We start from the raw sequence: 57,340 nt of genomic DNA on the forward strand, positions 1-57,340 counted from the left end.
CACCGTCAGTGGGCAACGACATCCCAGAAGCGATCAACTCTCCCGGCCAACCGGCAGGGGCACTGTCTTTCAGCAGGACTCGAAGTCCAGGACGCACAAGTGCTCACCTGCCGGACGGCTACCAACCACCGAGTCTGCCGCAAGGCGACTCGCTAACACTGATTAGGCGGCACGGAAGGCGACACCTTCTACCGGGACCGGTGGAGCCACGACAAGGTGGTCCGCTCGACGCACGGCGTGAACTGCACGGGATCGTGCTCGTGGAAGGTGTACGTCAAGGACGGCATCATCACCTGGGAGACACAGCAGACCGACTACCCGAGCGTGGGTCCCGACCGCCCCGAGTACGAGCCGCGCGGCTGCCCGCGCGGCGCCGCCTTCTCCTGGTACACCTACTCGCCGACCCGGATCCGCTACCCGTACGCCAGGCGCGTCCTCGTCGAGATGTACGCAGAAGCGAAAGAACGCCTGAACGGCGACCCGGTCGCCGCATGGGCAGAAATCACGACAAATCCGGAAAAAAGGCGTAATTACCAGAGCGCCCGAGGCTGCGGCGGCCTCATCCGCATCACCTGGGACCAGGCCGTCGAGATGATCGCCGCCGCCCACGTGCACACCATCAAGACGTACGGCCCCGACCGGATCGCCGGATTCTCCCCCGTCCCCGCCATGTCGATGGTCTCCCAGGCCATCGGCTCCAGGTTCGTGTCGCTGATCGGCGGCACCATGCTCTCCTACTACGACTGGTACGCCGACCTGCCCGTGGCCTCGCCCCAGGTCTTCGGCGACCAGACGGACGTGCCGGAGTCGGCCGACTGGTGGGACGCGGCGTACCTGATGATGTGGGGCGCGAACGTCCCCGTCACCCGCACACCCGACGCCCACTGGATGGCCGAGGCCCGTTACCGGGGCCAGAAGGTGGTGGTGGTCTCCCCCGATTTCAGCGACGCCGCCAAGTTCGCCGACGAGTTCCTCAGCGTGCCGCCCGGCACGGACGGCGCGCTGGCCATGGCCATGGGACACGTGCTGCTGAAGGAGTTCTTCGTCGAGCGCGAGACGCCCTATTTCACCGACTACGTCAAGCGCTTCACCGACCTGCCGTTCCTCGTCCGGCTCAAGGAGCACGCGGGCGCGTACGTGCCAGGCAGGTTCCTCACGGCCAAGGACCTGGGCTCCGAGCAGGAGGCGGCCGAGTGGAAGACCGTGCTCATGTCGCAGACCGACGAGCCGGTCGTGCCGAACGGCTCGATCGGCTTCCGCTGGACCGAGTCCGGCGCGGGCCGCTGGAACCTCGACCTGGGCACCGACCCCAAGCTCACCCTGTACGGCGGCGAATCGGCCGAGGTCCTGCTGCCCCGCTTCGACGGCGGCCATTCGGTACGCAGGGGCGTCCCGGTGGCCCGGGCAGGGGACCACCTGGTGACCACGGTGTTCGACCTGCTCCTGGCCCAGTACGGGGTGGGGCGGGACGGGCTCCCCGGCGACTGGCCGGACGGCTACGACGCCGACGAGCCGTACACGCCGGCCTGGCAGGAGAAGATCACTGGCGTGCCCGCGCGAAGGGCGGCGAGGATCGCCAGGGAGTTCGCGAGGACGGCGGAGGCCACCGAGGGCCGATGCATGATCATCCTTGGGGCGGGCACCACGCAGTGGTTCCACGGCGACACGATCTACCGGGCGTTCCTGTCGCTCCTCCTGCTGACCGGCTGCCAGGGCCGCAACGGCGGCGGCTGGGCGCACTACGTGGGCCAGGAGAAATGCCGCACGCAGAGCGGATGGGCGCTGCTGGCGGGCGCCCTGGACTGGTCACGGCCCCCGCGGCAGGTGCCCGGCACGCCGTACTGGTACCTGCACACCGACCAGTGGCGTTACGACCACTTCGACGCGGGCGAGCTGGCCTCGCCGCTCGCCACCGGCGAGTTCCGCGGCAAGCGCACCGCCGACCTGGTCACCGAGGCCGTCAAGAACGGCTGGATGCCGATGTCCCCGGCCTTCGACAGGAACCCACTGGACCTGGGCGACGCCGACGACCCCATCGCCCACACCCTGGAGGAGCTCCGTTCGGGCCGGCTCAAACACGCCGCGGAGAACCCGGACGACCCGCGCAACTGGCCGCGCGTGCTCACCCTGTGGCGCTCGAACCTCTTCGGCTCCTCCGCCAAGGGCGACGAGTATTTCCTGCACCACCTGCTCGGCACCACCTCCAACCTGGAGCACCCCGAGGAGGCGGCCCCACGCGGGAAGCTGGACCTCCTGCTCACGCTCGACTTCAGGATGACGTCCTCGACGGTCTTCTCCGACATCGTGCTTCCTGCCGCCACCTGGTACGAGAAGCACGATCTGTCGACCACGGATCTGCACCCGTTCGTGCACGCGTTCAACCCGGCGATCAGCCCGCCCTGGGAGACAAAGACCGATTTTTCGGCCTTTCACGCCATCGCTGGGGCCTTCAGCCGGCTCGCCAAGGAGCAGCTCGGCGTACGCAGGGACGTGGTGGCGACGGCGTACCAGCACGACACGCCGGGCGAGCTCGCGGTGACCGGCGGGCCGGAGCTGACGGTGGTGGAGCGCGACTACGGCGCCGTCGCCGAGAAGCTGGCGGCACTCGGCCCGCTCACGGAGCAGCTGGGGCTGCCGGTCAAGGGCGTGACGTTCATGCCCGACGAGGAGGTGGCCTGGCTGGGCCGGCGCTGCGGCCTGGTGCCGTGGGGCGTGGCCAAGGGCAGGCCCGAGCTCGACACCGACGCCAAGACGTGCGAGGCGATACTCGCGCTCTCGGGCGCGAGCAACGGCAGGCTGGCCGCGCAGGGCTTCAGTCAGCTCGCCCAGCGCACGGGCACCGGCTTCGACGACCTGATCGACGTACGGCACCGCATCGACTTCGCCGACACCCAGGCCAGGCCCGTGCACGTGGCGCCCAGCCCCGAGTGGTCGGGCAAGGAGTCGCGCGGCCGCCGCTACTCCCCCTTCACGATCAACGTGGAGAACGGCAAGCCCTGGCACACGCTCACCGGGCGCATGCACTTCTTCCTCGACCACGACTGGATGCACGAGTACGGCGAGTCGCTGCCGGTCTACCGCCCCCCGCTCGACCTGGCCGCGCTGTACGGCGAGACCGGCACCCTGCGTTACGTGACCCCGCACAACAAGTGGTCACTGCACTCCGAGTACCAGGACAACCTCCTCATGCTGACCCTGTCGAGGGGCGGCCCCACGATCTGGATGTCGGTGGCGGACGCGGCCGAGCTGGGCGTGGCGGACAACGACTGGATCGAGGCGGTCAACCGCAACGGCGTGGTCGTGGCCAGGGCCGTCGTCTCGCACCGCATGCCGCGCGGCACGGTGTACATGCACCATGCGCAGGACCGCCTGATCGACGTGCCGAAGTCGGCGGCGACCGGCCGGAGAGGCGGCATCCACAACGCCCTGACCAGGGTGCTCATCAAGCCCACCCACATGATCGGCGGATACGCCCAGCTCTCGTACGGCTTCAACTATCTCGGCCCCGCCGGGAGCCAGCGCGACGAGATCACCACGATCCGCCGCCGATCGCAGGACGTGAGGTACTGATGCGGATCATGGCCCAGGTCGCCATGGTGATGAACCTGGACAAGTGCATCGGCTGCCACACCTGCTCCGTCACCTGCAAACAGACCTGGACCAACCGGCCGGGCGTCGAGTACGTCTGGTTCAACAACGTCGAGACCCGCCCGGGACAGGGCTACCCCAGGCGCTACGAGGACCAGGACCGCTGGCGCGGCGGCTGGGTGCGCGACAGGAAGCGCAGGCTCAGGCTCAGGGCGGGCGGCCGACTCCGCAAGCTGCTCACCATCTTCGCCAATCCCCGCATGCCCTCACTCCAGGACTACTACGAGCCCTGGACCTACGACTACGAGCACCTCATCAGCGCCCCGCTGTCCGGCGACGTCCCCGTGGCGGCGCCCAGGTCCCTGATCAGCAACGAGCCGATGAAGATCCGCTGGAGCGCCAACTGGGACGACAACCTCGGCGGCGACCCGACGCCAGACCCCGTGCTGGCCAAGGTCTCCGAGCAGGTCAAACTGGCCTTCGAGCAGGCGTTCATGTTCTACCTGCCGCGCATCTGCGAGCACTGCCTCAATCCGTCATGCGTGGCCTCCTGCCCGTCGGGCGCCCTGTACAAGCGGGTCGAGGACGGCATCGTGCTGGTGGACCAGGACAGGTGCCGGGGCTGGCGCATGTGCGTGACGGGCTGTCCGTACAAGAAGGTGTACTTCAACCACAAGACCGGCAAAGCGGAGAAGTGCCATTTCTGCTATCCGCGGGTGGAGGTCGGGCTCCCGACGGTCTGCTCGGAGACCTGCGTCGGGCGGCTGCGCTATATCGGGGTCCTGCTGTACGACGCCGACCGCGTGAGCGAGGCGGCCTCGGTCGCCGACGAGCGCGACCTGTACGAAGCCCAGCTGGGCCTGTTCGTCGACCCGCACGACCCGGCGGTGTCCAGTGCCGGGCTGCCCGCGGACTGGGTGGAGGCCGCGCGCAGATCACCCGTGTACGACCTGATCAAGAGGTACCGGATCGCGCTGCCCCTGCACCCGGAGTACCGCACGCTGCCGATGGTCTGGTACGTCCCCCCGCTCTCCCCCGTCGTGGACGCGCTCGCCGAAGGGGGCCACGACGGCGAGGACGCGGGCAACCTGTTCGCCGCCATCGAGTCGCTCCGCATCCCGATCGGTTACCTGGCCGAGCTGTTCACGGCCGGCGACCCGGCGCCCGTGACCGCCGCGCTGCGCCGCCTGGCCGCGATGCGGTCGTACATGCGCGCGGTCAACCTGGGCTACCCACCAGTACTCGCGGACGCGGGCCTGCCGGAGGACGACGTGCGCGACATGTACCGGCTGCTGGCGCTGGCGAGGTACGAGGAGCGGTACGTGATCCCGACCGCCTACGGCAACATCCCGCCGGGCGTCGTGGAGGAGGGCGGGTGCCCTCTCGACTACGACGCGGGACGCGGCACGCAGAGCCCGTTCGGCGAGGCGTCGGGCCGGCCCGTCCCGGTCTCGATCGAGAGCTTCCACGGCCTGAAAGAGCGCCAGACCAGCGACGAGGTCACCCACGACCGGGTGAACCTCCTCAACTGGGACGGCCGCGGCACCCCCGCCGGCCTGTTCCCGCCCAAGAGAGGCCCCAGGAGAGGCCCCGAGAGAGGCCCCGAGAGAGGAAGGCCATGAACAGCGTCATCAGCGGGGCCGTCATCTGGCAAGCCGCCGCGCACCTCCTCGCCTACCCCGACGAGCGCTTCTGGCGCCGCCTCCCGCTGATCAAGGAGGCCGCGGAGCCGCATTTCCGGACGTTCCTGTCACTGGCCTCCGAGCTCGGCCCCGGCGAGCTGGCCGCGCACTACGTGGAGACGTTCGACCTGCACCGGCGCTGCTGCCTCTACCTGACCTACTACACCGACGGCGACACCCGCCGCCGCGGCCGGTCGCTGGCCGAGCTGAAACAGCGCTACCGCACGGCGGGCTGGGAGCTGATGGACGACGAGCTGCCCGACTTCCTGCCGGTGATGCTGGAGTTCGCCGCGCACGACTCCTCGGGGGCCGCGCTGCTCAAGGAGCACAGGCCGGGGCTGGAGCTGCTGCTCACCGCCCTGACCGACCGCGACTCGCCGTACGCGTACGTGATCGGCACGGTGTGCGCGAGCCTGCCGCCGATCACCGCCGCGGAACGGCTCCAGGCCACGCGCCTGGCCCAGGGCGGGCCGCCGGCCGAGACCGTGGGGCGCTACCTGTGACGTGGCCGGAGAGCATGCTCTGGGTGGTCGCACCGTACGTCACCCTGGTGGTCTTCGCAGGCGGGCTGATCTGGCGTTACCGCTACGACAAATTCGGCTGGACCACCCGTTCGTCGCAGCTCCATGAGAGCCCGCTGCTGCGCGTGGCGAGCCCGCTGTTCCACTACGCCCTGCTCTTCGTGATCGTCGGCCACGTCACCGGGCTGCTCATCCCGGTGAGCTGGACGGACGCGATCGGCGTGAGCAACGACGCCTATCACGCGAACGCACTCGTCTGGGGTGGTCTCGCGGGGCTGGGCACGCTGGCGGGGCTGGTCCTGCTGATCTACCGCCGACGCACCAGCGGCCCGGTGTTCATGGCGACCACGGCCAACGACAAGACGATGTACGCGGTGCTGGCGGCGTCGATCGTGGCGGGCGTGGCGACCACGGTCGCGGGGTTCGTGCCGACCGAGGTGAGCTACCGGACCACGGTCGCGCCCTGGTTCCGCGGCGTCCTCATCCTCCAGCCGGACGCCATGGCGATGGGTCAGGCCAACATTCTTTACAAGGTGCACACCGTCATCGGGATGGCGTTGGTCGTTCTTTTCCCGTTCAGCCGCCTGGTGCATGCGCTTTCGGCCCCGTTGGGCTATTTGTTCCGTCCTTACATCGTGTATCGGAGTCGTGTTCGATAGCGTGCCGGGGCGTCTGGGAGGGGCGCGAGTGCGCCAGAATCGACCCTTGTGAAGCACGGGTACACCAACAGCACATTCGGCGACGGCGCCCTGGTCGTGAAGTGCTACCAGGGCCCGGAGGCGGCGTTCAGGCTCGGCACGGAGAGCAGATACCTGCGCCGCCTGCGCGGCCGTCTCCCGGTGCCCCGCGTGCACAAGGTCACCGAGACGAGCCTGACCACCCGTTTCGTCTCCGGCAGCCACGGCCAGGACCTGCTCGACGAGGGCCACGCCGTGGAGGTGCTCACCGAGTGCGGCCGGATCCTGTCCGACCTCCACCGGCTGGGCATCGTGCACGGCGACTTCGGCCCGCAGAACATGCTGTTCGACCCGGCCACGTTCCGGACGACCGCGATACTCGACTGGGAGTGGGCCCACCCGGGGCGCCCGATCGAAGACCTGGCGTGGTGCGAGTGGATCATCCGCAGCCACCATCCGGAGCACGTCCCACTGCTCCGCCACTTCTTCGCGGCCTACGACGGCCCGGTCCCCGAGTGGGCCGAGCGCCAGGAGGCCATGCTGGCGCGCTGCCGTGACCTGCTCGACTTCTGCGCCCGCTGGGAGCCCGGCGGTGGCGCCGAGAAGCTCTGGCGCGAACGCATCGACGCCACCGCGTCCTGGACCGAGTAGCCGCCTCAGCCTGCGGACCGCGCGGGTGCCCGCGGGGCGCGGATCAGCCTCACGGCGTCGTCGAGCAGCGAGATTTCGCGTTCGGTGAGTGTCGGATTCGCGCCCCTGGTCGCCTTGGCCCGCTCGAGCCCCTCGCCGAAGTCCATGGCGCCACCGAGCCCGGCGAGCAGCGCGGCGAGGATTGCCCGCGCCGTCGCGGCGAACTCGCTGTCCTCATCCACCGCCACCTGCGCGATGATCACCGCCGACATGGCGCAGTCCAACCCCGGCGGCCCTTCCCGGCTGTTGCCCCAGTCGATCACCACGGGCCCTAGGGGCGTCAGCATGACGTTGTCCGGATGCAGATCGAGATGGAGCACCCGATCATCGGGCCCCTCGGACACCCGAGCCGGGATCTCGTGCAACCGCAGCAGCAGCCGCGCGAGAACCTCGCCCACCTCCTCGGGCGTGATCCCCCCGTCGAGCACCGCCCGCAACATCGTCGGCCCGGTCAACCGCCCCATCACCAGGTCGGTGGCCTGCTCCGTGCCCGGATACAGCTCGGGCACCGGGTAGCCGTGCGCGGCCACGTACGCGATGACCTCCGCCTCCCGCCGCGCGTCGAGGCCCACCCGGTAGCGCCGTAACACCCGCTCGCCGTCGATCGCGTATACGTCCGCTGTACGCCCGGACCCCAGCAGCTCACCGACCTCCATATCCACCCGCATTCTCGCTGTATAGCTGCTCTATGGCCCTTATATGGTCCCAACATTGATCGTGGATCAAGAAACGCCCCCCGGGAGAAAGGTAGATCACGCATGCGCGTTCGTGCAGGCATCGTCGCAGCGGGTATCGCAGCGCTGGCCGCCATCGGCATCGCCGCCCCGGCTCAGGCCGCCGGCTGGACGTACATCGGCGAGTACACCAGTCGCAGCAAGTGCATCGACATGGGCCAGTCGTACCAGCGTGAGGGCTGGGACGAATACAAGTGCGAAAAGAACGCCACCGGCTGGTACTACCTCTGGGTCAGGTAGCCCCGAGTACGAACGGCGCCTCCTGGACAAGGGGGCGCCGTTCGGCGTGTGACCAGCGCTTTTCGCCAGCCCCTGCGGAAATTTCGACCGAGAGGTGTAACAACGGGAGGGTTCTGACCACTTCGTGGTGTCAGAAGAACGCATCCCGAACGAAGGGGCTGGGCGGTGACGGATGATGCGCACCGGTTCACCGGCATGTACGACGAATGCCGGCAACGCGTGTGGGCCTACGTGGTCAGTCGCGCCGGGCGGCAGGTGGCGGACGAGGTGGTGAGCGAGACGTTCGCGATCGCCTGGCGGCGGCTGGACGACGTGCCCGAGCCGGCACTGCCGTGGTTGCTGGGCGTCGCCAGGAACGTGCTGCGCGACAACGTACGCGCCGAGGTACGCCGGGAGGCGGTCGCGGCCGAGCTGCGGGCCTGGACCGAGGGCGACGTGGCCGATCAGGTGACCGAGCGGCTGGGCGTGCTGCGTGCCCTGGCCACCCTGGCGGAGGACGATCGGGAGATTCTCGTCCTGGTCGCCTGGCACGGGCTGTCGCCGAAGGAGGGTGCGCGGGTCGCCGGCTGCTCGTCGGCGGCGTTCCGCGTACGGCTGCACCGGGCGCGCAAACGGCTCAAGCAGGCCATGGAGGCCAGGGCCACGCCCAGGCCGGAAGCGTCGTCCCTGCCCCACGTGCGGAACCTCAGCGAGGAGTGGTCATGAACCCCATCGACGAGCTCAGGGCCGCCAGGCCCGCCCACCTCGACGACGACCGGCCCGTCGACCCGCGGACCAGGGCCGCCGAGCTGTCCCGCGCCATGTCGATCCCCAGGCCGGCGCGGCGCAGGCGCGGGGTCGCGCGGCCCGCGTGGGGGCTGGGGCTGGCCGGCGCCGCGGCAGCTGTGACGGCGGCGGCCGTGGTCCTCTCCATGAACGGCGCGGCGCCGACGCCGCGCCCGCCCGCCGGCAGCCCCGCGAGCGTGCCGAGCACCCAGAAGGTGACGTTGTCGGCCCGGGACGTGCTGCTGGCCGCCGCCGCGAAGGCGGACCGGCAACCGGAGGGCAAGGGCGAATACTGGCACACCGTGTCGGTGCACCGGACCCTGTTCACCGCCGCCAAGGGCGGTTACCGGGTCCTGGACCAGCGACGGGACGAGGGCTGGACGCCCAGCGCCACCGGCGAGGACCAGGAGCAGTGGGGTCGCATGCAGTCACTCGGGGCGCGCCCGGCCAGCGAGGAGGACCGGCAGGCGTGGGAGCGGGCCGGGTCCCCCACCGCGATCGAGGTCACGGTCCCCGGGAAGAGCCGGCCCATGGTCCTGCAAACGTCGCCGCGACGGGCCATGACCGGTCACACCCCCCTGGTGGACGGCGACAAGGTGTTCTGGCTGGGCCGCAACGTCACCATGAAAGACCTGCGCGAGCTGCCCGCCGACCCGGACGGGCTCAAGAAGCGGCTGCTGTCCTGGAAGGGCCAGGACACCGACGTGCCGAAGTCGGGCGACGGGTGGCTGTTCGTGGTCAGCACGGGGTTGATCATGGACATGCCGGTGACGCCCGAGGTGCGCGGAGCAGCGTTCCGGATGCTGGCCGAGCTCGATGACGTGCAGGTCGTCGAGAACGTCACGGACGCGCAGGGACGCCGGGGCACGGCGGTGGCGATCAAGGACCGCACGCAGGGCGGCGGCGTGTCGGAGAATCGGCTGATCTTCGATGAGGCGACTGGGCGCGCGCTGGCGAATGAGCACGTCGTGGTGGAGCCGGGCGGCTTCCAGGCCGGCCTCGAGCCGGGCACGGTCTGGAACTCCGACGCGCTGATCGAGGCGGGCTGGACCGACGCCAAGCCCTAGGAGACCTGGCGGGACACGTCGCGAGCGTGATCAGTCCGTGCCCCAGGCTCTCATGAAGGTCTGCACGGCGGCGCGCGCCACGTCCCGCAGCTCGCCGGCGGGGATCGTACGGGTGCCCATCTGGGAACGGGCCTCGAGCGGGCCGATGAGCAGCGCCATGAACTGCTCGGCCGCCACGTCGGGATCGCCGGCCCGCAGGCGCCCGGCGAGCGCGAGCCGGGCCAGGCGGTCGGCCAGGGCCTGGTTGAGGCGGTGGGGACCGCGCTCCTTGACGATGCCGAGCACGTCGGGGAAGCGGATGACCTCCGAGTAGAGCAGGCGGCGCAGCGCGCACGAGCGCTCGTCGGTGTGCAGCCGGAGCAGCTCGTCGGCGACGCCGTCCAGCGTGGCGCGCAGGTCGTCGCCGGGATCGGCCAGCGGCTCCAGGGCCGCCAGGCGCTCGTTGAGCGCGGTCTGCGCGGCGGCCTCCATGGCGTTCCTGAACAGGGTGGCCTTGTCCGTCATGTGGTTGTACACCGTCGGCTTGGCCACGCCCGCCTCGTCCGCGATGTCCTGCACGCACGCCTGCGCGTAGCCCAGGCGGGCGAAAACGGTGAACGCTCCCTCCAGGATCGCCTGCCGCTTGTCGATGCGTCCCCGCGAGATGGTGGCCATGCCTCCAGATTGTACTTTCCGGTTCAACTTCATGGACGCATCGGTTGCATGCGAACGCATGAGATAACTACGTTGAACCCATGAGTTCAAATGATGATGATCGTCTGGACCCACGCCTGCTGGGGATCATCGGCGTGATCCTGCTCGGCGGGCTGCTGGGCATCCTCAACAGCACGATGGCCGCCGTCGCCGTCGACACCCTGGCCGGGGCCTTCGACACCTCGCTCAGCACGGTCGGCTGGACGTCCACCGGGTTCCTGCTGGCCGTGACCGCCACCATCCCGTTCACCACCTGGGCCGTCGACCGGTTCGGCGGCAAGCGGCTGTGGCTGGCGGGACTGGCGCTGTTCCTCGCCGGGGCGCTCGGGGCCGGGCTGGCCTGGAACGTCGGCGCACTGATCGTGTTCCGGGTGCTGCAAGGGTTCGGGGCCGGGCTGCTGGACCCTCTCGTACTGATCCTGCTGGCCCGCGCCGCCGGGCCGCGCCGGGCCGGGCGCGTGATGGGACTGATGGGCGTGGTCCTGTCGCTCGGCCCGGTGCTCGGGCCGATCGCGGGCGGCGCGGTGCTGTCCGGCCTCTCGTGGCGGTGGATGTTCCTGCTCAGCGTGCCCGTCGGCCTCGTGGCGCTGCTGCTGGCCCTGCGTGCGATCCCCGCCGACGCCGAGAGCGAGGGCCCGGCCCTCGCCCCCCTGGACGTGCTGGGGCTGGCGCTGCTCGGGCCGGGGTTCGCGGCCGTCGTCCTCGCGCTGTCGCAGACGGCCGAGCAGGACGCGCTCACCGCCTGGCAGGCGCTGCTCCCGCTGGGCGCCGGCGTGGTGCTGCTGCTCGCCTACGCCGTCCACGCACTGCGCGGCCGTTCTGACGGCCGCACTCCGCCCCTGATCGACCTGCGGCTGTTCACCAGCCGGGGCTTCAGCGCGAGCGTCACGATCATGGGACTCGGCGGGCTGGCGCTCTTCGCCGCCCTGTTCGCCCTGCCCCTGTACTACCAGCAGGCACACGGGCACGGCGTGCTCGCCGCAGGGCTGCTGATGGCGCCGATCGGGCTCGGCGGGGCGGTCGCCATGCCGCTGGCCGGCCGGCTGTCGGACCGCGTCGGCGCCCGCGGCCTCGCCACCGGCGGCGCGATCGTGGCCGTGCTCAGCGCGCTCGCCTTCACCGGGATCGACGCGAACACCCCGGAGGTCTGGCCGGTGCTCGCGGCCTTCACGATCGGGCTGGGCAGCGGGTGCTTCAGCGCGCCCACGATGGGCTCCCTGTACCGGGCGCTGCCGCCCTCCATGGTGGCGCAGGGCAGCTCGGTGCTCTACATGCTCAACCAGCTCGGCGCGGCGCTCGGCGTCGCCGCCGTCACGCTCATCCTCCAGACCGCCGGAGACGTGATGACCGGCTTCCACGGCATCTTCTGGCTCGTCGTGGCCGTGATCGTGATCATCCTGGCCGCCGTCCCGCTCCTGCCGGGCAACCCGCGTACGCACGCCGTACCGGAAGAAGAGCTGGCGAGGACCGCATGAAGACACTGGTGATCAGCGGCGGCACGGACGGCATGGGGCGGGCGCTCGCCCGCACCTACCTCGAACGCGGCGACGCCGTGGCCGTCATCGGGCGCGACAAGTCCAGAGCCGTCCCCGGAGCGACGTTCATCCCCGCGGACCTGAGCCTGATCAGCGCGAACCGGCGGGTGATCGAGGAGGTCAACGCCAGGTTCCCGGTGGTGGACGCGCTCGTGCTGTGCGCGCGCTTCTTCCGTACGCACCGGTTCGTGACGGCCGAGGGGGTGGAGGGCACGTTCGCGCTGGACTACCTGAGCCGCTTCCTGCTCAGCTACGGCCTCACCGCGCCCCGCCTCATCGTGAACGTGTCAGGCCCGGGACAGCCGACCGAGCTCATCCGCTGGGACGACCTCATGCTCGAACGCGGGTACGACGGCGTGGCCGCCCAGTTCCAGGCCGGAAAGGCGAACGACCTGCTGGGCGTGGCCTTCGCCGCGCGGCACGGCGACCGTACCCGATACGTCCTCATGCACCCCGGCGGCGTGTCGACGAGCCTGGCCGGCGAGTACGACCGGGCGACCGCCGCGCACGTGGCGAGACTCAAGAGGCACGGGCTGCCGGTCGAGGAGGGCATCAAACCGATCGTCGCCCTGATCGACGCCCCGCCCGCCGAGCCGCTCAGCGCCTTCCTGCGCGAACGCCGGATCAGCGTGGACCACCCGGCGTTCGCCCCCGCCGCCGCGGAACGGCTCCACTCCCGCACGCTGGAGCTGATCGAATCGAGCGTGTGAGCTATCCCTTGTAGTTGAAGATCTGGCGCAGCGTGTGCTGCACCTCCACCAGATCCTCCTGGTCCGCCATCACCTGGTCGATGGGCTTGTACGCCTCCGGGTGCTCATCGACCAGCGCGGCGGCCCGGTTCGCGTTCCAGGTGCGGCCGCTCATCGCCTGAGTCAGCGAGGCCACCGACAGCTCCTTCTTCGCCTTTGTACGCGACATGCGCCGCCCCGCGCCGTGCGCGCAGGAGTTGTACGACTCGGGGTTGCCGCGACCGCGCACGATGTACGACCGGGTGCCCATCGAGCCCGGGATCACGCCCTCGTCACCGGTGTCGGCCTTGATGGCGCCCTTACGGGTGATCCACAGGCTCTTCCCGTAGTGGGTCTCCTGCTGGGTGAAATTATGGTGACAATTCCGGGTAAGGATGTTGTCCTCCAGCGCGAAGGCGTGGGTGCCGTCAACCACGGCGCAGAACACCTCCTCGACTCGGTCGGTCTCCTCAACCGCAGATACGGTCCAGCCTCGCCGTTCTACCGCACCACGACCCGCCTCGAATCGCTCCCGATGTTCCGGGATGAGGAAGAACGACGGGTCGAGGTCCCCGCGCATCAGCCCAAGCAGATAGAGCGAGGTCGGCTCAGTTCCATAGCCGATACGCTTGCGCTCGCGAATCCCGTAAGTACCGACGCCGATCAGGTTGCAGATCACCCGAACCTGCTCCAGGTGCTCGCGGGATGCAGACACAAGAGTGGGTCGGCCAGTCTTACCGACGTCGCCGTCGGCGGCGAAGTATCCAGCCACCCAGCCGTACAGGTAGGAACGTGGGCTGTCGAGGGATGGCGTGCTCGTCTTCCAATCAACAGGCAAACCGCCGATCATCTTCATGTTGTCGTACGTCCGCAGCGGCTTGCCGATGCCCTCGAAGAGATCCAGCAGGTGGAGATCTTTCTCACCGCAGAAGATCGCACGGGACCTGTTGGGCGATGTGACCGATCCGTCGCCGAAGACGAAACCCCGGGCGGCACCTCTCCGGTCCACGCTCATACCATCTGGCCTCTTGGCGAAGGTCCAAGCGAGACGGTCGCCTCGCTTCAGCTGGGCCGTTGTCAACTCGGCGGGCCGCTTCCCCCAGTACCGCGTGCCGCCGCTGCTATGTGTCCGAAGGAGCCACCGATGTTCGGGGGTGGCGTAGATGACCTTCTCGACACCGTTCCGCGACAACCGGACGCGCATGAGCTTCTGATGACCGAAGGATTGGACCGGAGCCTTGACCCATTCGCCATCGGTACTGAGCAGCTCATGGACGCCACCGGCCAGTTCAGCTATGGGCCGCACGCCCTCGCTCGTCATCACCCCAGTTTCGCCAGCAAAGCAATTGATCGTACGCACCCGCTGCCCCTTGCCGACGACCCGGAACAGGGCGTTGATGAGGACCTTATCCATCCGGGCACGCGAGGCCATGGCGTAGTGCTGCGCCCACAGCATGTCCTCGATGTACGCGGTGAACTCCGGCGTGCTCTGCACGAGGTAGGCCAGGTCCGGGTCCTCCAGGCCGACGGCCTGCTGCTTCATCAGCTTCTTCGCGCCCGTGATGTGCATCTGGGCGAGCTGGTTGCCGATGCCGCGCGACCCCGAGTGCAGCACGGTCCAGACGTGGTCCCGCTCGTCGAGGCAGACCTCGACGAAGTGGTTGCCGGACCCGAGGGTGCCGAACTGTTCGGCGACCTTCCTGGTCTGCTTCGGGTCGAGGTGTGTGTGCGGCAGCCCGAGGTCGCTGAGTGCGAGGTCGATGGACGGGTCATCGTGCCCCTTGCCGACGCCGGCGGGAATGCGGTGCTCCACCATCGGCATCAGAGCGGCGAGCGTCTCGGGCAGGTCCGCGGCCGTGAGCGAGGTCTCGGTGGCCACCATGCCGCAACCGATGTCCACGCCGACGGCGGCGGGGATGATCGCGTTCTCGGTGGGGATCACCGAGCCGACCGTCGCACCGATGCCGACGTGCGCGTCGGGCATGAGAGCGACGTGGCCGGAGACGAACGGCAGGCGTGCGGTGCGAGCGGCCTGCATGATCGCGCCTTCGTCGATCTCGCTGGCCCACGACAGCAGGTTCGGTGCGGGCTGGTTAGGCATGGGATGAATCTCCTCACTGGTTCTTGATCAGTGTGGCGTGACCAGGTAAGGAAATCCCATCCATTTTATCGAACGGGGAGTTTCCGATGAGAGCCCCGGCCGGGAGGTCGCTGTCGTGTCAGCCGTTCAGTGAGGTCCAGAAGTCGTAGTGGTGGTCGCGGGCGAAGTCGGCGGGCTTGATGCCGCGATCGCCGGGGGCCAGGGACTGGACATGGGGGTGTGCCGCGGTGAAGGGATGCCAGGCAGGCGCGCCCGAGCCGTTGGGGTCGCCGGTGCGGGCGAAGCGGGTCCAGTAGCCGATCATGTGGTCGGCCAGGTGGCGCTGCCGGTCGGTGAGGGGCTGGTTGTAGCCGACGTCGAACAGGTAGGGCAGTTCGGCTGCGTGGTAGGCGCCCATGTCGTACGGCTTGGGGAAGGCGGCGAACCACGGGGCGTCGGCGTCGGCGAACTCGAAGGCGTAGGTCGGGACCCGGGGTGTGAGCGCCTTGCCGGTGTCGAGGGCGGGGCGGGCGTATTGGGCGTCGGTCAGGGCGGTGGCCAGAGCCTGGCTGGGCGAGGCGTAGGCGGAGAGGGGGTAGCGGGCAAGGACCTTGCCGGCGTTGGCGCCGAAGGCGGCGCGGACCTCCTCGTCGTAGCGGTCGGCCGGGATCGGGCCCTGGTATTTGGCCATCTCCAGGCCCCAGACGTGCATGCGCTGCTCGTGGCGGTTGATGCCGTACAGCACCGGCACCTTGTGGAAGCGGCCGGTGGTGATGGCGCGGGCCGGGTCCAGCGGGAGGAACGTGCCGCCAACGACCGGGCCGAAGCCGGGCTGGGCCGGATCGGAGGCGGCCTGCAGCAGCTTCTCTGCCGGGATCGCGCGCAGTTGCCGGGCGGTCGGTGACTCGCCGAGGCCCAGCCGCTTGGCCAGGGCTCGGCCGTCGCGTTCGGCCTGCGTGCGCGGGCGGGGGTTGTTGCCCATGGCCAGGGAGGGCGACCACGGGGCGGTGCAGGGGGCGCTCTGCAGGATCGCGCGGTGGAAGAGCCCGGCCGATCGGGGGGCTGCCAGGTGGGCGCAGGCGGCGATGGCTCCGGAGGACTCGCCGAACAGCGTGACGTTGTGCGGGTCGCCACCGAAGGCGGCCGCGTTGCGCCGGACCCAGCCCAGGGCGGCCTGCTGGTCGGCCAGCCCGTAGTTGCCGGACAGGCCGTCGGCGTCGTGCAGGGCCGGGTGAGCCAGGAAGCCGAAGGCGCCGAGCCGGTAGTTGACGGTCACCACGATCACTTTCCCTCGATCGGCCAGGCGCCGGGCGTCGTACAGGTGGCCGGCGCCGTCCTTGAAGCTGCCGCCGTGCAGCCACACCATCACCGGCAGCTTGCGGCCCTGCTTGAGACGGGGGGTGGTCACGTTCAGGTACAGGCAGTCCTCGCTGGTGCTGTCGCCGCCCAGGTGGTCGCCGGTCTGCGCGCACATCGGGCCGGGGGTGGTGGCCTGGCGCGGCTGGGTCCAGGCCGCGGCCGGGCGGGGCGCCCGCCAGCGCAGCTCGCCCACCGGCGGGGCGGCGTACGGGATGCCGAGGAACGAGCGGTAGTCCTCGGCGAGGATGCCACGCACCGGTCCCCGGTCGGTTTGGACCAGTGCCTCGCTGTCCGCGGCCGCCGCCGAGGGGGCCATGATCGCCCCTGCCACGGCCATGGCGGTCAGTCCTGCTGCGTGCTTGCCCATGCCGGTCATCTGTCCAGCTCCCTCACATCAGTGATCTTTCCGCGTCGAGAACTGTACAACCGACTTAGGCATATGCGCAAGACGCTTGATTAAGGCGTACGCCTAATACGTTCGTCTGATTATCCCGGTAGGCTGCGACCTCGCCGGAGGGGCCAGCATGGCGGCCGTCGGCTACCACTTCGGCTCCAAGGAGGCGCTGCTCAATGAGGTCCTGGCACAGGCTTCGCAGGAATGGGCCGAGCAGCTGGCCCAGGTGCTCGGCGGCCGCGGACCAGGCGCTCCTGGCCGGCGTCATGGCCCAGCTCCTGATCGACCCCGAACGAGCTCGTCAGGTCAAGGTGGGTACGGCGCCGCGCTCGGCCCGCTGCACCCTGACCCCGGGCAGGCCCCTGGCCCACCGGCTGGTGATCTCGGCGAGCTGCGCGGCCTGCGGGGGCGTGTGGCCCAGGCCTATGGCGTATCGCGCTGATCGAGGTCCGGTCTCGAACGCGCGCGGCCAGGCGTGGGCGTCCGGCACTCCGCTCTCTTCCAGGGCGGCGAGCAGCTCCAGCATCCGCCCCCGCACCCGGCCGAGCGTCGCGTCAAGCTCCTCGGCGCGGTCGGCGCTTACGGTCAGCACCGCCCAGGCCGCGTGACGGCGGTGGAGGGGCGGAGGGGCGAGGAGTTCCGCTGAGCGGCCCTTCTCCGTGAGCTCCCATGCCTCATAGAGCTCTTGAGCGATCAGCTCGAGGCCGCCGGGGGTGACCTGGCGGGCGCAGTTGCGTATGGGATCGCTGGGGGTCATCACCGTGATCGGGGCCGGTTCCTGCGGGGCGGTGACGGGGGTGAGGGCGATCGGGTCTCGCCAGTTCCAGGCGGCCCACGTGCTGAAGAAGAGGCCGGGCAGGTCGTCGGCGGGGCGGTCGCCGCCCTCGCGTACGGTGTGCGCGGCCATGACCGTCCAGGCCAGGCCGGGAAGTCCGCCGAACGGGGCCGAGTCCAGGCCGCGTGCCCGCGCCCACGCCTTCACCTGCCGGGCAAGGTGGGCGAAGCGGGCGTGGTCATGGCCGACGAAGGCGCGGATCGTGTCCGCGTCGCTGACCGCGCTCATGGCGAGCGCGGCCGCCGGACCCATCTCGGCTCGGCGGGCCAGCGCCTGCTCGGAGGGGAGCGCTCCGGTGGAGACCACGGTCAGATCCACGTCCAGGCCGGCCACGCGGAACCGCAGGCCCGGCACCCGGGCGCCGATCACCTGGCGCAGCCGGGCGGCGGCGGGCAGCGCCGCCCGTATCCGGGCTTCGACCTCGGCCATGTCCGTTTCGCCGGGCAGCGCCGCCACCAGGTCCAGGTCCGCTTCCTGGAGCTCGCATCCCATGCGCCGGGATCCGGCGACGTACACGATCCCCGGCTGCAGCACCTCCCGCAGCTGCCGCTCCACCTGCCCAGCCTCCCGATCCGGCCGGCTTGTCTCGCCGGCCGCAGCCTCGGGCAGCCAGCGGAGCTCCCCCGTTCCCAGGGTGATCAGCGCTCGCGGGCGCATGGGCTCGTCGGCGCGACGGGACAGCAGCACCAGCTCCCCGACCTGCGCCGTCATCCCGTCCAGGCGAATCGTGGTGAGACGCTCCGGATCTTCGGTGCGGCCGAGCGTCAGGTGCGGGGTGAAGCCTTCCAGCCGTCCCTTGCAGCGGGGGAAGCGCCGTTCCAGCGCATTTCGTAACCGAGCCCAGGGCTCCGAACCGTCGGCGGCGGGGTCGAGCCAGACGGTCGCGTCGTCGCGATGCCGGAAGGCACGCACCCCTTCCAGCCGGGCTGTGAAGGGCTCGACCTCGGCGCTCGCCGCTGCCAGCAACGGCGCCGCCGCCTCGAACTCCGACTCGGGCACGAAGCCGAAGAGCAGGTTGACGTGCGGCGGCCAGCGGTCGTGCTGCGGATCGTGCTTGCGGCGGACGTCCTGGATCGGCGGCCACAGGTCCCGCGGCGGTATCCATGCCACCGCCGTACGGGCCGTCGGCGACACGTCGAGCACGTCGTCGCGGTCGCCACCGGTGACGTCAAGGACCGCCTCGACCCTGTAGTGGTCGGAGACGTACAGCCCCTCGGGAGTGGGTGTGTCGCCGTGCAGGGTCGCCGAGATGACCCGGGGCCGTCCACGGAGCAGGACCCGATCCAGGCGCGCGGCGCGACCGGACCGCGAGGAGATCGCCGCCAGCGGGTTGGCGTCCGGGTCGAATGTGGGGGTCTGGTCGGGTCCGTGCGCCTCCGTCCAGGCGTCGCGGAGGGCGAGCGCGGACGCGGGGGTGTCCGTGCCGTCGTTGAAGTCGCCCAGCAGGATCAGGTCGCCGTCCACGCCGGCCAGCCCTTCGGCGATCCGGGCCAGCTCGGCCCGCCGCCTGGCCTCCCCGTCGCTGGAATGGTCGCTGGTCAAGTGAGTGACGGCGACGACGAGAGCGCCGATGGCGGTGTCCACGGTGATGGCGGCCACCGCCTTGTGCGGGCCGAGCTCGTGCCGTGCCGCCTCCCGTACGGGCAGTCGGCTGAGCAACAGCAGGCCGCTGTCGTCGACGTCCGAGCCGTTCGGGTCGGTGCCGATGGTGTAGTGGGCGCGTACCCAGGGGGCGGCCATCAGCATCGACAGCAGCGCGGGCTCCGCCTCCTGCAGTGCGATGACGTCCGCGTCAGCCTCCTCCAGGGCCGTCAAGAGCAGCGGGCGGCGCTGGGCGGTGTCGATGCGGTCGCTGTCGTAGCGGTCCCACAGCGTGTTCCACGTCAGCACGCGCGGGGTGGCCGTGGGGGGCCTGTGTCCGGAGTGCTCGCGCCCCGAGACGGGCAGCCATCCGCCGGCGGGGTCCCAGGCGTGCGGGGTCCTGGCCGTGAAGAACGGCGGTCGCAGGCGGCGTGGGTCCCGTGCCCGGCCGGCCTCGCAGCTGTCGATGAGGTCCACGCCTGTGGCGCGGTCCCAGACCAGCTCGCCGTCCGCTTCGACGAACAGCACCCGGTGCCAGGGGATGTCGCCGCCCGGCGTGAAAGCGGGCAGCGGGACACGCTTGGGGGCCGCGTCCCGCTGGCCGACTCCCAGGACGAACCGGGACTGGTCGAACCGCGGGTCCCAGCGGACCCGGTGGTAGATCTCCTCGCTGGTACGCATCACGTCTGCTCCCCGTCCAGGGCGCCGTCCGCATCCTCGACCGTTCCCGATGCCCCGACGTACCAGGTGCGATGGGCCTGGCCGGGATAGGGCGGTACGAACCGGCGCACCTGCGCGGCGAGCACGTGCGACGGCACCGGATGGGCGCGGCGGGCGTTGCGGCGGTGGAGTTCGTCCTCCTCCGCCAGCACGACCGCGTGCGTCGTCAGCGCGTCGCGGCGGCGCGCCACAGCGTGGACCAGGGAGCGCTGGTGTTTGTTGAGCGAGGTGGCGTCCCACACCACGCTGCCGCCGGCGGCCAGCGCGGCGTCGAGCCGGTCCAGGCCCTCGCCGAGCACCTCCTGGTTGTCCCGCTGGTCCGCCCGCGAGCCCCTGGCCTGGCGCAGGTCGTCCAGCGAGAGGTACGCGTCGATCCCCGGCAGCCCCGCCGCGAAGGTGCTCTTCCCGCTGCCCGACGGCCCGACGAGATGCACCAGCCGGGGGAACCGCCCGGACCGCCACCGCCAGGTCGCCGACACGGCCTCCTCGGCCGTGGCCACCCGCCCCCTGGCCCAGGCGTCGCGCGCCTCCGCCCAGCACCGGTCGGCCGCCTCGGCGCCGAGCCCGGACAGGGCTTCGCGCAGGCCGGCCCGCAAGGACTCCAGCGGCGCCGGCCCGAGCAGCCCGGCGTCCTCGGCGTGCAGGGCCGACCATTCGACCTGCTCGCGTGCCTGGCCGGCGGCGCCGTCAGCGCGCCCGGTCAGCACGGCCGCCGCGACGGCGTGCAGCACGCCCAGGTCGGCGGCGAACGCCATGTGCGCCAGTCCGGCACGCCGCTCCTCGTCCGGGTACGGCCGGTGGAGGGCGACGTGCAGCCCGGCCAGGTCCGCGACCTGCCGCGCCAGCCGCATGCCCAGCGGCCCCACCAGCCGGGCCGCCAGCCAGGCCCGCGGCGTGGAATGCAGCGCGGCGGCCAGCACGCCCGCCAGCCGGGCATCCCCATGCCGCCCGATCACATCGAGCCGGCCCGCCACCGCCGCCGCGACCCTGGCAAGATCCTCAGGGACAACATCCCCGGCTTCGGCGCTGGCGGGATCCGCCACCCTGCCCAGAGCAGGGTCCTCGACGGGGATGCCTACGGCGGCCAGCAGGGCGGTCACGTCGGGATCAGCGCCCGAGCGCACCGACCACAGCGCCGCGGCCGGGCCCAGACCGTTCGGCACGACGGTGGCGTGCATCCAGTGCGTGCCGGTCCGTACGTGCCGCGGCCGCACCCACTTGGCCACCCTCCCCGCGAACTCCTCCCGCGCGAACCCGTCGACGGCCCGCACCACGTAGCCTTCCTGCCGCTCCGTGTCCAGCCGCAACCCTCGCAGCGCCCGCTCGTCGAAGACGCCGCGCCACAGCACCTGCGGCGCCGGAATCCCCAGCCCTCGCAGAAAGGCGACCGTGCGGTCCCAGTCCAGGCACCGATCGCCGTCCCAGACCGAGAACCCGTAGAACCAGCTGTCCAGCTCCTGGTAGGCGATGGAGTGCCGGGCGTACACGTTCTCCCCGCACAGCCGCCACCCCGCCGGGAGCCTCGGCCCGATCCGCCCCTGCAAGCCCTTGACCCACGCCCGGGAGGGATGGTGGGCCGAGTCCAGTGACCGGGCGTGCATCCCGTCGGAGTAAAGAGTGGTGTTCTCCCCGTCGAGCTTCTCGGTGACCACGACCTCCTGCCCCCGCAGCCCGGACAGGTCGCCCGCGCGCACGTCGTCCGGGGTCGCGCCGGGTGACCAGGGCAGGTGAGGGGTGCGCGGGTAGTGCACGCGCATGATTCCCTCCCCTGACGAGCCTTCGGCCCGGGTCACTGTACAAGTGGGAAGAAAAGCGGATCCATTCAATAAACCCCGCTCAGTTGCAGCAGCGGTCGTCGCGGACGATGGTCTCTCCGACGTCGAAGGCCAAGGTCAGCGCGGAACGACCACAGGGTCGCCGAGGTCGAGCAGGGCAGGCAGATCGACCAGCAGAACATCTCCCCTGCGACGTGCCGTACCGACGAGATCCGGCTGGAAACCCTCCATCGCGAAAAGAGCCAAGAGCGTCGACGCGGTGTCATGCCCATGTTCTGTCAGCACCTCTTTGAGCCGGTCCAGCCGGTCGAGATCCCCCATGCTCCGTTGGGTGACCGTCGCCTTCGCCTCGCCGATGAGGCTGATAGTCGCCCTCCCTGACCGCTTGTCCAGCGCAATGACGTCGATCTCATGCTTGGCCTGCCCCTTCCTGTCGTTGACGACGGTTCCCGTCACCAGACCGGCATTTCCCCGCAGAGCCGGATCGGCCTGCCCCCGGAGCCATGCTCGGCCGCAACTCTCGAAATGCGGCCCCAGAATGCGAGCGACAAACGTAGGCCGCGAGCGCTGCCATGCCTCCGCCGACTGTCCGGTCTCGACGAGATCGCGCTGCGGCACAGTGATCAGGTTGTGGAATCGGACGATGGGATCGGCAACCGTGATGACCGGACGCCTTTCCCATAGCGGGTCAGTCTCGTACCGCAGATATCCCGCGGCCACCAGCGCGTCGATCGGCCGTGCCAGGGACGAGCGTGGCTGCTCCAGCAATCCGCCGATCTTCGCCGGACTGGTGGCCCCATTAGCGACCGCATTGATGATCGCGTAGTGCAACGCGCTGCCGGTGAATTTGGGATCCTCCCGCAGCAGATACTCCGCTTCACTTCCAGAGAAGAGCGCCTGTCGCGGGTCCAGCACGGTCGCGGTAACCCAGGCATCCACTTCCTCGGAGGTCTGCGGAGGGCTCACATTGGACAGATTGCGATAGCCGGGAGCGCCGCCGAGAATCGCGTGCACTCGCAATGCCGCTGCCGGATCCTCGATTCCCCAATGCCGTGCCGTGGTGGCCAGATCGAACGGATGGAGCCGGAGATCGATCGCCGCCCGCCCACGCAGTGGCTTCGTACCGGAGAGCAGTTCGTTCATCACGGACATGGCCGACCCGCAGACAATCACTCGTCCGCCCGTCACACCCTGACCAGCCTGGGAGTGGTCGTAGAGCAGTTGTAGAAGACCAGGCAGTTTCGGGGAGTGTGCCATGTCCGCTGAGAGCCCCTGAGCCTGATAGCGCTGCCAGGACGCGGTTTGAAACGAACGGTCGAACTGGCCCTGAACAGGGAGATGTCCAAAGTGGTCACGTCGGTGCGGAGCACTCCCGCGCGGTGGGCGCGGTCACGCGTGTCCGAAGCGGAGCGGGGCCTTGCCAATCGACCGCTTGGGGTGGTGGCCGATCTCGGATTGTCGGTACGGCCCGCCACCATGGCCGCATGACGACAACCGATCCCTTAGCCCCGTTCCAGTGGCTCAACGTGTCCGAGGACGAGGGCGGCGGTCCACTGGACGTGATCTTCAGCGTGGCCTTCTTCCGCGGACTCGACCCGGCGGAGGTGGTGCGCCGCTTCAGCCGCGGCGAGGACTCCGGCCAGGCATCGGACTTCGACGGACTCAACGACAAGGCCGAGGAGTTCGTCAACGAGACGGACGGCGGGGACGGCGGCGGCTACGTGGGCGTCTTCCAGGCCGGCGAGTGGTGCGTGGCCATCGAGCCCCACGGCTGGATGGTCACACTCCACGAGGTGGTGACCGAGCTGTCGCGCGGCTGCGAGGCGCTGGCGGTCACCCGGCACGACTACGCCGCCGAGCACAGCTTCGAGTACGCGATCGACGGCACGATCGTCACCGGCTACGCGCTACGGCACCCATACGAGCGTTACGGCTCCCAACCTGACCGGCTCAACGGCTTCATGCGGGAGCTGGGCATGGGGCTGGACGAGCCGGAGGACGACGCCGCATGGGAAGCCGCATGGGAGGACAACTGCAACACCGCTGTACCAAGGGGTTTCGCCCTGGCGGCGAAGGTCACCGGGGTGCCGTTCACGCCGGACATGCTCGGCCGCCCGATGCTCGTGGGGCCCATCGCGGAAAGATGATCGCCTTTGTCGGACGAAATGGCTTATACGACATGGCGCCGGTCTGCCCTGGTTTCACCAGCGTGAGCTACATGGTTGTCCCGCCCGAGACGTCGAGGCGGTGCCCGGTGATGTAGCGGCTGTCGTCGGAGGCCAGGAAGGCGACGGTGTCGGCCACGTCCTCCGGCGTGCCCAGCCGCCCGAGGGGGGTCTGCGACGACAGCCAGGCCAAGGCCTCGCCGACCAGGCGCCCTTCGTGCATGTCGGTGTCGATGACGCCGGGGGCCACGATGTTGACCGTGATGCCGCGTGACCCGAGCTGCTTGGCCAGGGCGGTGGTGAGGACGTCGAGTGCCGCCTTGGACATGGCGTAGTCGATCGCCCTGGGCATGGCCGCTCCTCGGGTCAGCATGGTGCCCACGGTGATGATCCGGCCTCCGTCGCGCAGCCGTGGCAGGGCTTGCTGGGTGATGAAGAACGGGGCGGTGGTGTTGATCGCGAACAGGTGCTCGAAGCCTTGCCGGGTGACGCCGTCGATCTCGGCCTGGCCTCCGAGGATGCCCGCGTTGTTGACCAGGATGTCCAGCCCGTCGGCGTGGGCGTCGAAGCCGGCCCACAGGGTTTCGGCGTCGCCCGGCGCGCCCAGCTCGGCCTGGATGGCGAAGGCCTGTCCGCCTGCCGCTTCGATGATGGCGACGGTGTCCTTGGCGGCGGCGTGGTTGCTGCCGTAGTGCACGGCGACGCGGGCGCCTTCGCGGGCCAGCCGGGTGGCGATCGCGCGGCCGATGCCCCGGCTGGCGCCGGTCACCAACGCCGTCTTTCCGGTCAATGTCATCATGATCCCGCCTTTCGTCATGCGGTGTAGGGGGTGGTGGCTTTGGCGTCGCGCAGGATCCGCGCCCACCACGTCACTTGGTCGAGAAGGGTCTTGGCGGCCGCGGCCGGTCCGACGGGGTCCTTCGGCTGCCCGTCGCTGTCGAAGCACTCCCAGGCGCCGTGGAAGCTGACGGTGTCCCGGGTGGTGACGGCGTGCAGCTCGGCGAAGACGGCACGCAGGTGCTCCACCGCGCGCAGGCCCCCGGAGATGCCGCCGTAGGAGACGAACGCCACCGGCTTGGCATGGAACTGCTGGTTGTGCCAGTCGATGGCGTTCTTCAGCGCGGCCGGGTAGCTGTGGTTGTACTCGGGGGTCACCACCACGAACGCGTCGGCGGCCGCCAGCCGCGGAGTCAGCGCCCCCAGGGCCTTAAGCACCGGCTCCGGCACGGACATCGACGGGGCCGCGGCCCCGATCGGCACGTCGGCCAGATCGATCACGTCCACGTCGAGGTCAGGGCGCGCTGTGGCCTGGCCGGCGAACCAGGTGGCCACGGTCGGGCCGAGGCGGCCGTCACGGACGCTGCCGACGATGACGGCCAGCCGCAGCGGGTCATCGGTCACGGGTGTTCTCCCTTCATGGCGGCGGCCTGTCGCAGGGCCGCCAGCAGTGTGGTCTCGCTCTGGGATCCGGTGAACGGGGGCAGGCCCTCGATGAGGAAGACCGGCACGCCGGTGATACCGAGGCGGCGTACTCGGTCGAGCCGGGCGCGCACGACAGCAGAGGGCACACTGCCGGTGGCGACGCCGACCTCGGCGGCCGGCCGGGCGAGCGTGGCGGAGTCGCTGCCGGTGGCGACGCCGACCTCGGCGGCCAGGTGGGCGAGCGTGGTGGGGTCGCCGATGTGCAGCCCGTCGGTGAAGTGGGCGCGGAAGAGGCGTTCCGCCATGGGCTCGCCCTTGTTCTGGAGCGCGGCGTCGGCGATGAGACGGTGCGCCTCGAAGGTGCCGGTGGCGATGGCCTTGCCGTACTCGAGCCGGAGGCCTTCGCGAGCCGCGCGTTCGGCGAAGGCGAGCGCGCCGTCGACCGCTTGCGGGCCGAAGGTCTGTTCCAGGACGGCGAGCAGCGGCTGCCCCTCGGTGGAGGCGCCCGGAGCGAGTTCGAAGGGCAGGAACTCCACCGCCACCTCGATGCCCTCGGCCCTGACCTGGTCGGCGGCGCGGGCGAAGCGGGTGTAGCCGAGGTAGGAGTGCACGCAGATGACATCCACCACGAGCTGGGCTTTCACGCTGTGCGGCATGGGTCCCTGCCTCACGCGGCCGCGGTGGCGGGTTCGGCCGACGGGGTCCGGTCACGCAAGGGGACCTCGCGGACGAACCAGGCCAGCGCGAAGGCGAGGACGCCCAGCGCGGCCGCGCCGAGGGCCATGGCGTGGATGCCGCTGGAGACGGCGAGGTGGACCGCCTCCCGGGTGGAGGCCGGAAGGTGGGCGAGCGCGCCGGGGGTCAGCTGGCCGGAGGCGATCCGGGTGCCGTCGGCTGCGCCGAGGCGGTCGATGAGGGTGTCCTGCAGCCGGGCGGTGTACAGGGCGCCGAGGGCGGCCACGCCCAGCGAGGCGCCCATGGTGTGCCAGAGGGTGACCGAACCGCTGGCCGCCCCCATGTCGCGCGGCTCGGCGCTGTTGATGGTGATGATCGTGGTGGACTGCATCAGCAGGCCCACGCCCAGGCCGCCGATCAGCGTGAGACCGGAGGCGAGTGCCAGGTTGGTACCGGGCCGCAGCACGAGCAGCAGGAGCATGCCGACGGTCACGGTGGCGCCGCCGAGTATCGGGTAGATCCGGTAGCGGCCGGTGCTGCTGATGAGCCGACCGGTGCCGATCAGCACGGCGACCATGCCCAGCATCGAGGGCAGGATCAGCATGCCGCTGGCGACCGGTGAGACGCCCTGCACCAGCTGCATGTACTGCGGCAGGAAGGTGGCCGCGACCACCATGCCGACACCACCCAGGAAGCGGATGACCTGGGCAAGGGTGAAGTTGCGGTCGGCGAACAACCGCAGCGGGACGATCGGTTCGGCCGCACGCCGCTCTGCGAACACCAAGGCGACCAGCGCCGCCGACCCGATCAGCAACAGCCCGAGAATCGGGGTCGAACCCCAGGCATACCGGGTGCCGCCCCAGCTGGCGACCAGACTCAGCGCCACCAGCGCCACCGTCAGCAGCAGCGCCCCCAGGTAGTCGATCCGCGCTCTGAACCGGCGCGGCTCCAGCCGTACGGCGGCGCCGATGAGCAGCAGAGCGACCGCCCCGATGGGGAGATTGACGAAGAACGCCCACCGCCAGCCCAGTTGCTCGGCGAACAGGCCGCCGAGCAACGGCCCTGCGATGAAGGCGATCGGCATCATCGTCCCGAACAGCCCCATGAGCCTGCCGCTGTGCCGGGGCGGCACCAGTTCGCCGATCAGCGCCAGAGCCCCGGTCATCAGGCCCCCCGCGCCCAGCCCCTGCACCATCCGGAAGCCGACGAGCTGGATCATGTCCTGCGCCACCCCCGACAGGACCGATCCCAGCAGGAAGAGCACGATCGAGGCCATGTAGACCGGCTTGCGGCCGTACAGGTCGCCGAGTTTCCCCCAGATCGGGGTCGAGGCGGCCATGCAGATCAGGTAGGCCGTGGCCACCCAGGAGAAGTACTCCAGGCCGCCGAGATCCCGCACGATCGCCGGCAGCGCGGGCCCGAGCATCATGCCGTCCAGCGGGGCTGTGATCATGCCGAGCAGCACGCCGATCACGCCCGTGCGAAGCGATGGATCCACGCGTTCCCTCCATTCGCGTACTACGTACTCGAAATGGGACCATAGCCATTCAGGTACCATGTACGCAAATAGGGAGAGGGGCACAGGTGGCCGACGAGGAACCGACCAGCATCTGGATGCAGCCAGAGCGGCAAGAACGCTCAGGACCGGGACGGCGCCCCGGCTACAGCCGCGCGCAGGTCACCCGGACGGCCGTCCAGATCGCCGACGCCGAGGGGGTGGAGGCCGCGACCATGCGGCGGATCGCCTGCGAGCTGGGCACCGGCGCCATGTCGCTCTACCGCTACGTGCCCCGGCGCGACGACCTGTTCGACCTCATGATCGACCTGGCGATGGGCGAGATCGAGCTTCCCGACGGCCCCTCTGGTGACTGGCGAGGCGACCTGACGCTCCTGGCCCGGCAGATCCGCGCCGCGGGCCTACGTCATCCCTGGCTGATCGCGCTGCTCACCAGCCGGCCCACCCTGGGCCCCAGCCTGCTGCGCGCGCACGAGTTCGCCCTCGGCGCGTTCGACGGGATCGGACTCGACATCGACGACGTCACCGGCTTCGTCGGCATGCTCAACGACTACATCAACAGCGCGGTCCGCCGCGAGATCGGCTGGCTGGAAGAGGCCCGCCGCACCGGGCTGGACCCCGAGCGCTGGAAGCGCGACTACATCGGGCCGTACGTGCGCCAGGTCGTCGAATCCGGCGCCTTCCCGCTGTTCAGCCGGTCAGTGCTCGACTCACGCACCGCCCACCTCACCCCCGACGAGCGCTTCCAGCACGGGCTCGACCGCATCCTCGATGCCATCGCCGCGCTCATCGCGTCACTCCGCTCCCGTTGACCAGGAAGGCGGTTCCGCTTCCGTGAAGGAGCAGGGGAATGTGCATGAGCTCCTGACTCCTCTCCGTCGTGGGCGAACACGGCGGTGAAGTCGCGCTCCTCGATCGTCCCCACGCGCTTCTCGATCCACTCACCGTCACGGCGTTCAAGCCGGTATCGCTCGATCACGTCGGGCGCGTCGCCGCACACCGCGGCGGGGTGTGGAGTCGAACGCGCCTCGTACGGCTCCGCCCGCCCGGTGGTTCAGGCGTCCCGGTGGGCCACCCCATTGATCATGCAGTTCCCGGCGCGTTAGCCATCTCGTTGCCTGCTGGACATCTGCAATTGGTGGCCGAAACCTACGGTTCTGACCTGACCGTATTGATCACTCCTTGAGGAGATCCCTGTGAAGTTCGCCAAGATCGGTGTCGCCACCCTCGCCCTGCTGGGCGCCGGCATCGCCCCCGTCACGCTCACCGCCACCCCCGCCGACGCCGCATCCTGCAGCGGCAGGCTGCTGTACCCCACCATCGCCATCAAGAAGGGCAACACCACGTACGGCGTCCTGAAGCTGTACTACAACTCCTCGACGGGCAAGAACTGCGCCCGGGTCGACCGCACGGTGGACTACGGCACCCGGAAGGGCATGATCCTCTCGCTGTACGCCTGCGGTAAGGGCTGGAGCGTGAACAAGTGCCACCGGGACTTCTACGACGTCGGCCAGGACAGCGGACAGTTCGCCAAGTACGCCGGCCCCGTCACGGTGAACGGCAGGGACCGCTGCCTCCAGGTGCAGGCGAACGTCCAGGCCAGGAACAACTCCTGGGCCTTCTACAACAGCCCCCTCTTCCACTGCGACTGACCGGCCGTCCGGTTCACGACCGAAGGCGGATAAGACCGCGCCCGCGGCCGGCGCGTGGGACGCCCCGTCGGCGATGACCTCCGAGCAGATCCGGCACACCCGCGCCCTGCTCAATCGACCGGAGAATTCCACCTCCTCCATCGCCCGCCTGACCATCTACAAATACGTTCCCGAGCTCGCGACGGGCCGCCTCACCGTCGACCGGCCAACGGCGCAGGCCGCGCCGGAACCGAGGAGCTGATTTCCCAGTTCAGGGCCTATTTGGCGACTGATGCCACGTCGCTTGACGGCACCCCCAAGGGAGCAGCCGCATGCGCTGGCGGGTCCACTCGGAAGAACCGCTGCACGCCGGCTTCCGGCTCGATGTACGCGTGGCCGATGTGGAACTTCCGGACGGAAGACATCTCGATCACCGGCTCATCCGCACCGCGCCGGGAGCCGGCGCAGTGGTCAGCGATGAGCAGAACCGTGTGCCGCTGATCTGTCGGCACCGCTTCATCGCTGACGCCTGGCGCTGGGAGATCCTGACGCGTCCCTCCCGTGTCAGACCCGGGTGGCGCCGAGTTCGGTGAGCAGGGCGTCGAGCACGTGCATGGCACGCCATGCCTTGGTCATGCCGAACTGCGCGGAGAACCGTACGACGGCGCGGACCTCCTCCGGTGTGGCGCCGGCGCCCAGGGCGCGCGTCAGGTGGGCGCGGAAGCTCTCCTGCAAGGTCTGGAAGAGCACATCGACGGTCATCGTGATGAACGCGCGCTCACGGACCGACAGCAGCCGCATGTCGGCGCGCATCCGCGACTGCAGGTCCATGTAGATGCCGAACGGCACGTCGAGAGCGGCCACGGCCTGCCGCATCGACTCGGGGAGCGGGCTGCCCGTGCCGTTGGCGTTCACCTCGTGGCCCTGGCCGGTGGGGGCGGGCAGGGCGTGCTCCCGCTCCAGGTCCGTCAGGCGGGCGAGCGCCGCCAGGGCGGCGGGGTAGCCGCTGTCGTAGGCGACGAAGCGGAGCAGCTCACGCAGGTCGTCGGCCGACAAGCCGCAGTCGACCGCCCTCGCCACGTGCTGCTGGAAGGGCAGGCCGAGGGTCTGCTGGCAGACGTCGGCGGTGAGGCACAGCAGGACCTTCTCGCGCGTGGTCAGCTCCGGGATCTCGTCCGAGAGCAGACAGTCGGTGGCGGCGCTCATCTCGGCGAACACCGGGTCCAATGCCTTCACCTGGTTCTCCATGGGAACTTCTCCTTATGTGAACGGTTGTAGCGCTACGAGCGTAATGCAACAGTCGTTCACCTACAAGAGGGAGCCATGCGCTGCCCGTGAGAGGCGCTGCACGAGAGCCCGCTCAAGCAGCGGGTGGCCATGCCGTTCAGGCAGGCCGCAGTGGTCTCACCGGATCTGAGTGCGGAGGTTCACGGGCTGTGTCGATCGGCTGAGGGCCATGAACAAAGCATCCGGTCAGATCCGGCTTTCAGCCCGCCCACCGGGTAGCGCCGACATATGCGCGTCGCCACGCTGAATCTCTGGGCCAGACACGGCTGCTGGAGTAAGCGCAGGGAAGTACTGATCGCAGGGTTACGCGACCTGCGCCCGGATCTCGTCGCCTTCCAGGAGTCGGTCGTGACAGAGGACTACGACCAGGTCGTCGACCTGCTGGGCGCTGACTACCACGTCGTTCATCAGGAAGAGGGAGAAGCCGATGGCACCCGAGCCTCGATCGCGAGTCGCTGGCCTCTGGGCGATGTTCGGCAGACCAGGCTCGCCGTCACCACTCGCGTGGACCCGTCGGAGTTCGCCGGCTGGATCGGACTCACCGAGGTCCTGGCGCCAGAACCGTTGCTGTTCGTCAACCACAAGCCCTCCTTTCGCCTTGGCCACGAGCATGAGCGTGAACTGCAGGCCGTCCAGGCAGCGAAGCTGATCGAGGAGGTGCTCGCTGATCGGAATCTGCACGTGGTGGTGGCCGGAGACTTCGACGCGCCGCCAGAGGCGGCCAGCATCCGCTTCTGGAGCGGCCTGCAATCTCTACGGGAAACAAGCGTGGCCTATCGCGATGTGTGGCGATGGGCTCATCCACACGATCCGGGGCACACCTTCACCCCGGTCAATCCCCTCGTGAAGAACGGAAACTGGCCGTTGGAGACGGGTAGACGCATCGACTACCTCTTCGTCCGCTGTCACGGAAACGGCCCGACGCTACGCCTGGTGGACTGCTGGCAGATCTTCAACCAGCCGGTGAACGGCGTCTGGGCCAGCGACCACTTCGGCCTTGCCGCGGATCTGGAAGAGGTCCAGCAACAACTCTAGGAGGAGTTATCAGGGCCTGAGTCGGCCTCCGGTCCAGATGGGTTTCCACCCTGAAACGGGCAAGCAGGACGCGCAGGCGGAGCCTGCGCGTTGGGGAGAGCGTCTTCGCGAAGCGAAGCCCTACAGGGGTCGAGGCCCGGCTCGACTGGGAGCGACGCCTGAGCCCCGAGCGCGAAGCGCCTCTTTGGGAGGCCCTTTCGCCTCGGGGCGGGCATCAGACGGCCCCCACCCGGATGGGCAACGGGTGGGAGGAGCCGGTCCGCCTACTACTTGGCGTTGGCCTTGAGGTAGTCGGAGTTCATGCGGCCGATCGTGTCCAGCGGGATGCCCTTCGGGCACACCGCCGTGCACTCGCCCGTGTTCGTGCAGCCGCCGAACCCCTCCGCGTCCATCTGGTCCACCATGGCCTTGGCGCGCGCGAGGCGTTCCGGCTGGCCCTGGGGCAGGAGGCTCAGGTGGGTGATCTTGGCGGCGGTGAAGAGGGAGGCCGAGCCGTTGGGGCAGGCCGCCACGCAGGCGCCGCAGCCGATGCACGTGGCCGCGTCGAAGGCCGCGTCCGCGTCCTCCTTGCGTACGGGGACGCTGTGGGCGTCCGGGGCCGAGCCGGCCGGGACCGAGACGAAGCCGCCCGCCTGGATGATCCGGTCGAAGGCGCTGCGGTCCACGACCAGGTCCTTGACGACCGGGAAGGGGGCCGCGCGCCACGGCTCGATGGTGACCTCGGCGCCGTCCTCGAAGTGGCGCATGTGCAGCTGGCACGTCGTCGTGGCGCGCTGCTCGCCGTGCGCGACGCCGTTGATGACCATGCCGCACATGCCGCAGATGCCCTCGCGGCAGTCGTGGTCGAAGGCGATCGGGTCGTCGCCCTCCAGGATGAGGCGCTCGTTCAGGACGTCCAGCATCTCCAGGAAGGACATGTCCGGGGAGATGTCCTCCACCCGGTACGTCACCATCCGGCCGGAGTCGGCAGGCCCGCTCTGACGCCAGACCTTAAGGGTCAGGTTCACTTGTAGCTCCGCTGGGTCATCTTGACGTACTCGTACTCGAGCGGTTCCTTGTGCAGCACCGGCTCACCGGAAGGGGAGAACTCCCAGGCGGACACGTGCGCGAAGTTCTCGTCGTCGCGCAGCGCCTCGCCGTCGGCGTCCTGGGACTCGGCGCGGAAGTGGCCGCCGCAGGACTCCGTGCGGACCAGGGCGTCCAGGCACATGAGCTCGGCCAGGTCGAAGAAGTCGGCGACCCGTCCAGCCCGCTCAAGCACCTGGTTGAGCTCCTCGGCGGTCCCGGTCACCTTGACGTTGCGCCAGAACTCCTCGCGCAGCTCGGGGATGCGCTCCAGCGCCTTGCGCAGCGACTCCTCCGTGCGCTCCATGCCGCAGTAGTCCCACATGAGCTTGCCCAGCTCGCGGTGGAAGGAGTCAGGAGTACGGTCGCCGTTCACGGACAGCAGCCGGTCGATCTTCGAGCGGACCTTGATCTCGGCCTGCGCCACGGCCTCCTCGTCCACGTCGCCGAACGGCCCGGCGGCCAGGTAGTCGCCGATGGTGGTCGGAAGCACGAAATATCCGTCGGCCAGGCCCTGCATCAGCGCCGACGCGCCGAGGCGGTTCGCGCCGTGGTCGGAGAAGTTGGCCTCACCGATGACGAAGAGTCCCGGGATCGTCGACTGCAGGTCGTAGTCCACCCACAGCCCGCCCATCGTGTAGTGGACGGCCGGGTAGATGCGCATCGGCACCTCGTACGGGTTCTCGCCCGTGATGCGCTCGTACATCTCGAACAGGTTGCCGTACTTCTTCTCCACGGCGTCGCGCCCGAGGCGGTTGATGGCGTCGCGGAAGTCCAGGTACACGCCGAGGCCGCCGGGTCCGACGCCGCGGCCCTCGTCGCAGACGTTCTTGGCGGCGCGGGAGGCGATGTCACGCGGGACCAGGTTGCCGAAGGCCGGGTAGATCCGCTCCAGGTAGTAGTCGCGCTCCTCGTCCGGGATGTCGCCGGGAGCACGGTCGTCGTTCTTGCGCAGCGGCACCCACACGCGGCCGTCGTTGCGCAGCGACTCCGACATCAGCGTCAGCTTCGACTGGTACTCGCCGGAGACGGGGATGCAGGTCGGGTGGATCTGCGTGTAGCAGGGGTTGGCGAAGTACGCGCCGCGCTCGTGCGCCCGCCAGATCGCCGTCGTGTTGCAGCCCTTGGCGTTCGTGGACAGGAAGAACACGTTCCCGTAGCCGCCCGTGGCCAGCACCACGGCGTCGGCGACGTGGCGCTCGATCTCACCGGTCACCATGTCGCGCACGATGATGCCGCGCGCCCGCCCGTCGGCAACGATCAGGTCGAGCATCTCGTGCCGCGTGTACATGGTCACGTTCCCGGCCGCGACCTGCCGCTCGAGCGCCTGGTACGCGCCCAGCAGCAGCTGCTGCCCCGTCTGGCCGCGGGCGTAGAACGTACGGGAGACCTGGGCGCCGCCGAACGAGCGGGTGTCCAGCAGGCCTCCGTACTCGCGGGCGAAGGGCACGCCCTGCGCCACGGCCTGGTCGATGATGTTCACCGACACCTGGGCGAGGCGGTAGACGTTCGACTCGCGGGCGCGGAAGTCGCCGCCCTTCACCGTGTCGTAGAAAAGGCGGTAAATGCTGTCACCGTCGCCGCGGTAGTTCTTCGCGGCGTTGATCCCGCCCTGCGCGGCGATGGAGTGCGCGCGGCGCGGCGAGTCCTGGTAGCAGAACGACTTGACGTTGTAGCCCAGCTCGCCCAGCGTCGCCGCGGCCGAGCCGCCCGCCAGCCCGGTGCCGACCACGATCACGTTGAGCTTGCGCTTGTTGGCGGGGTTGACCAGCTTCGCGCTGAACTTCCGCTTCTCCCACCGCTCCTCGACGGGCCCGGCCGGAGCCTTGGTGTCCCGGATCTCCGGGCCTTCCGTAAACCTAATCACTTCACAACTCCGAACGTGATCGCGAGGGGCGGGGCCAGGAAGCCGAGGACCAGCACGATGGACAGCAGCCCCGCGATCGGCCGAAGAGCCTTGTCCCGCGTGTGGTTGGCCCAGCCGAGGGTCTGGAAGGCGCTCCAGACGCCGTGCCGCAGGTGCATGCCGACCATGACGACGGCCACCACGTAGATCAGGGTCACCCACCACCGGGACGGGTCGAAGCCGGCGATCATCCGGTCGGCGGGCGCGGAGTCGTAGCCCTTGGGGTTCACGACGCCGAAGGTCAGGTCGAGCAGGTGCCAGACGAGGAAGAGCACGATCGTGATGCCGCCGAAGCGCATGATGTGCGTCGCGTAGCCGTTCGCCTGCGACTTCTTGGCGACGTACTTGACCGGTCTGGCGTGGTGGGCCCGCCGCGCCAGCGAGATGGCGGCCCACATGTGCAGGACGACCGACGCGACGAGGCCGATCTCGAGCACGGTCAGCACCGTCCGGTACGGCACGATCGGCTCGAGGAGCGTGCGCAGCGCGTGCGCGTACTCGTTGAACGAGTCCTTGCCGAGGAAGATCTTGAGGTTGCCCAGCATGTGGAGGACGAGGAACGACACCATCACGGCCCCCGTGACGGCCATGACGACTTTCTTGCCGTTCGACGAGCGCAGGAACCCGCCGGGCCTCCTGCTCGTTGGAGCGTTCTTGGGAGATGTAACAGGCGCGGTGGCTGCGCCGCGCTCTATCGTGGCAGTCACATCGTCAAACGCTAGGTATCCAGCAATGATCCGTCCAAGTCATGATGGGTCTGGTTTCGATAGCCTCTAGCTATGATGCTTGGTTTGTACGGTCGCGCACGCTGAGGACACCCACTGGGTGCGAGGAAAATCACATGCAGTTGCAGCAGCTCGCGTACTTCGTCGCCGTCGCGGAGGCCCGGCATTTCACCCAGGCCGCCGAGCGCATGCGGGTCGCGCAGCCGTCGCTCAGCAAGCAGATCAAGGCCCTGGAGGCCGATCTGGGTGCTCCCCTGTTCTCCCGGGCGCGGGGCAACGTCACGCTGACCGCCGCCGGCGAGGCCCTGCTGCCGCTCGCCCGCCGGATCCTCGCCGACGCCGACACCGCCAGGCAGGAGGTGGCCCAGCTCGCCGGGCTCCGCAGGGGCCGGGTGCGGCTCGGGGCCACGCCCTCGCTCTGCGCGGGGCTGCTGGCCGACGCGCTGGCCCGCTTCCACCGCGCGTACCCCGGCATCGAGCTGCTGGTGGAGGAGGGCGGCTCGCGTGACCTGATCAGGGCGCTGGCCCGGGGGCAGCTCGACATGTCGCTGATCATCATGCCGCTGCAGAGCGACGACCCCGCGCTGGTGACCGAGGAGATCCTCAGGGAGAACCTCGTGGTCGTCTCCCCCTCGTACGAGCGGCTGAAGGGCCCGTACATGGAGATCGAGGCCCTGCGCGGGCGCCAGATGGTGATGTTCAGGAGCGGCTACGACCTGCGTGAGGCCACGCTGGCGGCGTGCCGGCAGGCGGGGTTCGAGCCCAGGTTCGCGGTGCAGGGCGGCGAGATGGACGCCGTGCTGAGGTTCGTGGAGGCGGGGCTGGGCGTGGCCGTGGTGCCCTCGATGGTGCTCGACGGCCGCCCCGGGCTCTCGGGCACGCCGCTCGCCGGGCTCAGCCGTACGATCGCGCTGGCCCACCGGAAGGACGTCGAGCCGACCAGGGCCGCCCAGGCGTTCAGGGAGGCCCTGCTGTCGTTCGTCGTCGAGGCTGGTCATGAGGGCACGCTTCCGCAAGGGGTGGAGCTCATCGCAGAATGAACATCGACAGCCCGACTCTCCCGTGAGGCGTTTGTGACGGCAAATCTTTCAGAGACGCTCACGCTGCTCCTCGTCGAGGACGACGACGGCGACGCCTTCCTCGTGGAGGAGCTGCTCAAGCAGGCCGCCGCGCCGCCGAAGATCTTCTGGGCGCGCAGCCTGCAGGAGGCCAAGGCCAAGCTGACGCCCCAGATCCAGTGCGTGCTGGTCGATCTCTCGCTCCCCGACGCGCACGGGCTCGAGGCACTGGAGGAGGTGCTGGCGCTGGCGCCGCACACCGCCGTGCTGGTGCTCACCGGGCTTCGCGACACGCACGTGGGCGTCGCCGCCGTGCAGGCAGGCGCGCAGGACTTCCTGGTCAAGGGGGACATCGACGCGCGGCTGCTGGCCAGGGCGATCAGGTACGCGATGGAGCGCAAGCGGGCCGACCTGGCCCAGCTCAGGCTCGTGCAGGCGGAGCTGACGGCCCAGGAGAACTCCAGGCTGGAGAGCGCCCTGCTTCCTGACGCCCTGCTGCACACCCAGGCGATCGAGCACGTCACCCGCTACCTGCCCGGCAGCGGCGGGACGCTGGCCGGCGACTTCTTCGACACCGTGCAGACCCCCGACGGCTCGGTGCACGTCGTGGTCGGCGACGTGTGCGGGCACGGCCCCGACGAGGCCGCGCTCGGCGTGGCGCTGCGCATCGCCTGGCGCACACTGGTGCTGGCCGGCCAGACGGACGACACGCTGCTGCGTACGCTCGACGCCCTGCTGCGTGCCGAGCGCAAGGCTCCCGAGATCTTCACCACCCTGTGCATGGCCACGATCACCCCCGACCTGCGCAACGCCAGGATGCGGGTCGTCGGGCACCCGCCGCCCGTGCTCATGCGTGACGGCGCCGTCCAGGTGGTGGACGGCACGCCCTCCGGCCCGCCGCTCGGGATCTTCACGGACGCGGAGTGGTCGGTGATCGACGTGCCGCTGGGCGAGGAGTGGTCGATGATGCTCTACACCGACGGGCTGATCGAGGCGGTCGTGGGCGAGCGCGACGAGATGCTCGGCGTCGAGGGCCTGCTCGACCTCGTACGCGAGCACGGCGCCATCGACCTCGACCGGCTCATCACCCGGGCGGGCACGCTGAGCGACGACCTCGCCGCGGTCCTGGTCCGCAGGAGGAGACCATGAGCATCAACCCGCTGCCTCCGCCCAAGGAGCCGACCGGGCTGGGCCGGCTGCCCGCGGCCCGCTGGTTCCTGATCATGGGCGTGGTGGCCTTCGTCGTGTTCCTGGGCGGGATCGTGGTCGCGATGATGATGAACTCGCGCGCCCGCGCGCTGGCGAAGGTGCCCGCCGTCGAGGCGCAGCTCGACCGGCTCAACGTGGCGCTGATCGTACTCTTCGCGGTGATGCTCGTGTTCGTCGCGGCGCTGGCGTTCATCATCCGCTACGCCGTGCTGAAGCCCGTCGACCAGCTCACCCAGCAGGTGCGCAAGGTCGCCGCCGGCGACTTCGACCACACCCTGCACGTCGACAGGCCGGCCGAGCTGGCCGAGCTGTCCAGCCACGTCGACTCCATGCGCGACCGCATCGTGTCGGCCTGGCGGGTGGCCACCGACCAGGCGGAGGAGCTGCGCAGGTCCAACGGAGAGCTGGAGCAGTTCGCGTACGTGGCCAGCCACGACCTGCAGGAGCCGCTGCGCAAGGTCGCGAGCTTCACGCAGATGCTGGAGCAGCGCTACGGCACACAACTCGACGAGCGGGCCAAGCAGTACATCCACTACGCCGTCGACGGCGCCAAGCGCATGCAGCTGCTGATCAACGACCTGCTCGACTTCTCCAGGGTCGGCCGGGTCCCCGGCGAGAAGACCGCGATCGACTCGGGCGCGGCCCTCGACAGGGCGCTGGAGAACCTGTCGGCCACGATCGAGGACACCCAGGCCACCGTCACCAGGGACGAACTGCCCGAGGTCAGGGCCAACCGGCTCCAGCTCACCCAGCTGTTCCAGAATCTGGTCGAGAACGCCGTCAAGTTCCGCTCCGAGGCGCCGCCGCGCATCCACATCGGGGCGAGCAGATCCGGCGACATGTGGGAGTTCAGCTGCTCGGACAACGGCATCGGGGTCGAGCCCAAGTACGCCGACCGCATTTTCCTGATATTCCAGCGGCTCCACCCCCGCGACGTTTATCCGGGCACTGGCATCGGGCTGGCACTGTGCCGCAAGATCGTCGAGTACCACGGCGGACAGCTCTGGCTCGACGGCGGTGCCGAGAGCCAGGGCGCGACGTTCCGCTGGACGTTGCCGGCGGCTGGAGACGACGATGAATGACTGGCGCCCGATCGAGGTGCTCCTGGTGGAGGACGACCAGGGCGACATCCTGCTCACCAAGGAGGCCTTCGACTTCAACAAGGTGCGAAACCGGCTCAACGTGGTCAATGACGGCGAGCAGGCGATGGCGTACCTGCGCAACGAGGACGGCTTCGCCGACGCGCCGCGCCCCGACCTCATCCTGCTCGACCTCAACCTGCCCAGGATGAGCGGCATGGAGGTGCTGGCGGAGGTCAAGGCGGACGCCATGTTGCGGACGATCCCGGTGGTGATCCTGACGACCTCAGAGGCGGAGGAGGACATCCTGCACAGCTACCGGTTGCATGCCAATGCGTATGTGTCCAAACCGGTGGACTTTGAGCAATTTATCCGGGTTGTCCGGCAAATCGATGATTTTTTCGTGACAGTGGTTAAGTTGCCTGCCCAGGGGCAGCGCCTCTGACGGGCCTACGTGACAGGAATCACAGCAAGTCATCGAAATTGTGAGTGACCCCGCTCACAATTTCCCATGCTGTCGTCGTAACGTATCCCCCACCAACGCGCGCCTGAGCGGCTACCGCACGCGCGCCCAGCGAAACGAAACCACGGACCCCATGCGCGATGGTCCGCGGGAGGTGGAGAGGTCCGCGATGACCCAGACGACGCCCGAAGCCCCTGTCAGAAGGCAGCGAGCGCAAGTCAAGGTGCGCACGCTGCGCACGGACAGATGGTGGCTGGTCCCGCTGCTGACATTCCTCGGGCTCAGCTCGTTCCTTGTCTATGGCGTGTGGGCGATCATCGATAACAGCTATTTCGTCGATCCCTACATAGCGCCGTTCTCCTCGCCGTGCCTGGCGACGTCGTGTCCCGAGGGGGCACGCCTGTTCGGCTGGGCGCCGTTCGGCGACTGGTACGCCCTTCCGCCGGGGCTGCTGATCCTCGGCCTGCCGGGCGGGTTCCGGCTTACCTGCTACTACTACCGCAAGTCCTACTATCGCTCGTTCTGGCTGTCACCGCCGGCGTGCGCCGTCCAGGAGCCGCACGGCAAGTACACCGGCGAGCGGCGCTTCCCGCTGATCATCCAGAACATCCACAGGTACTTCTTCTACGCGGCCATCCTGATCGGCCTCGTCCTGGCCTACGACGCCGTCCTGGCGCTCGTCCACAAGCCGATCGGCCTGGGCACCTGGATCCTGATCGCCAACGCGATCCTGATCAACGCCTACACGCTGTCGTGCCACTCCTGCAGGCACATCACGGCGGGCAGGCTCAACCACTTCTCCCGTCACCCGCTGCGCTACCGGGCCTGGACGTTCGTCTCCAAGCTCAACGCCAAGCACCAACCCCTCGCGTGGGCCTCGATGTTCTCCGTCATGGGCGCCGACCTGTACGTCCGCCTGGTGGCCAAGGGCATCATCGCCTTCCCGTACGCGTAAGGACCAGCTTCAGTGGAAAACTCGCTTAACACAGAGCGTCACGAATACGACGTCGTCGTCATCGGCGCGGGCGGCGCCGGCCTGCGGGCCGCGATCGAGGCCCGCCAGCAGGGCAAGAGGACCGCGATCGTCTGCAAGTCGCTGTTCGGCAAGGCCCACACGGTCATGGCCGAGGGCGGCGCGGCCGCCGCGATGGGCAACGTCAACCCCGACGACAACTGGATGGTGCACTTCCGTGACACCATGCGGGGCGGCAAGTTCCTCAACAACTGGCGGATGGCCGAGCTGCACGCCAAGGAGGCGCCCGACCGCGTCTGGGAGCTGGAGGCCTGGGGCGCGCTGTTCGACCGCACCAAGGACGGCAAGATCAGCCAGCGGAACTTCGGCGGGCACGAGTACCCGCGGCTCGCACACGTGGGCGACCGTACCGGGCTGGAGCTCATCCGCACGCTGCAGCAGCGCGTCGTCGCACTCCAGCAGGAGGACTACGAGAAGCACGGCGACTACGAGGCCTACATCAAGGTCTTCGCCGAGTGCACGGTCACGCGGCTGCTCAAGGACGGCGACCGGATCTCCGGCGCGTACGGCTACTGGCGCGAGTCCGGAAATTTCGTGCTCTTCGACGCCCCGGCCGTGGTCCTGGCCACCGGCGGCATCGGCAAGTCGTACGTCGTCACGTCCAACTCGTGGGAGTACACCGGTGACGGCCACGCCCTGGCCCTGCTCGCCGGCGCCAACCTGATCAACATGGAGTTCATCCAGTTCCATCCCACCGGGATGGTCTGGCCGCCGTCCGTGCGCGGCATCCTCGTCACCGAGTCCGTACGCGGTGACGGCGGCGTGCTGCGCAACTCCGAGGGCAAGCGCTTCATGTTCGACTACATCCCGGACGTGTTCAAGGACAAGTACGCGACCACGGAGGAGGAGGGCGACCGCTGGTACACCGACCAGGCCAACAACCGGCGCCCGCCGGAGCTGCTGCCGCGTGACGAGGTGGCCCGCGCGATCAACGCCGAGGTCAAGGCCGGTCGCGGCTCACCGCAGGGCGGCGTCTTCCTCGACGTCTCCACCCGGCTGCCGGCCGAGGAGATCAAGAAGCGGCTGCCGTCGATGCACCACCAGTTCAAGGAGCTGGCCGACGTCGACATCACCGCCGAGCCCATGCAGGTGGGCCCGACCTGCCACTACATCATGGGCGGCGTCGAGGTGGACGCCGACACCGGCGCGGCGGCCGTCCCTGGGCTGTTCGCCGCGGGCGAGGTGTCCGGCGGCATGCACGGCTCCAACCGGCTCGGCGGAAACTCGCTGTCCGACCTGCTGGTGTTCGGGCGGCGGGCGGGCGCGGGCGCGGCGGCGTACGTCGACTCGCTCGAGACCAGGCCCAAGATCTCCCCCGAGCTCGTGGAGGAGGCCCGCGAGGAGGCGGTGGCGCCGCTGGGGCGCGACGGCGAGAACCCGTACGAGGTCCACCACGAGCTCCAGCGGACGATGAACGACCTGGTCGGCATCATCCGCAAGGCCGAGGAGGTCAGCGAGGCGCTCCAGGTCGTGGAGAAGCTCAAGGAGCGCGTGCGGCTGGTCGGCGCGGCAGGGTCCCGCATCTACAACCCCGGCTGGCACCTCGCGATCGACCTGCGCAACATGGTGCTGGTCTCGGAGTGCGTGGCGCGCGCCGCGCTGATGCGCGAGGAGAGCCGCGGCGGCCACACCCGCGACGACTTCCCTGGGATGAACCCGGAATGGCGCCGCAAGCTGCTCGTCTGCTCCACCGAGGACGGCTCCGCGGTCAAGGTCGAGGAGAAGCTCCAGCCGCGCATGCGCGACGACCTGATCACCCTGTTCGACGGGGACGAGCTGAAGAAGTACCTCACCGAGGAAGAGATGACCGAGTTCGACGGGATTTCGAAATGAGCTACAAGGCGAAGTTCAAGGTCTGGCGCGGTGAGGGCGGCGAGGGCAAGCTCGAGGACTTCACCGTGGAGGTGAACGAGGGCGAGGTCGTCCTCGACATCATCCACCGGCTGCAGGCCACGCAGGCGCCCGATCTGGCGGTGCGCTGGAACTGCAAGGCGGGCAAGTGCGGCTCGTGCAGCATGGAGATCAACGGCAAGCCGCGGCTGGGCTGCATGACCCGGATGTCCACCTTCGAGGAGGACGAGACCATCACGGTCACGCCGATGCGGACGTTCCCGGTCATCAAGGACCTCGTCACGGACGTGTCGTTCAACTACCAGAAGGCCAGGGAGGTCCCGTCCTTCACGCCGCCCGCCGGCGTCCGTCCGGGCGAATACCGGATGCAGCAGGTCGATGTCGAGCGGTCCCAGGAGTTCCGCAAGTGCATCGAGTGCTTCATGTGCAACAACGTCTGCCACGTGATCCGCGACCACGAGGAGAACAAGGCCAACTTCTCCGGCCCCCGGTTCCTCATGCGGATCGCCGAGCTGGACATGCACCCGTACGACGTGGCGGACCGGCAGGAGGCCGCGCAGGACCAGCACGGACTGGGCTACTGCAACATCACCAAGTGCTGCACCGAGGTCTGCCCCGAGCACATCAAGATCACCGACAACGCGCTGATCCCGATGAAGGAGCGCGTGGTGGACCGCAAGTACGACCCGCTGGTGTGGCTCGGCAACAAGATCTTCAAGCGCGCCAAGTAGGCACGCACGAATAAGGGGGGCTGGATTTCCAGCCCCCCCTTTCGTCTACTTCTTGCGGCCCCAGCGCCTGCGCTTGGGGTCAGGCATCTCCTTGGTGGGCTCAGGACGCTCCTCCTGAGCCTGTGGCTGTGGCAGCGGCTGAATGGCCGTCACGTCCGCCTCAGGGGCCAGGTAGGGCGGTGGCTCGTACTCCTGCTGCCGGGACTCCGGCTGGAACAGGGGCTGGCCCTGCCACGGCTCCGCGTCGCCGGGCTCCGCCGCCGAGGCCGGCCCGAGCGGGCGCTCCTGACCCTTGCCCTCGTAGGGCTCGGAGCCGCCCGGCGGGATGTCCGCGGGCGGCGCCGGCGGGACCAGGGGCTCGAACGGGTCGCGGTACTCCTTGGGCGTGGGCGGCTCGTGGTTGTAGGAGTCGAACTCGTCCGGGTGCAGCACCACGGGCTCCGCCGGAGGCTCAGGCACGTACCCCTGGGGCGGGTACGCGGGCTCCTCGTACACGGGGGCAGGCCCCGCCGGGTACGTCTGCACCGGCACGAAGCTGATGATCGGCGCGTACGCCGTGCCGCCCGGGTAGCCGGGCGCGGGGAAGCCGGCCGTGGCGTAGTAACCGGGTCCGGCGGGGTAGCCGCCGCCCGGAGGCATGTCCGGGCGTCCCGGCTGCGGCCCCGCCTTGCGTACGGCCGCCGCGTGGGCCATCCTGCGCAGCCGTCCCTCGAAGATCAGGACGGCGAAGAGCGCGAGCAGGACCAGCACCAGCGCCGGGATGCTGAGCTTCTGCGCCAGCGACTTCTGGTCGAACTCCGGCGCGGCGTTACGCAGCTCCAGCGGCACCTCCTCGGAGGAGGCGGGCTGCGTCTCGGTCGGCGTCGGAGGGGCGCTGGTCGCCGTCTCGACCGGCGCGATCGACGGCATGTCGACGGACGCCTCGGCGGTGGTGCTCGGCGAGGCACTCGTCTCAGGCACCTCCACGTTCTGCGTGGGCAGAGGCTGGAGGTTCTGCGTGGGGGTGCTCTGCGGTGGGGTGGTCGCCGGGGGCGGCGTGGTCTTCTTCGGCGTGGGGGTCTTGGTCGGCTTCTTCGGAGTCGAGGTGACGGTCCTGGTGACCGTCGTCTCCGGCTGCTCGGGCTCCGGCGTGCCCGCCGTCTCCGTGACCGTTACGGTGGTCTCCGGCGGGCTGTCGCACAGCTCGCTGGCGTCACAGGGGTCCACGGGCTCGTACGCCGACACGGAGGCGCTCGCGCTCTGCATGATGAACGGAGTCACTCCGGCGCCGGCCAGACCCAGCGCCAGGACGATAGCGGACACGGCCGTCGCTCGAGTGCGTGCCACCGGTGCCCTCCGCGCAGTCCCGAAACCTTGGTCAAGGGAATACTAGTCGGGTCAAAGTAACAGTAAGGCCGGGATTAACCTACGTTTTGCGTTTTTGACGTCTTTGTACCGTGCCAATCAGCCACAGAGCGCCCAGCAGCACTCCGATGCCCATGGCGGCGAACGGCAGCCCCGTTGCGCCGCCGTCCAACGGGCTCGCCCATCTGACGGGCTCGACCCGCTTGCGCGCCACGGCCACCCCCCACGGCCACGGCGCCACCCCCTGCGCCGTCTCCGCACTGAGCGAGGGCAACACCGCGGGACGGGCTCGCATGGGTTGCCTGACCGCGCCGGCTCCGTGCTTGTGCACGCCCGCCTGCCGCTCTTCGGCGCAGTTCTGGTCGATGCCGGGTTCTGGGCTCTTCGTCGCGATCCCGGTCCCTGCCGCCAGCGCCGGCGCCGGCGCCGGGCCGGACGCGACCGCCGCCCGGTCCGCGCCGGCCATCCCGTTCACGCGCACCCCGAACCGCTGAACGTCTCCCGTCCTGATCCACTTCCCCGGTCCGCGCACATGCTCGAGCACCGGTGACATCCGGTCAGCCGCCACGGGGACGGTCGGCACCGCCAGGATCAGCGCCCCCGCAATGACCCAGCCACGCCGCATCACTCCCCACTCCCCCGTTGCGACAGGTGTCACCCGTAGTAGTCATTGTGTCACGCAGGGGGATGTCTTAATCGCGGGAAAGCAGGAGATTTTCCACCGATTTCATGACAGGCAGATCCGCGCCCAGCCATTCGACGGAGTAGTACTCGCCGGGACCCAGCCATCGCAGCGCCAGATGCTCGCGGGCCTCGGGCACGCCGGAGGCCAGGGAGCAGAGCCAGACGCGCAGAACGTACCCGTCGGAGAGCGGCCAGTCCCCGCCCACCCGCTCGCCCACCGCGACCTCCACGCCGAGCTCCTCGCGGCACTCCCGCACCAGCGCGTCCGCCTCGCTCTCGCCGGGATCCACCTTCCCGCCAGGGAACTCCCAGCCGCCCGCGAGCGCGGCGGGCTCCGCGCGCTGGGCGGCGAGCACCTTGGCTCCCGGGGCGACGATCACCGCGGCCACCACGACCGTGTCGAATTCGTTCACAAGGAAGGATTCTGCAGCTTTTTGAGCTGCGCGAGAACGTCGGGGTTCTGCAGGGGACGGGTGAAGCCCACCCGATTGTCACGCGCCTGGTAGCTCGTGACCTTGATCGGCCCGCACAGCCGGCACCTGGCCTCCAGCATCTTGCCCTTCGACACGACCAGCCCCACATGGCCGGGGTTGTTGGCGGAGGTTCCCGGGCCGGCGTTGAAGAACACCAGGTCTCCCGGCTGCTCCTGGCCCTCTAAAACCTTCTCCCCGAACGGCCACTGCAGGAAAGTCGTACGCGGGATCGTCAGCCCGGCCGACCGGTACGCGGCGTAGATCACGCCCGAGCAGTCGAAGGCGTCGGGTCCCGTCCCGCCCCAGAGGTACGGCTTGCCGCGCTGCGCGAGCGCGTACTCGAGGATCTTGGCCACGACGTCGTTCGGCGCGGCCTCCACCAGCGGCTCGTCGCACTCCTCCGAGGCCTGCGGCGGCACCTTGACGTCGCCCGACTTCGCATACTTCCTGGCGATCTCCACGACCTGGTCGACGTACCACCAGGCCCGGTTGTAGACGAACAGCGCCTGCCGCACGTTCTCGGGAGCGCCGTTGCGCTTGAGCATCCGCGCGGCGCCCAGGATGGCGTCGGCCGGGTTGTAGACGTCGCCCACGCCGTCACCGTCGCCGTCGGAGGCGTACCCGGTGAACTTCGACGACATCGGGATCTGGGCCTTGCCGCCCCACGTGGAGATCAGGAACTGCATCGGCCCGGCCGCGCCCGCATAGTTGGTGCCGCTCTTGACGCCGGGCAGGTTGGAGCGGCCGTGGTCGGTCTCTCGCTTGCCCACGGCGGCCAGGATGTTCCACTGGACGCCGATCTTCTTGCCGTACTCCTTGTACAGCTCCAGGTATTTGGGAGGAATGTCGGCCGTGCCCGAGTCGGACACGTCCTCCACCTGCTTGCTGTCGTTGCAGTCGGGCGAGGTGCCGCCGTCGCTGAGGAACGACGGCATCGAGATCAGCAGCATCGGCGACACGATGACCGCCGTGAGCAGCAGCAGCCCGGCGCCGCCGATCAGCAGGGCGAGCCGGGCCCGTGAGAGCTTCACCCCGAGGTGTCCCCCTCCTCGTCGCCTTCCTGGCCCTCCGTGGCAGGCCGGATGTCGAAGATCCGCCAGTCGTCCACGAGCTGGCTCACCGTGACCGCGTACTCCTCCGTGAGCTGCTTCGTGCCGCTCTTCGCGGCCTCCTGCCGGGTCGCGGTGACCACGAAGACGATGGAGGTCTTCTCGATCTGCCTGATCTCCTTCAGCCTGGCCGTGGCCGTGGAGACGATCTGGTCGTTCCGGTTGTGCTCGACGGTGCCCGCCGAGGTGACGGTCCTGGTCAGCTCGTTGCCGAGCTCAGGCGTCGTGAACACCTTCACGCGGGCCGCGTACGCCGCCGGGTCCTCGTCGTACCTGAAGGTGCCGTACGCGGCGGTGAACCGTTCGGCCAGGTCCGCCGCCGCGGCGAGCTGCTCCTTCTTCATCGGCAGGTACGAGTACACGTCGAACGGCGCGTCGCTCGCGGTCGCCAGCGGCGGGCTCGGCGCGGCAGGCGCGCTGGCGGCCCTGGCCGGCTCCTGCTTCGACTCCGCGGGGTCGTCCCTCGAGTCCGGCCACATCGTCAGGTAGATGCCGACCGCGGCGATGACCACGACGATGGCGGCGAAGGCCACCCCGCGCCTGTCACCTCGCTCCGCCATGTTCAGTCCTTGTCCTTGCTCGGTTTGAGCCAGAACGGCACGGAGGGGCTGTCACCTCCGGAGCCGTTGCCGTTGCTGCTGCTGCGCAGCCAGAGCGGCGGGGCCTCGGAAGTGCGGGACGACGGCTCGTCGGAGCCGAAGATCCGGGGGCCCGGCGAGCTGCCCGGCACCCTCGAACCGCCGTTCGGCCGGGACCCGCCACCGGACCTCGAGCCGCCGCCCGAGCCGCCCGACCCGGAGCCGCCGAACAGCCCGCCGCCGGACCCGCGCGAGCGCGTGCCACCCGACCGGGATCCGCCCGTGCCGCCGAACCGGGAGCCGCGCGACCCGCCGGACGAGCCGCCCCTCGACGGCGAGCCGCCACGGGACGCCCAGCCGCCGCCGGACCCGCCGCCGAACCAGCCGCCCCCCGAGCCGCCGGACCCACCACCGGACGGGGCGGCACCGGACGTGCCGGCCACCCGAGGGCCACTCGCCGCGGCACCGCGCGTGCGGGTGGGCGTGCCCAGGTTGAGCGGCGGCGCCGTGCCCCTGCGCGGCTCCAGCGGCGCCCTGGCGCCCGCCTTGCCGCCCTGCTGGTCGGTGTCCAGCGGCGCGGCCGTGGCGGGGATCCTGGCGCCCGTGGTGGCGCCCTCGCCCTCCTCGGCGCGTACCCGGGCCTGCCCCGCGCCGGCCGCGGCCGTGGCCGCCGCTCCCGCCGGGTTGCCCGCGCCGGCCGCCCTGATGAGCGGCTCGGCCTTGCGCAGCCCCCAGCGGCCGATCCTGGCCGAGGCGACCGGCGGCAGCACGCCTGCCGAGCGCTCGAGCACGGACGAGCTCGCGGCCTCGCCGAGCATGCGCGTGGCGACCGAGTGACCGCTGATGGAGGCGAACAGGTGCTGGAACGGCCTGCGGTAGAAGAACACCGCGATCGTCAGCAGGGCCATGAACAGCACCTGCATGCCCCACGGCATGGCCGTGGAGATGATCAGCGCGTACCCGTACACGAGGACGCTGAGCACCAGCGTGAGCACGGCCTGCCTGAGCAGCGTGCCGATGAGCATCTCCACCCAGCGCATGGCGACGATCCGGCCGCTGCCCGGATGCACGCCGATCAGCAGGAACACCGGCCCGAGTATCAGCAGCAGCAGGAAGCCCACCTTCAGCACCAGCAGCGAGACCGCCACCAGGAAGATGAGCACCCCGGCCACGATGGCCGCGATGAACGCGCCGACGGCCACGCCGAGCCTGTTGGACCAGTCGCGGCCGGAGAAGACCGTGTAGACGGGGTCGTTCTTCAGCTTCTCCCCCAGCGAGGCGTACTCCGACTGGCGGGCTCCCGTGTCAGGCGCCGGCTGGCCGGCCACGGTCCGCGGGATCGACTGCATCTCCAGCACCTTGCGGCCCCAGTCGCGCACGATGGGCTGCTGCGGGTCGGCGGTACCGAACAGGCCCACCAGCCACGGCTTGCAGACCAGCGTGGACCACAGCGCGTCGGCGTTCTGGTCGACGCCCGGCGTGCCTGCCTGGGCGTACCCGCCGGGCTTGACCTCCGGGGCGCCCTGGCCGGGAGGGGGCAGGCAGGAGGCGCCGCCCGCGCCGGGCAGACCGGAGAAGGCCGAGTTGACGACCTCGCCGGTCTTGTCCGTGACGACCTTGCCCAGGCCGGTGAAGTCGCCGGGGCGGCTGAGGAACCAGACCGCCACGGTGACGGCCAGCACCATCCAGATCACGCCCTCGGCGGTCGTGGTGGCCCGCTTGCGGATCAGCCCGTACCAGGCCAGCCAGATGGCGCCGAGGATGACGATCGGCTGGAGGAAGGGCCAGTACATGGCCTTGGAGAGGTTCGTGACGATGTCGTCGACGACGTCCTTGATCGACTGGAGCGGTCCCTCGGTCGCGGCGGCCTGGTACGTGGTGATCGTCAGCCGGTCGACGGCCTTGGCCGCGGTGAAGATGCCGTTGGCCCACATGTTGCCGAGCACGGCGACGTAGTCGGAGCAGCCCAGGTCGTGGGTGTGCCAGAACTGGCCGCTCATCCCGAACTGCGAGTAGTTGGTGGTCGGCGCCTGCGCCCCGGCCTGGGCGGGCGCCTGGATCAGGCCGTCCAGACCGCCCCCGACCACCTCGGGGTTGAGCGGGCCCGACAGGTCACACGGAGCCGCGGCGGCGGGGACCGACAGGCCGCCCACGACGATCGGCACCACGAGGATGCCTGTCACGAGCGCGAGAGCCAGCGCGAGTCGTCGCGATAGCCGGATCTTCATGACCGTACCTCCTGCGCTCTGCTCACGCCCCCTTGAAGATCATCATGCCCGTCGCCGTCGGGTTTGTCGTGTGTCGGGTTCGTGTCGAGCCATCGGAGAAGTTCCTCGGAGATCAGGTCTACTCCGATTCGCCCCGCCCTGCCATCCAGATCGCGGAATACGCATTCGCCGTTTCCGAGCGAGCGCAGCACGGCCTTGTGCTCCTCCGACGACTCAACCCCGAGCAGGGACATGACGTGGTCCACCTCCACCCGTTCGGTGGACCTGAACGCGAAGACGGACGACAGGCAGTTGGTCACCTGCTCGTTCAGCAGGTCTCCGGCGTTCTGGGAGACCAGCACGAGAGCGGTGTTGCGGGAGCGGCCCATCCGGCTGACCTCGGGCACCAGCTTGGCGCCCTCGGGCGTGGAGGTGATCGCCCACGCCTCGTCCAGGAAGATCGCCTTGGGGGCACGCCGGTCGAGGCCGTTCATCAGCCTGCGCGCGAACTGGGAGACCAGGTAGAGCAGCGCCACCGACAGCCGCTGCTCGTAGGAGTAGTCGTCCCTGGTCGTGGCCACGTCGGGCAGCGTGAGCCCGCCCAGCGTGAACACGGTCGTCCACCCCTCGCTGTCGATCTGGTCGCCGCCGGAGGGGTCGAAGCAGAGCCTGGCCAGGTGCATCTCCGACATCGAGCGCAGCACGGCGCCCAGGTTCTTCGACGCGGGGTCGTCGGCCTGCTCCAGGAAGTCGACGACCTTGCCGAGCGAGGGGTCGGGGCCGTTGGACACCGCGGCCACCGCCTGGATCATCGCCGACTCGCGCTCCTCCGACATGCGCGGGAGCAGCAGCCGCAGCGTCTCGGTGGCCATGGTCTTCTTCGCCGCGATGTCGTCGCCGAACGAGAACGGGTCGAGCAGCCCCGGCGCCGCCGATCCCAGCGGGATGACGCGGGCCTTGCGGCCGCGCTTCTCCAGCAGCCGCACCAGCGACTCCGCGTCGCCCTTCGGGTCGATCACCGCGACCGTGACGCCCCTGAGCGCCATCTGGTAGATCATCAGCAGCGCGAGCGTGGTCTTGCCGCCGCCGGGCTCGCCGGTGATCGCGATGGCGGTCGGCCGGTTGCGGGTGGCCGCGACCAGCGGGTCGAAGTGCACGATGCTGCGGGCCCTGCCGACGGTCTCGCCGATGTACGGGCCGAGCCAGCCTTCCTTGCCACCGTCGTCGAGCCGGTCGCCGAGGTCGACCGTGGCGGTGGCCATGCCGCCCGCGATCGTGCGCAGCGGCTGCCGCTGGGCGTAGGCGTTGACGCGTACCTTCTCGCCCGGCAGCGACTCACAGAACAGCGAGAACTGGTCGCCCGTCGAGTTGACCACGTCGATGCCCATGTCGCGGTAGTGCTCGACGACCGCCTCGACGCGCTGCACGCAGATGTCCTCTGTGGGGGCCGACACGACCAGACGGTGCCAGCCGTACACGAAGGGCAGCCGCTCCTTCGTGATGCCGTGCTCGAGCAGCCGGGCCGCGTCGATCTGCTCGGCCAGCGCGAGCGGCGCCTCCGCGCCGGCCTCGCGGATGTGGTGGTCCATGTCGCGGGCGTGCGCGAGCTTGCGCGCGACGTCCTTGGACGCCTTGACCGGCGAGATGAGCCGCATCCGCGAGGAGATCTCCACGGGGAACGGGAGCTGGTCGGCGAAGTGCATCCACGGCTCGCCGTCGGGGAACGGCATGAGGTCGGGGAAGCGGGCGAACGACAGGTAGGCCACGTACGAGTCGCCCTGCGGCTGCACGATGCGCAGCAGCGACCTGCCGTTGTGGATCTCCCCCTCAACCAGCGCCTCGATCTCGCCCCTGCCCCAGCGCCGCTTCGGGCTGGCGCTCGGCGGCGGGTCGCCGAGCGCGCCCGCGGCCGCGTGCTGGAACAACCACGCCACCTCGACCGAGGTGGCGTGCCTGGCGTAGAGGGCGCTGGATGCCAGCGCTCTGCCGAGGCGTTCTGCGGACTCGGTCCACCGCCCGATCTCGCTGTCGGGCACATGGTCGTCGTCCATGCCGAGCGCCTTCTCGGTCTTCTGGTAGAAGCCGAAGACCTGGGCGAGCACGCCGGCGCCGAGCTGCTTGCCGCGCGGGCCGAGCCGCACGCCGAGGTAGACCTCCTTGGACCAGAAGTCCTTCGCCCAGACGTGCCGGTACATCTCCTCCAGGTAGTCGCGCCAGCCGGGTCCCTCGTCGGACGTGGCATTGAGCGCCATGGCCCACTCCGCGGCGGGGTACGTGCGGTGCGCGACCCTCAGGTGGACCTCCGCGTCGGGCATCCTGATCGCGGCCAGCGCGATCGTGATGTTGGTGGCCAGCGCCTCGCGCTCCTCCGGGGTGACGAACTCGTAGCTGACCGTCGGGAGGCGGAAGTACGCCCATGCGCTGGTGTCTGTGAGCAGGATGCGGTCGTCGAAATAGCGGACCGCGAGGCGCTGGTGCGCTCGTGACGCCCTGCTCATGCCGCCCCCTCGGCGCATGAACGGGCCAGACCTGCTCGCTTGTTCACTTATCGCTCACCGATTCTCGTGCCCGGGGGGTCACTCGCCAACTCCTCTTCGCTCGGACGGACGGTCTGTGCCTGTGCCTTTGCCGCGAAGCCTGCGACCACGACGCCGGCGAGGGCGAGGTATGCCCGCCTACCGGCCGCGCGCAACTGCCCGGGGTCGACGACCTCGGCGCCGTCGGGCGCAAGGCCGTCCTCCCAGGGGACCCTGACGATGGCCCGGCACCTGCCCCTGGCCATCGACTCCGCCTGCTCGACGTCGGCCATCGAGCGCCTGCTCACGCCGTTGACCACCATGACCGCGCGCCTGCGCAGGTCCGCGCAGCCGTGCCCGTCGAGCCACTCGTACGTCATCGCCACCGCCTCGGACGCCTCCTCGCTCGCGGGGACCACGAGGACGAGCTGGTCCGCGTACGGCAGCACCCTGGCGGCCAGCGCGGGCGCCGGGTCGATGACGGCGAGCTTGTAGTGGCGGTCGAGCAGGCGCATCGACTCGCCCAGCCGGTGGTCGGAGAAGAAAGAGCGGTCCGCCAGCCGCTGCTCGGCACCCGCGTCGGTGTCCGCGCTGATCACCTCGAGCCCCGAGGCGGTCCTCGTCGTGTAACCGCGCATCGTGAGATACCCGCTGACGCGGTCGAGCCCGGACAGCAGCGAGGTGAGGGTTTCCGGCGTCTCCGGCTGGATCTTGCTGGTCATGGTGCTGCCGCCGGTGCTGGCGTCCACGGCGACGACCCTGTCGTCGCGGTATGTGGCGAAGGTGTGGCCGAGCATGAGCGCCGTCGTGCTCTGTCCCGCGCCGCCGGTGCAGCCCAGGACCACGACCCTGCGGCTGCCGCTGAACACGCCCCTGGCCCTGGCCTCGTCGATCTCGGACCCGTCGGTCCGCACCCCGCCGCCGCCGACGACCACCTGAGCGATCCGCCGCCACCCGCCGGAGTCGCGTCCCACCACGGACTCGACCCGCCGCACCCGGCCCTCTCCCGGCCTGGGCACGGGCGCCACCAGCCCACCGGCCCCGTCACGCCGATCCCCACCGGACCCGCCACGGTCACCACCGGCACTGGCCGCCGGCTCCATCGGCTCACCACCGGCACCGGCCACCGGCACACGCCGGCCACCGCCCTGCGCGGAAGCGCGCCGATCACCGCCCGGCGCGGACGTACGCCGATCACCGCCTGGCGCGGCGGCGCGCCGCTCACCACTGGAACCCGCCGCTGCGACACCGCGGTCGGCGTCGGTGCCGGGTGCTGGTGCGACACGCTTGTCGCCCGTGTCCGCCGTGTCCGCCCTCGACGCGCCACGGCCACCCGTCGTGCCCTGTGTGTCGCCGTCATCCAGTGGCTCGGCGTCCGAGTCGCCCGCCAGCTCTGCGGTTCCATGGGCGTCCGAGTCCTCCGCCAGCTCGGCGAGCCCTTGGGCGTCGGCATCATCGGGCACGGCGGCAATCCCCTGCGGGACGCCGCTCTGCGACGCGTCATGCGCCAAGCCCTCCGGCACAGCGCCCGGCCGCCGCGCCACTGACCGCTCCGATTCGCCGCCTGCCGCACCGGATCCTGGCGCCTCCACACCGCCTCGCGCGTCAGAGGCCTCGCCATCCTGCCGCGGGCTGCCGGCGCCGATCGGGACACCGGCCACGTCCGGGGCGCCCGGCGGCTGGGTCGGGTCCTGCGTGGCGGGCGAGTCAGCGGCAGCGGGGGCGTCCTCCGTTCGGGCGTGCTTGGGGACGGCGGGTCGGGGCAGCGGCTTGGCGTCGGGGTTGAGCGGGGGCCAGACGCGCTTCGTGCCCGGCAGCACCAGCGCCGGGCCCAGCCGGGGCGGCTGCCCCTTCCTGTGCTGGTCGCGTGCGACCTCGTCCTCGGGCCGCTCGTCTTCGTGCCGCTCCCCCTCGGGGCGTCCCGCCGGCTCGGGAGGTGCGTCGGCGCTCGCCGCGAGCTTCCTCAGCCGCCGCAACGCCTCTGTGTCGATGGGCTTGCCGGTGGCGGCCTTGCGGTCGTCCCCCGCGTTGAGCGGCACAGCCGCCGCACGCGCGGTCGGCGCCTCATCGGGCGATCCGTCCCCGACCCCCTGTACGGCCTCCTGGCTCCGCGCCTCGACAGGGGGCTCCTGCGCAGCGACATGGGCCCGGGCAATGGGGGCGCCCTCCCTCATGCCACCACGCTCCCGAGACCCCGCGCCGCCATGCTCCCGGACGGCCGCAGGCTCTCCCGCGCCACCACGCTCCCGGACGCCGGGGCCCGTCGTGCCGCTGCGGTCCAGGGCGACGGGCTCAGTCGCCAATCCCTCGTGGGCCGCGGCCCGCGGTGCCTCCTGGCGGCGGCCAGAGCCGCCTGGAAGGGCCTCCTCGCGCCGCAGCGCACCCGACTTGGACCCCGGGGCAGGGGGCGGGGCCGCCTGGCGTGTCCGGGCCTTGAGAGCGGGCGCCGTACCGCGGCGGGTGCCCCAGCGGCTGGGGGTCGGCTCCGCCACGGGAGCCTGGGAGGCGGCGGCAGCCGCGGCCGCGACCGCAGGGCGGACCTGGCGGGGACCGGCGATCCGCTGGCCCTCGCGCCGCCGCTGCGGTTGGCGGGCCTTGCGGGGCGCCTTCGACTTGGCCCGAGCGGGCATGGTGCGCCAGACGCGGGCGGAGAACGTGATCGTCTCGGGCTCCGACGTGGGCGCGAGACGGTACCACGCCTTCGGCTGGCCCAGGTAGCGGAGCTGGGACTCGAGGAGCTCGGTGAGCCGCTTGCCCTCGATGACGGGACGGGTGGACAACCAGGTCACGATCCCCGGCGGCACGAGGAACAGCACGTGCCAGGGCATCTCCACCGGCACGCCCACCAGGACCAGCAGGAGTGACCACGGGACGAACACCCCGACGAACACGCCGATCCAGACGATCGGGAGCGGCATCGGCAGCCGTAGGTCGTACAGCTTGTAGAGCCGCTTCTCGATCCGCCAGATGTTCGTATATGTGGGCAGGTCCACGCCGCTCCTCCTCTCCACCCGCTCGTACATGACCGCCGCGGAGCGGTCTCAACCCTTACTTGATGCCCAGTGCGCCGGCGATCGCCTTCGCCGTCACCTCGATGATGTTGGGAACGTAGAAGATCACTCCGATGGCCACAGCAAGTATGAGGAACTGCACGAATCGCGTGATCTCGCGGGTGAAGAGAAAGAAGAGCGCGACCACGGAGACGACAACGAGGAACAATGGGGCGAAGAAGCTGCGCAGGAAGTTGGCGAGTCCTCCGGTGTCAATGCCTGTCGGTGCCGGCGTCGGCGACATCTCGATCAAGGCGAGCACTACGGTCTTCAAGGTCACTTCTTGTCCTCCCGGGGGGTATCGATCAGCAGCGCGGCCGTGCCTCTATCCAACGACCCGACCGGCGCCGCGGATGTCGGCGACGAACCACTTGTCGCCCTGCTTCTCGACGGTCAGCCGGTAGGCCATCTCCAGCGTGCCGCCCACCGTCGCCGGGTCGGTGGTCCCGGGGGTGGGGGGCGTCTCGCTGTTGGGCACGACCCACACCACGACCGCCTGGATCTCTCGTGTGGCACCCCCCACAGGCACCACGACCTTCTTCAGCTCCTTGAACGTGAACGTGCCGCCGAAGCTCGGCAGAGTCTTGCCCGCGGCGACATAGCGCTGCAGGCCGGCGGTGTCACCGAGGGCGTAGTCGGTGAAGAAGCCCTTCAGCTGCTCCTTGAGCTCGCTCGCGGTCGCCTCGTCGGTCTCCGGCGCGGCCAGTTGCGGCACGTCGGCCGGGGCAGGGGCGGGCAGGACCGCGGGCCGGCCGACGACGGCGAACCTGCCGCCGGCGTCGTCGCCCGAGTAGTAGACCGGGACGGACAACATCAGCCTGCGCCGGCCTGACTGGAAGGCCACGCTCACCACCGCGTTGTGGGCGTCGCTCGCCTCGATGTCGTACGGCTGGATGGCGACGGCCGAGAGCTTGCCGTAGCCGTCCCATCCCATTTGCGGGTCCATGCCGTCGGCCAGGAACGCGGCGAGCTTGCCCGACCTGCTGGCCGCGTCTTCCGGATTGAAATTGAGATAGACCCCGGCGAACTGGGCAGCGAAAGCCATGCCGCGGTCCGCGGGAAATCCATGGTGAGCTGGGGTAACGGCATTGGGCGTCGCAGTCTCTTGCTGGGTAAATCGCTCAAATGGGGCACGAACCCCATTCACTACGATAACCACAATAAGCGCCCAGAGAACGATGCGGCCGACCCATACCAGCCACCGCCCGCCGCCGCCCGACCAGCCGCCGCGCCGCGGCCTGCTGGGCGGCGGCGCGTCGAAGTCAGCTGTGTCGAGGCGCGCGGAAAGCTCGGGGTCGCCAGCGATCCGAGGATCGTGCTGGACGGTAGACCTACGAGCCATCACGCCTCCGCTCGCGCCGATCCCCCCGGCTGGCGCGGTGTCGTCCGTTGCCGATCCCCATCATCCGCGGTGAAGTAGTCACCCTATCCGGTCTCCGCCATTCTTCCAGGAAAGCCACGCCCATGCTGCGGCATGACCGACCTGACGGCAAACCGGATCGGATGGCAGGCGCCATTGCCGATTCCTGTCAGCTCCCAGTGGAATCGGCTTTTGACCAGGCCAGACGCCTGAAAGCGCATAGCGCGACAGTCACGGATTCCTGTCCAACAGGCATGGACTCTCGCGACCTGCGGATTTGGTATGGATCGCGCGGCGACCCCCGGCCGTCAGGCGGGCTCCGGGTCCTGAGTGGGCCTCGGCGGGCGCCTGCTGTGCAGGTCCACGACCGTCGGCTGCACCGCCCGCTCCAGGGAGCCGCGCAGGTCCGCCAGCATCTCGGCGGCATCACGCTCACGCATGCGCGTCGCCATCTCGTTGCGCTCGTCGACCTTCCTGCGGAGGTACGCCTCGCGGTTGACACGCAGGCCGTACATGAGCTCGACCCTGATCAGGGCGAGCTCCTCCTCAAGGCTGATGCCCGCGAGCGTGGGCGCGGGGCGTCGTTTCCGGATGATGCGACGGATCATTGAGGGCCTCCCGAGTCAGCGTGAACGCCGTGACGATTCGACGCGCGGGGGCCCAAAGTGGTTGACGCATCAGTTTTCCCGGCATCAGAGACGTCGTATCAAATCCCGGGACCAGACGTCTGAGGGGGCTTCACCGCCGTCCACCGTGGCAACTTAGCGTAGCGAACGACAACGCTGCGTGATTGAACCCGGAGACACGCGGCAACCCCGTCAGCGAGGCACCTCAGACGTTGAAGCGGAACTCCACCACGTCGCCGTCGCGCATCACGTAGTCCTTGCCCTCGATGCGCGCCTTGCCCGCCGCGCGCGCGTTGGCGATGGAGCCGGCCTCGACCAGGTCGTCGAAGGAGACGACCTCGGCCTTGATGAAGCCGCGCTGGAAGTCGGTGTGGATCACGCCGGCCGCCTCGGGCGCGGTGGCGCCCTTGGGGATCGTCCAGGCCCTGGTCTCCTTGGGCCCGGCCGTGAGGTATGTCTGCAGGCCGAGCGTGTCGAAGCCGACCCTGGCCAGCTGCCGCAGCCCCGACTCCTCCTGGCCGACGGACTGGAGCAGCTCCAGCGCCTCCTCCTCGTCGAGCTCGACCAGCTCCGACTCGATCTTGGCGTCCATGAAGACCGCCTCGGCGGGCGCGACCAGCGTCGACAGCTGCTCCCTGAGCGCGGCGTCGGTCAGCTCGTCGGCGTCGAGGTTGAACACATACAGGAACGGCTTGGCCGTCAGCAGGTGGAGGTCGCGCAGCTCCTCGCGGTCGAGACCGCTCTCGAAGATGGTCTTGCCGGTCTCCAGCACGCTCAGAGCGGCCTCCGCGGCCTCGAGCGCGGCCTTCTTGTCCTTGTTGTTGCGCGCCTCCTTCTGCAGGCGCGGGATGGCCTTCTCGACCGTCTGCAGGTCGGCC

The 57,340-nt window shown here is 69.8% G+C and carries 51 protein-coding genes (1 of these 51 cut by a window edge); 24 read left to right on the plus strand and 27 right to left on the minus strand.

Annotation, left to right across the window (positions count from 1 at the left end):
* Positions 1-216 precede the first annotated feature (216 nt).
* Genes ACIBVN_RS20155 through ACIBVN_RS20175 form a run of 5 tightly spaced genes read left to right on the plus strand, consistent with a single transcriptional unit; the run spans position 217 to position 7,119 of the window.
* Entirely contained in the window at positions 217-3,570 is a 3,354-nt protein-coding gene (locus ACIBVN_RS20155; RefSeq protein ID WP_397138414.1) for a nitrate reductase subunit alpha, read from the plus strand.
* Positions 3,570-5,210 carry a nitrate reductase subunit beta gene (gene narH, locus ACIBVN_RS20160; RefSeq protein ID WP_397138416.1) on the plus strand — a complete coding sequence of 547 codons (1,641 nt, stop codon included), beginning with the start codon at positions 3,570-3,572 and terminating at the stop codon, positions 5,208-5,210. Before ACIBVN_RS20155 ends, narH begins: the two co-directional genes overlap by 1 nt.
* Positions 5,207-5,773 carry a nitrate reductase molybdenum cofactor assembly chaperone gene (gene narJ, locus ACIBVN_RS20165; protein ID WP_397138418.1) on the plus strand — a complete coding sequence of 189 codons (567 nt, stop codon included), beginning with the start codon at positions 5,207-5,209 and terminating at the stop codon, positions 5,771-5,773. Before narH ends, narJ begins: the two co-directional genes overlap by 4 nt.
* 14 nt (positions 5,774-5,787) lie before the next feature.
* Positions 5,788-6,450 (plus strand): respiratory nitrate reductase subunit gamma, encoded by a 663-nt coding sequence (gene narI, locus ACIBVN_RS20170; protein WP_397138907.1) that lies wholly within the window; start codon positions 5,788-5,790, stop codon positions 6,448-6,450.
* Between the two features lie 48 nt (positions 6,451-6,498).
* Positions 6,499-7,119 (plus strand): phosphotransferase, encoded by a 621-nt coding sequence (locus tag ACIBVN_RS20175; RefSeq protein WP_397138420.1) that lies wholly within the window; start codon positions 6,499-6,501, stop codon positions 7,117-7,119.
* A 5-nt stretch (positions 7,120-7,124) separates the two neighbouring features.
* Here the strand turns inward: ACIBVN_RS20175 and ACIBVN_RS20180 are convergent, their stop codons facing one another.
* Positions 7,125-7,826, minus strand: coding sequence for a phosphotransferase (locus ACIBVN_RS20180; RefSeq protein WP_397138422.1), 702 nt, complete (start codon positions 7,824-7,826; stop codon positions 7,125-7,127).
* 90 nt (positions 7,827-7,916) lie between these two features.
* On the opposite strand from ACIBVN_RS20180, the gene ACIBVN_RS20185 reads away from it, so the two are divergent.
* From ACIBVN_RS20185 to ACIBVN_RS20195, 3 genes are all read left to right on the plus strand, one after another.
* Complete coding sequence (locus ACIBVN_RS20185; protein WP_397138424.1) at positions 7,917-8,132, plus strand: hypothetical protein; 216 nt, start codon at positions 7,917-7,919, stop codon at positions 8,130-8,132.
* Positions 8,133-8,297: 165 nt separating this feature from the next.
* Entirely contained in the window at positions 8,298-8,837 is a 540-nt protein-coding gene (locus ACIBVN_RS20190; protein ID WP_397138426.1) for an RNA polymerase sigma factor, read from the plus strand.
* The gene (locus ACIBVN_RS20195; RefSeq protein ID WP_397138428.1) at positions 8,834-9,964 is read left to right on the plus strand and encodes a CU044_5270 family protein; all 1,131 of its coding nucleotides are present in this window, start codon (positions 8,834-8,836) and stop codon (positions 9,962-9,964) included. The genes ACIBVN_RS20190 and ACIBVN_RS20195 overlap by 4 nt, the downstream gene beginning before the upstream one ends.
* A 30-nt stretch (positions 9,965-9,994) precedes the next feature.
* Here ACIBVN_RS20195 and ACIBVN_RS20200 read toward each other — a convergent pair whose 3' ends face one another.
* Positions 9,995-10,618, minus strand: a complete 624-nt coding sequence (locus tag ACIBVN_RS20200) for a TetR/AcrR family transcriptional regulator (RefSeq protein ID WP_397138430.1) — start codon at positions 10,616-10,618, stop codon at positions 9,995-9,997.
* A gap of 80 nt (positions 10,619-10,698) precedes the next feature.
* Here ACIBVN_RS20200 and ACIBVN_RS20205 point away from each other — a divergent pair, with 80 nt between their 5' ends.
* Positions 10,699-12,132, plus strand: a complete 1,434-nt coding sequence (locus ACIBVN_RS20205; protein WP_397138432.1) for a DHA2 family efflux MFS transporter permease subunit — start codon at positions 10,699-10,701, stop codon at positions 12,130-12,132.
* Positions 12,129-12,902 (plus strand): SDR family NAD(P)-dependent oxidoreductase, encoded by a 774-nt coding sequence (locus ACIBVN_RS20210; protein WP_397138434.1) that lies wholly within the window; start codon positions 12,129-12,131, stop codon positions 12,900-12,902. The genes ACIBVN_RS20205 and ACIBVN_RS20210 overlap by 4 nt, the downstream gene beginning before the upstream one ends.
* A gap of 1 nt (position 12,903) precedes the next feature.
* On the opposite strand, the gene ACIBVN_RS20215 is transcribed toward ACIBVN_RS20210, so the two are convergent.
* From ACIBVN_RS20215 to ACIBVN_RS20235, 5 genes are all read right to left on the minus strand, one after another.
* Positions 12,904-15,021: an RtcB family protein gene (locus ACIBVN_RS20215; RefSeq protein WP_397138436.1), complete on the minus strand. Its 2,118-nt coding sequence runs from the start codon at positions 15,019-15,021 to the stop codon at positions 12,904-12,906.
* A 118-nt stretch (positions 15,022-15,139) separates the two neighbouring features.
* Positions 15,140-16,735, minus strand: a complete 1,596-nt coding sequence (locus ACIBVN_RS20220) for a carboxylesterase/lipase family protein (RefSeq protein ID WP_397138438.1) — start codon at positions 16,733-16,735, stop codon at positions 15,140-15,142.
* Positions 16,736-17,054: 319 nt separating this feature from the next.
* Positions 17,055-19,850 (minus strand): poly(A) polymerase, encoded by a 2,796-nt coding sequence (locus ACIBVN_RS20225; protein WP_397138909.1) that lies wholly within the window; start codon positions 19,848-19,850, stop codon positions 17,055-17,057.
* Entirely contained in the window at positions 19,850-21,646 is a 1,797-nt protein-coding gene (locus ACIBVN_RS20230; RefSeq protein ID WP_397138440.1) for an RNA ligase family protein, read from the minus strand. Before ACIBVN_RS20230 ends, ACIBVN_RS20225 begins: the two co-directional genes overlap by 1 nt.
* A gap of 135 nt (positions 21,647-21,781) precedes the next feature.
* Positions 21,782-22,807 (minus strand): ATP-binding protein, encoded by a 1,026-nt coding sequence (locus ACIBVN_RS20235; protein ID WP_397138442.1) that lies wholly within the window; start codon positions 22,805-22,807, stop codon positions 21,782-21,784.
* Positions 22,808-23,148: 341 nt separating this feature from the next.
* Here ACIBVN_RS20235 and ACIBVN_RS20240 point away from each other — a divergent pair, with 341 nt between their 5' ends.
* The gene (locus tag ACIBVN_RS20240; RefSeq protein ID WP_397138444.1) at positions 23,149-23,811 is read left to right on the plus strand and encodes a DUF6461 domain-containing protein; all 663 of its coding nucleotides are present in this window, start codon (positions 23,149-23,151) and stop codon (positions 23,809-23,811) included.
* Between the two features lie 67 nt (positions 23,812-23,878).
* Here ACIBVN_RS20240 and ACIBVN_RS20245 read toward each other — a convergent pair whose 3' ends face one another.
* From ACIBVN_RS20245 to ACIBVN_RS20260, 4 genes are read right to left on the minus strand one after another with little or no spacing between them, the layout of a single operon-like run.
* Complete coding sequence (locus tag ACIBVN_RS20245) at positions 23,879-24,628, minus strand: SDR family oxidoreductase (protein ID WP_397138446.1); 750 nt, start codon at positions 24,626-24,628, stop codon at positions 23,879-23,881.
* 14 nt (positions 24,629-24,642) lie between these two features.
* Positions 24,643-25,230: an NADPH-dependent FMN reductase gene (locus ACIBVN_RS20250; RefSeq protein ID WP_397138448.1), complete on the minus strand. Its 588-nt coding sequence runs from the start codon at positions 25,228-25,230 to the stop codon at positions 24,643-24,645.
* Positions 25,227-25,907: a DsbA family protein gene (locus ACIBVN_RS20255; protein WP_397138450.1), complete on the minus strand. Its 681-nt coding sequence runs from the start codon at positions 25,905-25,907 to the stop codon at positions 25,227-25,229. The genes ACIBVN_RS20250 and ACIBVN_RS20255 overlap by 4 nt, the downstream gene beginning before the upstream one ends.
* An 11-nt stretch (positions 25,908-25,918) precedes the next feature.
* On the minus strand, positions 25,919-27,424 hold the full coding sequence (locus ACIBVN_RS20260; protein ID WP_397138452.1) for an MDR family MFS transporter: 1,506 nt from the start codon (positions 27,422-27,424) through the stop codon (positions 25,919-25,921).
* 86 nt (positions 27,425-27,510) lie between these two features.
* Here ACIBVN_RS20260 and ACIBVN_RS20265 point away from each other — a divergent pair, with 86 nt between their 5' ends.
* The 5 genes from ACIBVN_RS20265 to ACIBVN_RS20285 all read left to right on the plus strand — a co-directional run bounded on the left by ACIBVN_RS20265 (position 27,511) and on the right by ACIBVN_RS20285 (position 29,666).
* Complete coding sequence (locus tag ACIBVN_RS20265) at positions 27,511-28,254, plus strand: TetR/AcrR family transcriptional regulator (protein ID WP_397138454.1); 744 nt, start codon at positions 27,511-27,513, stop codon at positions 28,252-28,254.
* A gap of 68 nt (positions 28,255-28,322) precedes the next feature.
* Positions 28,323-28,628, plus strand: coding sequence for a hypothetical protein (locus ACIBVN_RS20270; RefSeq protein ID WP_397138456.1), 306 nt, complete (start codon positions 28,323-28,325; stop codon positions 28,626-28,628).
* 10 nt (positions 28,629-28,638) lie between these two features.
* The gene (locus ACIBVN_RS20275; RefSeq protein ID WP_397138458.1) at positions 28,639-29,094 is read left to right on the plus strand and encodes a hypothetical protein; all 456 of its coding nucleotides are present in this window, start codon (positions 28,639-28,641) and stop codon (positions 29,092-29,094) included.
* A gap of 73 nt (positions 29,095-29,167) precedes the next feature.
* Entirely contained in the window at positions 29,168-29,335 is a 168-nt protein-coding gene (locus ACIBVN_RS20280) for a Hin recombinase (RefSeq protein WP_397138460.1), read from the plus strand.
* Between the two features lie 70 nt (positions 29,336-29,405).
* Complete coding sequence (locus ACIBVN_RS20285; RefSeq protein ID WP_397138462.1) at positions 29,406-29,666, plus strand: hypothetical protein; 261 nt, start codon at positions 29,406-29,408, stop codon at positions 29,664-29,666.
* On the opposite strand, the gene ACIBVN_RS20290 is transcribed toward ACIBVN_RS20285, so the two are convergent.
* Positions 29,638-30,321 (minus strand): carboxymuconolactone decarboxylase family protein, encoded by a 684-nt coding sequence (locus tag ACIBVN_RS20290; RefSeq protein ID WP_397138464.1) that lies wholly within the window; start codon positions 30,319-30,321, stop codon positions 29,638-29,640. The genes ACIBVN_RS20285 and ACIBVN_RS20290 overlap by 29 nt on opposite strands.
* 267 nt (positions 30,322-30,588) lie before the next feature.
* Here ACIBVN_RS20290 and ACIBVN_RS20295 point away from each other — a divergent pair, with 267 nt between their 5' ends.
* A complete protein-coding gene (locus ACIBVN_RS20295) occupies positions 30,589-31,395 on the plus strand; it encodes an endonuclease/exonuclease/phosphatase family protein (RefSeq protein WP_397138466.1) in 807 nt (268 codons plus the stop codon).
* A 266-nt stretch (positions 31,396-31,661) separates the two neighbouring features.
* Here the strand turns inward: ACIBVN_RS20295 and ACIBVN_RS20300 are convergent, their stop codons facing one another.
* The 3 genes from ACIBVN_RS20300 to ACIBVN_RS20310 are packed head-to-tail and all read right to left on the minus strand — an operon-like array spanning position 31,662 to position 35,073.
* Entirely contained in the window at positions 31,662-32,402 is a 741-nt protein-coding gene (locus tag ACIBVN_RS20300) for a succinate dehydrogenase/fumarate reductase iron-sulfur subunit (protein ID WP_397138468.1), read from the minus strand.
* On the minus strand, positions 32,399-34,324 hold the full coding sequence (locus tag ACIBVN_RS20305) for a fumarate reductase/succinate dehydrogenase flavoprotein subunit (RefSeq protein ID WP_397138911.1): 1,926 nt from the start codon (positions 34,322-34,324) through the stop codon (positions 32,399-32,401). Before ACIBVN_RS20305 ends, ACIBVN_RS20300 begins: the two co-directional genes overlap by 4 nt.
* The gene (locus tag ACIBVN_RS20310) at positions 34,324-35,073 is read right to left on the minus strand and encodes a succinate dehydrogenase cytochrome b subunit (protein ID WP_397138470.1); all 750 of its coding nucleotides are present in this window, start codon (positions 35,071-35,073) and stop codon (positions 34,324-34,326) included. The genes ACIBVN_RS20305 and ACIBVN_RS20310 overlap by 1 nt, the downstream gene beginning before the upstream one ends.
* Positions 35,074-35,207: 134 nt before the next feature.
* On the opposite strand from ACIBVN_RS20310, the gene ACIBVN_RS20315 reads away from it, so the two are divergent.
* The 7 genes from ACIBVN_RS20315 to ACIBVN_RS20345 all read left to right on the plus strand — a co-directional run bounded on the left by ACIBVN_RS20315 (position 35,208) and on the right by ACIBVN_RS20345 (position 42,515).
* A complete protein-coding gene (locus ACIBVN_RS20315) occupies positions 35,208-36,131 on the plus strand; it encodes a LysR family transcriptional regulator (RefSeq protein ID WP_397138472.1) in 924 nt (307 codons plus the stop codon).
* A 33-nt stretch (positions 36,132-36,164) separates the two neighbouring features.
* Complete coding sequence (locus ACIBVN_RS20320) at positions 36,165-37,298, plus strand: PP2C family protein-serine/threonine phosphatase (protein WP_397138474.1); 1,134 nt, start codon at positions 36,165-36,167, stop codon at positions 37,296-37,298.
* Positions 37,295-38,440 (plus strand): ATP-binding protein, encoded by a 1,146-nt coding sequence (locus ACIBVN_RS20325; RefSeq protein ID WP_397138476.1) that lies wholly within the window; start codon positions 37,295-37,297, stop codon positions 38,438-38,440. The genes ACIBVN_RS20320 and ACIBVN_RS20325 overlap by 4 nt, the downstream gene beginning before the upstream one ends.
* A complete protein-coding gene (locus ACIBVN_RS20330) occupies positions 38,433-38,882 on the plus strand; it encodes a response regulator (RefSeq protein WP_397138478.1) in 450 nt (149 codons plus the stop codon). Before ACIBVN_RS20325 ends, ACIBVN_RS20330 begins: the two co-directional genes overlap by 8 nt.
* 187 nt (positions 38,883-39,069) lie before the next feature.
* Positions 39,070-39,855, plus strand: a complete 786-nt coding sequence (locus tag ACIBVN_RS20335; protein WP_397138480.1) for a hypothetical protein — start codon at positions 39,070-39,072, stop codon at positions 39,853-39,855.
* Positions 39,856-39,867: 12 nt separating this feature from the next.
* On the plus strand, positions 39,868-41,766 hold the full coding sequence (locus tag ACIBVN_RS20340; protein ID WP_397138482.1) for a fumarate reductase/succinate dehydrogenase flavoprotein subunit: 1,899 nt from the start codon (positions 39,868-39,870) through the stop codon (positions 41,764-41,766).
* Positions 41,763-42,515 carry a succinate dehydrogenase/fumarate reductase iron-sulfur subunit gene (locus tag ACIBVN_RS20345; protein ID WP_185068527.1) on the plus strand — a complete coding sequence of 251 codons (753 nt, stop codon included), beginning with the start codon at positions 41,763-41,765 and terminating at the stop codon, positions 42,513-42,515. The genes ACIBVN_RS20340 and ACIBVN_RS20345 overlap by 4 nt, the downstream gene beginning before the upstream one ends.
* Before the next feature lie 45 nt (positions 42,516-42,560).
* Here ACIBVN_RS20345 and ACIBVN_RS20350 read toward each other — a convergent pair whose 3' ends face one another.
* From ACIBVN_RS20350 to ychF, 12 genes are all read right to left on the minus strand, one after another.
* Positions 42,561-43,817 carry a hypothetical protein gene (locus tag ACIBVN_RS20350; RefSeq protein WP_397138484.1) on the minus strand — a complete coding sequence of 419 codons (1,257 nt, stop codon included), beginning with the start codon at positions 43,815-43,817 and terminating at the stop codon, positions 42,561-42,563.
* 103 nt (positions 43,818-43,920) lie between these two features.
* Positions 43,921-44,517, minus strand: coding sequence for a hypothetical protein (locus tag ACIBVN_RS20355; protein WP_397138486.1), 597 nt, complete (start codon positions 44,515-44,517; stop codon positions 43,921-43,923).
* A gap of 34 nt (positions 44,518-44,551) precedes the next feature.
* Entirely contained in the window at positions 44,552-44,956 is a 405-nt protein-coding gene (locus ACIBVN_RS20360) for a (deoxy)nucleoside triphosphate pyrophosphohydrolase (protein ID WP_397138488.1), read from the minus strand.
* Complete coding sequence (locus ACIBVN_RS20365; protein WP_397138490.1) at positions 44,953-46,047, minus strand: NlpC/P60 family protein; 1,095 nt, start codon at positions 46,045-46,047, stop codon at positions 44,953-44,955. The genes ACIBVN_RS20360 and ACIBVN_RS20365 overlap by 4 nt, the downstream gene beginning before the upstream one ends.
* A complete protein-coding gene (locus tag ACIBVN_RS20370) occupies positions 46,044-46,685 on the minus strand; it encodes a hypothetical protein (RefSeq protein WP_397138492.1) in 642 nt (213 codons plus the stop codon). The genes ACIBVN_RS20365 and ACIBVN_RS20370 overlap by 4 nt, the downstream gene beginning before the upstream one ends.
* Positions 46,686-46,687: 2 nt before the next feature.
* Positions 46,688-48,931, minus strand: coding sequence for a type IV secretion system protein (locus ACIBVN_RS20375; protein WP_397138494.1), 2,244 nt, complete (start codon positions 48,929-48,931; stop codon positions 46,688-46,690).
* Positions 48,928-51,408, minus strand: coding sequence for an ATP-binding protein (locus ACIBVN_RS20380; protein ID WP_397138496.1), 2,481 nt, complete (start codon positions 51,406-51,408; stop codon positions 48,928-48,930). Before ACIBVN_RS20380 ends, ACIBVN_RS20375 begins: the two co-directional genes overlap by 4 nt.
* A gap of 47 nt (positions 51,409-51,455) precedes the next feature.
* Entirely contained in the window at positions 51,456-54,419 is a 2,964-nt protein-coding gene (locus tag ACIBVN_RS20385) for a TcpE family conjugal transfer membrane protein (RefSeq protein ID WP_397138498.1), read from the minus strand.
* Positions 54,420-54,474: 55 nt separating this feature from the next.
* Positions 54,475-54,720 (minus strand): hypothetical protein, encoded by a 246-nt coding sequence (locus ACIBVN_RS20390; RefSeq protein WP_397138912.1) that lies wholly within the window; start codon positions 54,718-54,720, stop codon positions 54,475-54,477.
* 81 nt (positions 54,721-54,801) lie between these two features.
* A complete protein-coding gene (locus ACIBVN_RS20395; protein ID WP_397138500.1) occupies positions 54,802-55,521 on the minus strand; it encodes a conjugal transfer protein in 720 nt (239 codons plus the stop codon).
* Positions 55,522-56,144: 623 nt separating this feature from the next.
* Positions 56,145-56,444 carry a hypothetical protein gene (locus ACIBVN_RS20400; RefSeq protein WP_349448468.1) on the minus strand — a complete coding sequence of 100 codons (300 nt, stop codon included), beginning with the start codon at positions 56,442-56,444 and terminating at the stop codon, positions 56,145-56,147.
* Between the two features lie 223 nt (positions 56,445-56,667).
* On the minus strand, positions 56,668-57,340 hold the 3' portion of the coding sequence (ychF, locus tag ACIBVN_RS20405; RefSeq protein WP_397138503.1) for a redox-regulated ATPase YchF. The gene runs 404 nt beyond the window's last position; 673 of the gene's 1,077 nt are visible here — the last part of the coding sequence; its start codon lies beyond the right edge, outside the window; it ends in the stop codon at positions 56,668-56,670.

It is taken from the genome of Nonomuraea sp. NPDC049400 (assembly GCF_044466425.1).
Classification (GTDB): Bacteria; Actinomycetota; Actinomycetes; order Streptosporangiales; family Streptosporangiaceae; genus Nonomuraea.

Coding starts and splice junctions, on each gene's coding strand:
- narH (WP_397138416.1), top strand. CDS start 3,570: ATGCGGATCATGGCCCAGGTCGCCATGGTGATGAACCTGGACAAGTGC.
- narJ (WP_397138418.1), top strand. CDS start 5,207: ATGAACAGCGTCATCAGCGGGGCCGTCATCTGGCAAGCCGCCGCGCAC.
- narI (WP_397138907.1), top strand. CDS start 5,788: ATGCTCTGGGTGGTCGCACCGTACGTCACCCTGGTGGTCTTCGCAGGC.
- ACIBVN_RS20180 (WP_397138422.1), bottom strand. CDS start 7,826: ATGCGGGTGGATATGGAGGTCGGTGAGCTGCTGGGGTCCGGGCGTACA.
- ACIBVN_RS20185 (WP_397138424.1), top strand. CDS start 7,917: ATGCGCGTTCGTGCAGGCATCGTCGCAGCGGGTATCGCAGCGCTGGCC.
- ACIBVN_RS20195 (WP_397138428.1), top strand. CDS start 8,834: ATGAACCCCATCGACGAGCTCAGGGCCGCCAGGCCCGCCCACCTCGAC.
- ACIBVN_RS20200 (WP_397138430.1), bottom strand. CDS start 10,618: ATGGCCACCATCTCGCGGGGACGCATCGACAAGCGGCAGGCGATCCTG.
- ACIBVN_RS20205 (WP_397138432.1), top strand. CDS start 10,699: ATGAGTTCAAATGATGATGATCGTCTGGACCCACGCCTGCTGGGGATC.
- ACIBVN_RS20210 (WP_397138434.1), top strand. CDS start 12,129: ATGAAGACACTGGTGATCAGCGGCGGCACGGACGGCATGGGGCGGGCG.
- ACIBVN_RS20215 (WP_397138436.1), bottom strand. CDS start 15,021: ATGCCTAACCAGCCCGCACCGAACCTGCTGTCGTGGGCCAGCGAGATC.
- ACIBVN_RS20220 (WP_397138438.1), bottom strand. CDS start 16,735: ATGACCGGCATGGGCAAGCACGCAGCAGGACTGACCGCCATGGCCGTG.
- ACIBVN_RS20225 (WP_397138909.1), bottom strand. CDS start 19,850: ATGCGTACCAGCGAGGAGATCTACCACCGGGTCCGCTGGGACCCGCGG.
- ACIBVN_RS20230 (WP_397138440.1), bottom strand. CDS start 21,646: ATGCGCGTGCACTACCCGCGCACCCCTCACCTGCCCTGGTCACCCGGC.
- ACIBVN_RS20235 (WP_397138442.1), bottom strand. CDS start 22,807: ATGAACGAACTGCTCTCCGGTACGAAGCCACTGCGTGGGCGGGCGGCG.
- ACIBVN_RS20240 (WP_397138444.1), top strand. CDS start 23,149: ATGACGACAACCGATCCCTTAGCCCCGTTCCAGTGGCTCAACGTGTCC.
- ACIBVN_RS20245 (WP_397138446.1), bottom strand. CDS start 24,628: ATGATGACATTGACCGGAAAGACGGCGTTGGTGACCGGCGCCAGCCGG.
- ACIBVN_RS20255 (WP_397138450.1), bottom strand. CDS start 25,907: ATGCCGCACAGCGTGAAAGCCCAGCTCGTGGTGGATGTCATCTGCGTG.
- ACIBVN_RS20280 (WP_397138460.1), top strand. CDS start 29,168: ATGACCTCCGAGCAGATCCGGCACACCCGCGCCCTGCTCAATCGACCG.
- ACIBVN_RS20285 (WP_397138462.1), top strand. CDS start 29,406: ATGCGCTGGCGGGTCCACTCGGAAGAACCGCTGCACGCCGGCTTCCGG.
- ACIBVN_RS20290 (WP_397138464.1), bottom strand. CDS start 30,321: ATGGAGAACCAGGTGAAGGCATTGGACCCGGTGTTCGCCGAGATGAGC.
- ACIBVN_RS20295 (WP_397138466.1), top strand. CDS start 30,589: ATGCGCGTCGCCACGCTGAATCTCTGGGCCAGACACGGCTGCTGGAGT.
- ACIBVN_RS20315 (WP_397138472.1), top strand. CDS start 35,208: ATGCAGTTGCAGCAGCTCGCGTACTTCGTCGCCGTCGCGGAGGCCCGG.
- ACIBVN_RS20325 (WP_397138476.1), top strand. CDS start 37,295: ATGAGCATCAACCCGCTGCCTCCGCCCAAGGAGCCGACCGGGCTGGGC.
- ACIBVN_RS20330 (WP_397138478.1), top strand. CDS start 38,433: ATGAATGACTGGCGCCCGATCGAGGTGCTCCTGGTGGAGGACGACCAG.
- ACIBVN_RS20335 (WP_397138480.1), top strand. CDS start 39,070: ATGACCCAGACGACGCCCGAAGCCCCTGTCAGAAGGCAGCGAGCGCAA.
- ACIBVN_RS20345 (WP_185068527.1), top strand. CDS start 41,763: ATGAGCTACAAGGCGAAGTTCAAGGTCTGGCGCGGTGAGGGCGGCGAG.
- ACIBVN_RS20370 (WP_397138492.1), bottom strand. CDS start 46,685: ATGGCGGAGCGAGGTGACAGGCGCGGGGTGGCCTTCGCCGCCATCGTC.
- ACIBVN_RS20375 (WP_397138494.1), bottom strand. CDS start 48,931: ATGAAGATCCGGCTATCGCGACGACTCGCGCTGGCTCTCGCGCTCGTG.
- ACIBVN_RS20380 (WP_397138496.1), bottom strand. CDS start 51,408: ATGAGCAGGGCGTCACGAGCGCACCAGCGCCTCGCGGTCCGCTATTTC.
- ACIBVN_RS20390 (WP_397138912.1), bottom strand. CDS start 54,720: ATGTCGCCGACGCCGGCACCGACAGGCATTGACACCGGAGGACTCGCC.
- ACIBVN_RS20395 (WP_397138500.1), bottom strand. CDS start 55,521: ATGGCTTTCGCTGCCCAGTTCGCCGGGGTCTATCTCAATTTCAATCCG.
- ACIBVN_RS20400 (WP_349448468.1), bottom strand. CDS start 56,444: ATGATCCGTCGCATCATCCGGAAACGACGCCCCGCGCCCACGCTCGCG.